Annotated in this window: 55 protein-coding genes and 1 tRNA gene (1 of these 56 running past the window's edge); 15 read left to right on the top strand and 41 right to left on the bottom strand. The window is 53.6% G+C overall.

The window, feature by feature from the left end:
* The 7 genes from BLP78_RS10780 to BLP78_RS10750 form a co-directional block, all read right to left on the bottom strand.
* Positions 1–987: the 5' portion of an asparagine synthetase B family protein gene (locus tag BLP78_RS10780; RefSeq protein ID WP_090459125.1), read on the bottom strand. It extends 852 nt beyond the left edge of the window; the window shows 987 of its 1,839 coding nt (coding positions 1–987); its start codon is at positions 985–987; the stop codon falls past the left edge of the window.
* A gap of 90 nt (positions 988–1,077) precedes the next feature.
* Complete coding sequence (locus BLP78_RS10775) at positions 1,078–2,313, bottom strand: pyridoxal-dependent decarboxylase, exosortase A system-associated (protein ID WP_218118966.1); 1,236 nt, start codon at positions 2,311–2,313, stop codon at positions 1,078–1,080.
* On the bottom strand, positions 2,310–3,896 hold the full coding sequence (locus BLP78_RS10770; protein ID WP_090459123.1) for an acyl-CoA ligase (AMP-forming), exosortase A system-associated: 1,587 nt from the start codon (positions 3,894–3,896) through the stop codon (positions 2,310–2,312). The genes BLP78_RS10775 and BLP78_RS10770 overlap by 4 nt, the downstream gene beginning before the upstream one ends.
* A 65-nt stretch (positions 3,897–3,961) precedes the next feature.
* Complete coding sequence (prsR, locus tag BLP78_RS10765; protein WP_090459121.1) at positions 3,962–5,314, bottom strand: PEP-CTERM-box response regulator transcription factor; 1,353 nt, start codon at positions 5,312–5,314, stop codon at positions 3,962–3,964.
* Between the two features lie 207 nt (positions 5,315–5,521).
* Positions 5,522–7,600, bottom strand: a complete 2,079-nt coding sequence (gene prsK / locus BLP78_RS10760; RefSeq protein ID WP_090459119.1) for an XrtA/PEP-CTERM system histidine kinase PrsK — start codon at positions 7,598–7,600, stop codon at positions 5,522–5,524.
* Positions 7,601–7,783: 183 nt separating this feature from the next.
* On the bottom strand, positions 7,784–8,038 hold the full coding sequence (locus BLP78_RS10755; protein ID WP_090459117.1) for a hypothetical protein: 255 nt from the start codon (positions 8,036–8,038) through the stop codon (positions 7,784–7,786).
* Between the two features lies 1 nt (position 8,039).
* Complete coding sequence (locus BLP78_RS10750) at positions 8,040–9,437, bottom strand: TIGR03013 family XrtA/PEP-CTERM system glycosyltransferase (protein WP_090459115.1); 1,398 nt, start codon at positions 9,435–9,437, stop codon at positions 8,040–8,042.
* A gap of 31 nt (positions 9,438–9,468) precedes the next feature.
* Here BLP78_RS10750 and BLP78_RS10745 point away from each other — a divergent pair, with 31 nt between their 5' ends.
* A complete protein-coding gene (locus BLP78_RS10745) occupies positions 9,469–9,726 on the top strand; it encodes a hypothetical protein (protein ID WP_090459112.1) in 258 nt (85 codons plus the stop codon).
* A 452-nt stretch (positions 9,727–10,178) separates the two neighbouring features.
* On the opposite strand, the gene BLP78_RS10740 is transcribed toward BLP78_RS10745, so the two are convergent.
* The 4 genes from BLP78_RS10740 to BLP78_RS10725 all read right to left on the bottom strand — a co-directional run bounded on the left by BLP78_RS10740 (position 10,179) and on the right by BLP78_RS10725 (position 12,696).
* Entirely contained in the window at positions 10,179–10,844 is a 666-nt protein-coding gene (locus BLP78_RS10740) for a response regulator transcription factor (RefSeq protein WP_090459111.1), read from the bottom strand.
* A gap of 24 nt (positions 10,845–10,868) precedes the next feature.
* Positions 10,869–11,243 (bottom strand): response regulator, encoded by a 375-nt coding sequence (locus BLP78_RS10735; RefSeq protein WP_256330217.1) that lies wholly within the window; start codon positions 11,241–11,243, stop codon positions 10,869–10,871.
* Positions 11,244–11,568: 325 nt separating this feature from the next.
* Positions 11,569–12,360, bottom strand: coding sequence for a S1 family peptidase (locus BLP78_RS10730; RefSeq protein WP_090459107.1), 792 nt, complete (start codon positions 12,358–12,360; stop codon positions 11,569–11,571).
* A 78-nt stretch (positions 12,361–12,438) separates the two neighbouring features.
* Entirely contained in the window at positions 12,439–12,696 is a 258-nt protein-coding gene (locus BLP78_RS10725; RefSeq protein WP_090459105.1) for a DUF2024 family protein, read from the bottom strand.
* Positions 12,697–12,990: 294 nt separating this feature from the next.
* On the opposite strand from BLP78_RS10725, the gene BLP78_RS10720 reads away from it, so the two are divergent.
* Positions 12,991–14,712 (top strand): OprO/OprP family phosphate-selective porin, encoded by a 1,722-nt coding sequence (locus tag BLP78_RS10720; protein ID WP_256330216.1) that lies wholly within the window; start codon positions 12,991–12,993, stop codon positions 14,710–14,712.
* Positions 14,713–14,797: 85 nt separating this feature from the next.
* On the opposite strand, the gene BLP78_RS10715 is transcribed toward BLP78_RS10720, so the two are convergent.
* Both BLP78_RS10715 and BLP78_RS10710 read right to left on the bottom strand, forming a co-directional pair.
* Positions 14,798–17,938, bottom strand: coding sequence for a DUF748 domain-containing protein (locus BLP78_RS10715; protein WP_090459102.1), 3,141 nt, complete (start codon positions 17,936–17,938; stop codon positions 14,798–14,800).
* Positions 17,939–18,069: 131 nt separating this feature from the next.
* The gene (locus BLP78_RS10710; protein ID WP_090459100.1) at positions 18,070–18,444 is read right to left on the bottom strand and encodes a DUF2784 domain-containing protein; all 375 of its coding nucleotides are present in this window, start codon (positions 18,442–18,444) and stop codon (positions 18,070–18,072) included.
* A 162-nt stretch (positions 18,445–18,606) separates the two neighbouring features.
* Between BLP78_RS10710 and BLP78_RS10705 the strand changes: the two genes are divergently transcribed.
* Positions 18,607–19,581 carry a sulfite exporter TauE/SafE family protein gene (locus BLP78_RS10705; RefSeq protein WP_090459098.1) on the top strand — a complete coding sequence of 325 codons (975 nt, stop codon included), beginning with the start codon at positions 18,607–18,609 and terminating at the stop codon, positions 19,579–19,581.
* Between the two features lie 96 nt (positions 19,582–19,677).
* Here BLP78_RS10705 and BLP78_RS10700 read toward each other — a convergent pair whose 3' ends face one another.
* The 4 genes from BLP78_RS10700 to BLP78_RS10685 form a co-directional block, all read right to left on the bottom strand.
* Complete coding sequence (locus BLP78_RS10700) at positions 19,678–20,232, bottom strand: TlpA family protein disulfide reductase (RefSeq protein ID WP_090459097.1); 555 nt, start codon at positions 20,230–20,232, stop codon at positions 19,678–19,680.
* 105 nt (positions 20,233–20,337) lie between these two features.
* The gene (dsbD, locus tag BLP78_RS10695; protein WP_090459095.1) at positions 20,338–22,278 is read right to left on the bottom strand and encodes a protein-disulfide reductase DsbD; all 1,941 of its coding nucleotides are present in this window, start codon (positions 22,276–22,278) and stop codon (positions 20,338–20,340) included.
* 11 nt (positions 22,279–22,289) lie between these two features.
* Positions 22,290–22,622, bottom strand: a complete 333-nt coding sequence (cutA, locus tag BLP78_RS10690; RefSeq protein ID WP_090459151.1) for a divalent-cation tolerance protein CutA — start codon at positions 22,620–22,622, stop codon at positions 22,290–22,292.
* Between the two features lie 53 nt (positions 22,623–22,675).
* Positions 22,676–23,590 (bottom strand): SDR family oxidoreductase, encoded by a 915-nt coding sequence (locus BLP78_RS10685; protein WP_090459093.1) that lies wholly within the window; start codon positions 23,588–23,590, stop codon positions 22,676–22,678.
* Positions 23,591–23,638: 48 nt separating this feature from the next.
* Between BLP78_RS10685 and BLP78_RS10680 the strand changes: the two genes are divergently transcribed.
* A complete protein-coding gene (locus BLP78_RS10680) occupies positions 23,639–24,679 on the top strand; it encodes a CDP-6-deoxy-delta-3,4-glucoseen reductase (protein WP_090459091.1) in 1,041 nt (346 codons plus the stop codon).
* Between the two features lie 115 nt (positions 24,680–24,794).
* On the opposite strand, the gene BLP78_RS10675 is transcribed toward BLP78_RS10680, so the two are convergent.
* From BLP78_RS10675 to hemC, 4 genes are read right to left on the bottom strand one after another with little or no spacing between them, the layout of a single operon-like run.
* A complete protein-coding gene (locus BLP78_RS10675) occupies positions 24,795–26,006 on the bottom strand; it encodes a heme biosynthesis HemY N-terminal domain-containing protein (protein ID WP_090459089.1) in 1,212 nt (403 codons plus the stop codon).
* Positions 26,003–27,052, bottom strand: a complete 1,050-nt coding sequence (locus BLP78_RS10670) for a uroporphyrinogen-III C-methyltransferase (RefSeq protein ID WP_090459087.1) — start codon at positions 27,050–27,052, stop codon at positions 26,003–26,005. The genes BLP78_RS10675 and BLP78_RS10670 overlap by 4 nt, the downstream gene beginning before the upstream one ends.
* Entirely contained in the window at positions 27,049–27,852 is an 804-nt protein-coding gene (locus BLP78_RS10665) for a uroporphyrinogen-III synthase (RefSeq protein ID WP_090459086.1), read from the bottom strand. The genes BLP78_RS10670 and BLP78_RS10665 overlap by 4 nt, the downstream gene beginning before the upstream one ends.
* The gene (hemC, locus tag BLP78_RS10660) at positions 27,849–28,817 is read right to left on the bottom strand and encodes a hydroxymethylbilane synthase (RefSeq protein ID WP_090459084.1); all 969 of its coding nucleotides are present in this window, start codon (positions 28,815–28,817) and stop codon (positions 27,849–27,851) included. The genes BLP78_RS10665 and hemC overlap by 4 nt, the downstream gene beginning before the upstream one ends.
* 206 nt (positions 28,818–29,023) lie before the next feature.
* Between hemC and ppc the strand changes: the two genes are divergently transcribed.
* From ppc to BLP78_RS10615, 9 genes are all read left to right on the top strand, one after another.
* Positions 29,024–31,750: a phosphoenolpyruvate carboxylase gene (gene ppc / locus BLP78_RS10655; protein ID WP_256330219.1), complete on the top strand. Its 2,727-nt coding sequence runs from the start codon at positions 29,024–29,026 to the stop codon at positions 31,748–31,750.
* 177 nt (positions 31,751–31,927) lie between these two features.
* Positions 31,928–33,295: a tRNA (N6-isopentenyl adenosine(37)-C2)-methylthiotransferase MiaB gene (gene miaB, locus BLP78_RS10650; protein ID WP_090459079.1), complete on the top strand. Its 1,368-nt coding sequence runs from the start codon at positions 31,928–31,930 to the stop codon at positions 33,293–33,295.
* Between the two features lie 121 nt (positions 33,296–33,416).
* A complete protein-coding gene (locus BLP78_RS10645) occupies positions 33,417–34,394 on the top strand; it encodes a PhoH family protein (RefSeq protein ID WP_090459077.1) in 978 nt (325 codons plus the stop codon).
* Positions 34,378–34,899 (top strand): rRNA maturation RNase YbeY, encoded by a 522-nt coding sequence (gene ybeY, locus BLP78_RS10640; RefSeq protein WP_090459075.1) that lies wholly within the window; start codon positions 34,378–34,380, stop codon positions 34,897–34,899. The genes BLP78_RS10645 and ybeY overlap by 17 nt, the downstream gene beginning before the upstream one ends.
* Positions 34,900–34,976: 77 nt before the next feature.
* Positions 34,977–35,807 (top strand): HlyC/CorC family transporter, encoded by an 831-nt coding sequence (locus BLP78_RS10635; RefSeq protein WP_090459073.1) that lies wholly within the window; start codon positions 34,977–34,979, stop codon positions 35,805–35,807.
* A 64-nt stretch (positions 35,808–35,871) separates the two neighbouring features.
* Positions 35,872–36,381, top strand: a complete 510-nt coding sequence (locus tag BLP78_RS10630) for an inorganic diphosphatase (protein WP_090459072.1) — start codon at positions 35,872–35,874, stop codon at positions 36,379–36,381.
* 126 nt (positions 36,382–36,507) lie between these two features.
* The gene (locus BLP78_RS10625; protein ID WP_090459070.1) at positions 36,508–38,439 is read left to right on the top strand and encodes an ATP-binding cassette domain-containing protein; all 1,932 of its coding nucleotides are present in this window, start codon (positions 36,508–36,510) and stop codon (positions 38,437–38,439) included.
* Between the two features lie 119 nt (positions 38,440–38,558).
* Positions 38,559–38,891, top strand: a complete 333-nt coding sequence (locus tag BLP78_RS10620) for a c-type cytochrome (protein ID WP_025041804.1) — start codon at positions 38,559–38,561, stop codon at positions 38,889–38,891.
* Between the two features lie 25 nt (positions 38,892–38,916).
* Entirely contained in the window at positions 38,917–39,243 is a 327-nt protein-coding gene (locus BLP78_RS10615) for a c-type cytochrome (protein ID WP_090459069.1), read from the top strand.
* Positions 39,244–39,635: 392 nt separating this feature from the next.
* On the opposite strand, the gene BLP78_RS10610 is transcribed toward BLP78_RS10615, so the two are convergent.
* The 4 genes from BLP78_RS10610 to BLP78_RS10595 form a co-directional block, all read right to left on the bottom strand.
* Positions 39,636–40,064: a DUF1841 family protein gene (locus BLP78_RS10610; RefSeq protein WP_090459067.1), complete on the bottom strand. Its 429-nt coding sequence runs from the start codon at positions 40,062–40,064 to the stop codon at positions 39,636–39,638.
* Between the two features lie 436 nt (positions 40,065–40,500).
* The gene (gene nth, locus BLP78_RS10605) at positions 40,501–41,133 is read right to left on the bottom strand and encodes an endonuclease III (RefSeq protein WP_025041807.1); all 633 of its coding nucleotides are present in this window, start codon (positions 41,131–41,133) and stop codon (positions 40,501–40,503) included.
* The gene (locus BLP78_RS10600; protein ID WP_090459065.1) at positions 41,130–41,864 is read right to left on the bottom strand and encodes an RnfABCDGE type electron transport complex subunit B; all 735 of its coding nucleotides are present in this window, start codon (positions 41,862–41,864) and stop codon (positions 41,130–41,132) included. Before BLP78_RS10600 ends, nth begins: the two co-directional genes overlap by 4 nt.
* The gene (locus BLP78_RS10595; RefSeq protein ID WP_090459063.1) at positions 41,861–42,907 is read right to left on the bottom strand and encodes a quinone-dependent dihydroorotate dehydrogenase; all 1,047 of its coding nucleotides are present in this window, start codon (positions 42,905–42,907) and stop codon (positions 41,861–41,863) included. The genes BLP78_RS10600 and BLP78_RS10595 overlap by 4 nt, the downstream gene beginning before the upstream one ends.
* A 368-nt stretch (positions 42,908–43,275) precedes the next feature.
* Here BLP78_RS10595 and BLP78_RS10590 point away from each other — a divergent pair, with 368 nt between their 5' ends.
* A complete protein-coding gene (locus tag BLP78_RS10590; protein WP_090459061.1) occupies positions 43,276–44,220 on the top strand; it encodes a tetratricopeptide repeat protein in 945 nt (314 codons plus the stop codon).
* Between the two features lie 54 nt (positions 44,221–44,274).
* On the opposite strand, the gene BLP78_RS10585 is transcribed toward BLP78_RS10590, so the two are convergent.
* The 16 genes from BLP78_RS10585 to thiO form a co-directional block, all read right to left on the bottom strand.
* The gene (locus BLP78_RS10585) at positions 44,275–45,018 is read right to left on the bottom strand and encodes an arginyltransferase (RefSeq protein ID WP_090459059.1); all 744 of its coding nucleotides are present in this window, start codon (positions 45,016–45,018) and stop codon (positions 44,275–44,277) included.
* Positions 45,002–45,700, bottom strand: coding sequence for a leucyl/phenylalanyl-tRNA--protein transferase (aat, locus tag BLP78_RS10580; protein ID WP_090459057.1), 699 nt, complete (start codon positions 45,698–45,700; stop codon positions 45,002–45,004). Before aat ends, BLP78_RS10585 begins: the two co-directional genes overlap by 17 nt.
* A gap of 30 nt (positions 45,701–45,730) precedes the next feature.
* Positions 45,731–46,444: a 7-cyano-7-deazaguanine synthase QueC gene (gene queC / locus BLP78_RS10575; protein WP_090459056.1), complete on the bottom strand. Its 714-nt coding sequence runs from the start codon at positions 46,442–46,444 to the stop codon at positions 45,731–45,733.
* A gap of 42 nt (positions 46,445–46,486) precedes the next feature.
* A complete protein-coding gene (queE, locus tag BLP78_RS10570) occupies positions 46,487–47,179 on the bottom strand; it encodes a 7-carboxy-7-deazaguanine synthase QueE (protein ID WP_090459054.1) in 693 nt (230 codons plus the stop codon).
* Positions 47,180–47,218: 39 nt separating this feature from the next.
* Positions 47,219–48,115: a tol-pal system protein YbgF gene (gene ybgF, locus BLP78_RS10565; RefSeq protein WP_090459052.1), complete on the bottom strand. Its 897-nt coding sequence runs from the start codon at positions 48,113–48,115 to the stop codon at positions 47,219–47,221.
* A gap of 2 nt (positions 48,116–48,117) precedes the next feature.
* Entirely contained in the window at positions 48,118–48,630 is a 513-nt protein-coding gene (gene pal, locus BLP78_RS10560; protein ID WP_090459050.1) for a peptidoglycan-associated lipoprotein Pal, read from the bottom strand.
* Between the two features lie 41 nt (positions 48,631–48,671).
* The gene (gene tolB, locus BLP78_RS10555) at positions 48,672–49,970 is read right to left on the bottom strand and encodes a Tol-Pal system beta propeller repeat protein TolB (RefSeq protein WP_090459049.1); all 1,299 of its coding nucleotides are present in this window, start codon (positions 49,968–49,970) and stop codon (positions 48,672–48,674) included.
* A gap of 38 nt (positions 49,971–50,008) precedes the next feature.
* A complete protein-coding gene (locus tag BLP78_RS10550; RefSeq protein ID WP_256330214.1) occupies positions 50,009–50,857 on the bottom strand; it encodes an energy transducer TonB in 849 nt (282 codons plus the stop codon).
* 20 nt (positions 50,858–50,877) lie between these two features.
* A complete protein-coding gene (gene tolR, locus BLP78_RS10545; RefSeq protein ID WP_025041819.1) occupies positions 50,878–51,294 on the bottom strand; it encodes a protein TolR in 417 nt (138 codons plus the stop codon).
* Positions 51,295–51,318: 24 nt separating this feature from the next.
* A complete protein-coding gene (gene tolQ / locus BLP78_RS10540; RefSeq protein ID WP_025041820.1) occupies positions 51,319–52,005 on the bottom strand; it encodes a protein TolQ in 687 nt (228 codons plus the stop codon).
* Positions 52,002–52,448, bottom strand: coding sequence for a tol-pal system-associated acyl-CoA thioesterase (gene ybgC, locus BLP78_RS10535; protein WP_090459047.1), 447 nt, complete (start codon positions 52,446–52,448; stop codon positions 52,002–52,004). Before ybgC ends, tolQ begins: the two co-directional genes overlap by 4 nt.
* Positions 52,449–52,634: 186 nt before the next feature.
* Positions 52,635–53,681, bottom strand: a complete 1,047-nt coding sequence (ruvB, locus tag BLP78_RS10530; protein WP_090459045.1) for a Holliday junction branch migration DNA helicase RuvB — start codon at positions 53,679–53,681, stop codon at positions 52,635–52,637.
* Positions 53,682–53,777: 96 nt separating this feature from the next.
* On the bottom strand, positions 53,778–54,371 hold the full coding sequence (gene ruvA, locus BLP78_RS10525) for a Holliday junction branch migration protein RuvA (RefSeq protein WP_090459043.1): 594 nt from the start codon (positions 54,369–54,371) through the stop codon (positions 53,778–53,780).
* Complete coding sequence (ruvC, locus tag BLP78_RS10520) at positions 54,368–54,886, bottom strand: crossover junction endodeoxyribonuclease RuvC (RefSeq protein ID WP_090459041.1); 519 nt, start codon at positions 54,884–54,886, stop codon at positions 54,368–54,370. Before ruvC ends, ruvA begins: the two co-directional genes overlap by 4 nt.
* A 145-nt stretch (positions 54,887–55,031) precedes the next feature.
* On the bottom strand, positions 55,032–55,757 hold the full coding sequence (locus BLP78_RS10515; RefSeq protein WP_090459040.1) for a YebC/PmpR family DNA-binding transcriptional regulator: 726 nt from the start codon (positions 55,755–55,757) through the stop codon (positions 55,032–55,034).
* 138 nt (positions 55,758–55,895) lie between these two features.
* Positions 55,896–57,026, bottom strand: coding sequence for a glycine oxidase ThiO (gene thiO / locus BLP78_RS10510; protein WP_090459038.1), 1,131 nt, complete (start codon positions 57,024–57,026; stop codon positions 55,896–55,898).
* A gap of 142 nt (positions 57,027–57,168) precedes the next feature.
* Between thiO and BLP78_RS10505 the strand changes: the two genes are divergently transcribed.
* Positions 57,169–57,244, top strand: a tRNA-Lys gene (locus tag BLP78_RS10505).
* Positions 57,245–57,671: the final 427 nt, after the last annotated feature.

Here is a 57,671-nt window from a genome sequence, read left to right as displayed (position 1 = left end):
GATGGCGGACGCGTTGCCAAAAGGCTGATCGAAAATCGCTGCGACCTGGGGAATGGCGCTTACTATGTCATCCGGAGTGACGTAGTACTCATGATGCCGCGTGGAAAAATGTTTCGCGGCAATGCGCGCATATTCCATTTCATCATAGCCGGAAGCATCGAAGCCAATGGAATAAGTATGGGCTGGTTGGCCAGAGACTTCGCCCAATAATCCCGCGATGGTCGAGCTGTCGGTTCCTCCGCTCAGGAAAGCGCCAACCTGTTGATCTCCGACCGCTTCGCGGACGCTTGACCGCAATACCTCCATGAAATCCTGCTTGAGCTCCTGGAAGGGGCGTTTCTCATTCTCCTGAAATCGCATTTCCCAGTACTTTCGCGTCTCGACGTTTCCCTTTCGATAAATCAGGTATTCGCCGGGCAGAAGACGTCTCTGTCGCTGGTAAATCGTATCCGGCCCGGGCACCATGTGGAAATAGAGATAGTTGTACAGACCCTGCGGCGCGATATCCGGCTTGGCCTGTGAATGCAGGTTTACGGCATCTGCCGATGAACCAAAAACCAGCCGTCCTCCATCATTGCGGTAGACGAGCGGGCATATGCCCATACGATCGATTGCCAGAATCGCCTCGCCGGTATTTTCGTCCAGGATGCAGAAAGAAAACGCTCCCGTCAGGTTTTCGAGTGCCTTTTCTCCTCTTTCCCGCCAGTCGTCTGCCAGCGTTTTTGCCACGCCCTCAGCGCGCGCAAGCTGGCTCAAGCGTGGCTCAAGAAAATTCGCCCGTCCCCATAATGCCAGGAGAAACCCATTCTTTTGATATATGTGCTTGTTATCACCGCTTGCAGCAATGGCAAGACCGCTGTTTCGTCCTGCAACCGCCTCGACGACACTGCCATCAAAACGGGCAAGCGGTCCAGCCATTCGCCTGGCAAGCTGGAGATTCTCGGTAACCGAGCCATCCTGTCCTATCCAGCCGCACAACCCGCTCATGGTAGATCTCCGGTTTTCTTGAACATCATCTTTCCATTGTTTCGTTTAGTAATTGCTTGCTGGTATAGGACATTGCTGTTGCGGTGGTTTTTAAACCAGCACTTCGGCAGGTGGCGGATGGCTGAGAAATGCCGTCGGGCTTGCGGTCAAGCCGTAAGCACCGGATTGCAAAACGACAATCAAATCCCCGGCCTCCGCCTTGCTCATTTCCATGCGGTCCGCCAGCAGATCCAGCGGCGTACAGAGCGGTCCCACTACCGAGACAACCTCCCTTTCGGCACTATTCATCTTGTTGCCGACGACCACGGGATAATTCTTGCGGATAACCTGGCCGAAATTTCCGGAAGCCGCGAGATGATGGTGCAATCCACCATCCGTTACCAGGAATATTTGTCCTCTCGATTCTTTTCGCTCCAGTACACGGCACACATAAATGCCTGCCTCCGCTATCAGATAGCGTCCAAGTTCGATCACCACCTGCGCGTCGGGAAGTTGCAGTCTCGCCTCAGGCATCAGGTGCCGTAAATTTTCGCCGACTGCCGCTACATCCAATGGCGCGTCGCCAGGAAAATAAGGCACACCGAAGCCACCGCCTATATTCAGTAAACGAACCGGGCCGGGTGCATGCCTGGCAAGGGCGACCCCCAGTTGCAAGGTCTTTTCGTGGGATTCCTGGATTGCCGCTACTTTCAGATTTTGTGAACCGCTAAAAATATGGAACCCTTCGAAATCGAGCTCAAGCTTAGCCATTCTGGCCAGCATCGCCGGAACGCGCTCTGCATCGACGCCAAACGGCTTTGGTCCTCCGCCCATTTTCATGCTGGAGGATTTGAGTTCAAAATCCGGATTGACACGAACCGCTACTTTCGGACGGATGCCAAGGTGATTGCCCAGATTGGCGATACGCTCCATTTCCTGCTCAGATTCCATATTCACGACAATACCTGCGGCGATCGCGCAGGAAAGTTCCTGGTCGGTCTTCCCTGGCCCGGCAAAACTGACCTGACATGGGGGCATGGGGGTATCCAGAGCGATTTTCATTTCACCCGCCGACGCCACATCCAACCCATCCACCAGACCAGCCATATGCTGCACGACCGCAGGCATGGGGTTAGCCTTCATCGCGTAGTGGAGGTGAACCTCGGCAGGCAGGTGTTGACGCAGAAGGGCAACCCTATCCGTGATGCGCTGCCGGTCATAAGCATAGAATGGGGTTCTGCCTACCCGCTGCACCAACCGCGTGAGGGACATGCCTCCAATCTGGAGGCAGTCGTCGCGACTCGAGAATTGAACCATGGACGCATGTTTTGGCCGAACATTATTCACGCACCGGTCTCCATGAAAGTATCCTGCAATTCCTGGGCGAGGAATTTCCGGTCAATTTTACCGTTGGGGTTGCGCGGCAAATTGCCTTCTCTGCACTCGATCGAACTGGGCAGCATGAAAGCGGGAAGATGAAGCTTGCAAGCCGCCAGCAACCCGTTCTGGTCAATTTTCGAGCCCGCCCGCGCCGTAACGATCAAGATAATGGCCTGCCCCAATATGGGGTGAGGAACGCCGATGGCAGCGGCTTCTCCCACAAGCTCAGTGCCATAGATCACCTCTTCGATCTCGGTAGGGCTGATGCGATAGCCGGATGTCTTGATCATTTCATCGCGGCGGCCGATGAAATACAGAAAACCTTCTTCATCCATGCGTACGGTATCGCCCGACCACACCGCCAACTCCGGAATAGTCAACCCGGACTGGCGCGAGGGAACGGGTTTGAAACGCTCGGCGGTTTTCTCCTGATCGTTCCAGTATCCCATGGAGACGAGCGCGCCCCGATGTACCAGCTCTCCCGGCTCCCCGGCCGCGCAGAGCGACCCATCCTCCCGTACCACCAGCACCTCCGCGTTCGGGATGGCTTTCCCGATGGAGTCGGGACGTGCGGCCATTTCCTCGGGTGGAAGAAAGGTCGAACGGAACGCCTCGGTGAGGCCATACATGAGAAATACCTCAGTATGAGGGAGAATGTTGCGCAGCAAATCAAGCGTCGCCCGCGGCATCGCCCCTCCGGAATTGGTGATATAACGCAATGAACTATCCGTTGGCCAATTCAATTGGGCCAGTTGAATCCACAATGGCGGCACTGCGGCAAGACCCGTGATTTTTTCGCCCTCAACCGTGTGGATGATATCCCGCGGCAGCAAATAATTCATCAGTACAGCGGCAGCTCCTACTTGAAATGCCGTGGTGAGTTGGTTCAGTCCGTAATCGAAACTCAACGGCAGCACCGACAGAATGCGGTCATCCGGCGTATTCTTCAGGTACTGAACTACGCTCCTTGCGCCCGCCACCAGGTTTCGGTGGGAAAGAACTACACCTTTAGGCTTGCCGGTGCTTCCGGAAGTGTAAAGAATCGCGGCCATATCGCCATCGATACTATGGTGTGCTTTGGCATGGCCCCGTGCCGTCAGCGCATCGTTCCATGAGATGACACCAATGCCGGAAACGACGGGTGGAGGCTCGGCCGAACCCACTACCATGATGGCATGCAGATCATGACATTGCGGCAAAACGGGGGTAAGCAGCTTCAACCGGTCGGCTGAGGTGACGAGGACTCTAACATTGCAGTCGCGAAGAATATAGGCCACCTGCTCCGGCTTCAAAAGCGGATTGACGGGTACGAATACGCCCCCCGCGGCTGCGGCGCCATATATGGCGGTAACAGTTTCCAGGCGTTTTTCGAGATAGACGGCGACACGTTCGCCTCGCTCAAGCCCCAAAGCGAGCATGGCCGCCCGGGCTGCGCCGATATCCTCGGCCAAAGTAGCATAGCTTGTTCGATTTCCCTGATGAACCAGCGCTTCTTTATCGGAAACATGCTCAGCGGTCTTGAAAATGAGCTCGTGGAGGAGATCTGCCATCTAAAATATCCTGTATGTATCCTGTATGTAAAAAGGAAGGGAGCGGCGAATGTTATAAGACGTGGCTATTTCAACCGGTGGCGGTTCATTAAATCATAAATGGTGGGACGGCTGACGCCTAGTAGCTCCGCCGCCTTGACAACGTTCCCATCCACTCTCGCCAGTGCTTTCATCAAGGCATCACGTTCCGCCCTGTCACGCACCTGGCGGAGGTTGACCGGTTCCGCCAGGCTGGTTGAAACCTGCAGCCCGAGATCGTCGACGCTGATTATGGGACCGTCGGCCATGATAACCACGCGTTTAATGCAGTTCTCCATTTCTCGCACGTTGCCGGGCCAAGGATAATTTTCAATCGCAGCGAGCGCCTCCTGGCTGAAATTCAGGGAAGATCGCTTCTCCTGTGCACAGAACTTATTCTTGAAGTGATGTGCAAGCAACGCCGGGTCTCCCATCCGCTCTCGCAGCGGAGGAATTGTGATGACAATCTCGCTCAGGCGATAATACAGGTCTTCCCGAAAACGGCCTTCCTCGATCAGTTTCTTTAGATTCTGATGCGTTGCGCAGACAACGCGGACGTCGACGGGGATCTCCTTACGCCCTCCGACTCTTTCGATCACCCTTTCCTGCAAGAAACGAAGAAGTTTTGCCTGTAGCGGCATGGGTAGATCACCGACCTCATCAAGAAAAAAAGTACCTTCATTAGCCAGCTCGATTTTACCGGGGGTCTGCTTGACCGCTCCAGTATATGCGCCTTTTTCGTAGCCGAATAATTCGCTTTCCAGAAGCGTTTCCGGAATCGCGGCGCAATTGATTGCCATGAATCGCTTTTCTCTTCTGGCACTTGCCTGATGCAGCGCTCTTGCCAGGATTTCCTTACCTGTACCGCTATCACCCAGCAGAATAACCGTGGCATCGGATGGGGCCACTTTCTCCACATTGCGGCATACCTTGATCAGCGCGGGATCGCGGGTAATAATGCCCGCTATGACGGGGGACGCCTGGGATTGCGATAACCTGCGGTTCTCCTGCTGCAATGCATGCAGGTAGTATGCCCTTTCTACCACCAACCCCAGCATCTCGGGATCAAAAGGTTTTTGATGAAAATCGTAAGCCCCTGCCGCGATAGCCTTTAGCGCATTTCCATGATCCTGGTTGCCGGTTAGAACGATCACCTTGATGTCCGGCGCGAGTTCAAGTATCTGTGCCAGCGTGGCGAGACCTTCCGAAGCCCCATCCGGATCGGGCGGAAGCCCCAGATCCATCGTGACGACAGCAGGCTCATGTCGCCGGACCAAGGCAAGCGCGCTTTCACGATCACCCGCCACCGATACTTCATAAGCGTCGAAACTCCAGCGCAACTGCTTTTGCAGGCCTGGATCATCCTCGATTACCAATAAACTTTTTTTATCCTGACTCACTGATGCCCTCTTACCTTGACTCGAACTGGATCAATCTAACTCTTGCACCGTTACTTTTGGTGAAACATTTTTCATTTGTATGAGGTGTCGGTCTTTCCAATCTGCCGCGTATTATCCACCGAAGCTTTCGACCATTTGCCTGCCTTGTACTGCAAGGAAAAACGCATTTTCGACCGTCTGACAAATCTCCGAAATGAATCCTGCACTTCACGCTACTACTTTAACGATGGAAGCACCTTGATGAAGCGGCAGGATGATGCGAAAAACCGTGCCATTCGATTCGCTGCTGGTAACCTCCAATTCCCCACCCAGTTCAGACACGTATTCCTTGCTTTCAAACACACCGATGCCCATACCTGCGGATTTGGTGGATTCGAAAGGTTTAAAAAGTTTTTCACGAATGAATTCTTCGCTCATACCATGGCCGGTATCCTTTATTTCAACTATCGCGCAATTCTGCTCTCTTCTCAGCCGAACCCGAACCTGCCCGTTCTTTGAGGTCGCCTCGATCGCGTTCTGGATGAGATGTCCCATGACTCTTTCGAGGCGGGACGAGTTTGCGCACACCGCAAGGCTCGTATCCTGTATTTCAAGAATCGGCGCCGGTTCAGCAACGGATTTGCTTTTTACCGCCTCCTGCAACAATGGTGCAATAAAAAGGGGAGCCGAATTCTCAGGCGCATCGACACTGCTGAGCTTTTCCAGCAGCCGCTTCATTTTTTGAACGGAGAGATATACCGTTTCGATCATATCTATCTGGAATTGCGGGTTATTTTTATGCTTCTCAGCATTGGAAAGCAAAAGTGATAGCTGTGAAACGAGATTTTTCAAGTCATGCACTACGAACGTCGACATACGATTAAAGGATTCAAACTGACGCGCCACCATAAGCGCGTTGGCCGCCTCTTGCTGTGCCAGGTAACTTGCAGCCTGATTGCCGGCAACCTTGAGCAGATCACTCACCTCCCAATTCAGCTTGACCCTGCTTCTTGGCTGCGCCAGCACTACAAAACCAAACAATTTCCGATGTTGAATCAGCGGTACCACAAGCCATGCCCTGGCTATGGTTTGCAACCATTGTGGCAGAGCGAGTGCTGAGTATTTTTCAGGATTTACGGCGTATTCCTGTAAATCGATCACCCACTCCTTGTTTCCCAAAAACTGACAGAAAGGGCTGGCCAGGGGCTCGAGCCCACCAGTTGGCGGCATATTCCAGTGCGTTACAGGCTCGCAATTACCGGATTCCCGGCATATCCATAGACTCCCGGCCGGGCTTTCCACCAATTGTGCCAAAGCCTGGATCACACGCTCTCCCAGCACGTGCCCACCGTCGGAGAGCGTGCGCGTAAAACGCAGCCATTCTTCCCGGTAGTCGTAGTTGTAGCTAAAAAAGTGCTTACTGATGAAGACTCTGAGCCAGGAACGCAAAGTGCCCGAAAACAACACGGCCAATAGCAGAACCACCGCGCCGAATAAAAAACTCACTTGCATGACGATGCCCCAGCTTCCCCCAAAAAAACGGAGGTAGTAGCCGGCAGCAGCCATTGCCAATAGATATGCAGCGGTACCGAACAATGCTGCTGAATAGAAAAGAATACGACGCGATACCGTGATGCCGACTGACCATTGGGGGTTGCGTGCAGCCGAAACGGCGACAAGCGGAACAACGAACGCATTGACTATCCCGCGTGCCGCCCATATTTCCGGGTTCACGTGCCTAAGCAGCAACGCATCGCTATATAAGTAAAAATCATAGGCAAAGATCCCGCCGATGCCGAGGCATGCGAATTTTATTCCCCAACGCTGCCTGACCGGCGTATTTCTGTAAAGCTGCTCCACCAGGATCATGCCGAGTATTGCCATTGCCAGGCTTCCAGCGATGTTATTGATGAAGTCGATCGTTTTATCCGATGAAAAATCAAAGTTGCCATTAGAGTACAGCGCAACGATGAAGCATCCGATATACATCATCATTATCGCCACCAGGGCCGGACTGATCTTCATGATGGATGAATCATCTTTCCGGTACAGTCCCAGCGACATGATGAGAAAGGCAGTCCAGCCTCCGTTTCTGGCAATTTCGAGTACATCCGTCAGGAGCGAGAGGGGGAGATTCTGGTTAGCGTGATAAGCGAGCAACGACGCCCAGAATGCAGAAAGGAGACAAGCTATCGGTAACACGATCCCGTGCAGACGACCTCGCCAGCTTGTTACCAATAGTAAAGCCAGGAAAAAATACGCAGCTGCCGCTATGGTGTAGCTGGCCGTCGCTATATTCGTCAACATGTCATATTGGCGTTCCCCTGGGAACCTTCAAACAGGTTCCCAGGGGAGCGCACTGCAGCAAAAATCGGGGTGATCACAAGATGCACGGCGAAAGCCATGGTTTGCCTGGTATGCCAAGATGGGCAACGGCATGCGTGCCCGGTTTTGCCATTCATTTTCCAGTGGAGCGAAGGGATGGCGGCTTTACAGGTAACCCGCTTTGTCGAGGTGAGGTACCCTGAAGCGTTGCCTGAGAGATCGCGCGAAGCGGCGATCCGGCAGCGCCAGGAATGCCGCGGTCGCGCTTGTGGCGCCGATATCCCGCTCTGGCGTCGCGCCTTCCCGAGGAAGGCGCCGCCCCGCCTTGAGCGGTTGCACCATTCGTGTCGCCGCCTTTCGCGCATTCCCTCCCGCAACGCCGCCGTCGCACTCGCGCTGGCCTTGCTCAGGGCGCTCCACATCATCTTCCACCCTTCCCCAGCACGACAACTTCAACGGTATCTATCAGGATAATTACATCAAGAAACAGGCTGTGGTTCTTCACATAATAAAGATCGTACTGCAGCTTTTCGATGGCGTCCTCTACCGACGCGCCATACCGGTAGCGCACCTGGGCCCATCCGGTTATACCCGGCTTGATGCTGTGCCTTACATTGTAATAGGGCACTTCCATGCAAAGCTGGTGTACAAAATAAGGTCTTTCCGGACGGGGGCCGACAAAACTCATGTCACCATTCAAGACATTCAATATCTGGGGAAGCTCATCGATTCTCAGTTTACGAATAATCCTGCCCACCCGGGTTATCCGCGGATCATCCGTTGCCGCCCATTGCGGCGTTCCTCCCTTCTCCGCATCAGCCCGCATGCTGCGGAATTTCAGAACCATAAATATTTTCCCGCCCTTTCCAACCCTTTCCTGCCGGTAAAAAACGGAGCCACCATCCTCGAACAGAATGCATAGAGCGGCCATCAACATTACAGGTAGCGTAACAGCCAGAAGGACGCCGCTCGCAGCCAAGTCGAAAATGCGTTTAATACCGGATCTGAGCAGGCTTTGGTCGAACCCGCCGCCAAAAACCAGCCAACTCGGGTAAAGGGTATTCACTCGAATTTGCCCTCGCTCACGCTCAAAAAACGCGGCTGAGTCGGTCACCTTTATCCCGTTCAGCTTGCATTCCAGCAGATCCTGAATAGGAAAACACCCACCCCGACGTTCCTGAATCGCGATAATGATCTCCCCTGCCCCGTAGCGATTAGCGAGAGATGTCAAGGAATCCACATTCGGCAGAACGGCGGAGGCTGGCACATGAAGTTCTTCATCCGGCAGCGGAACAAAACCGACAATCTTGAATCCCCTGGGTCCCGACTCGCTTTTTTTAGTCTCTTCGACGAACTCCTTTGCTTTGCCGCCTGTACCTAATACGATGGCCCGGGCCTCCAGAATTCCCAGGCTGGACCATTTAAGAAAAGCCGCTCGTGTCAGGAGAATCCCGGACAGAGCAAAAAGCATTACCAGCCCCAATATGCCGCGGCCAAGATAGAGATCGGGCAGCAAATAAAAAATCAGCGTCGTTATTCCGAATCCAAGCATCATGGAAGGCATGAGCCGGAATAAGGTGTCCTTGATATCCAGGCGGGCATCCAGTTGATATAACCCCATGGCGGACATGCAGAGGATCATGACAAAGGTGAAAGTTGCCGCCTCGGGAAACAAGGACGAGAAAGAGGGGAAGGGATCAGCGTGATCAAAGAAACGAATAGTTGCGCCAAGATATACCATGAACATCAGCACGAGAATTTCAGCACTGATAAGCAGGATCACGGTTCTGGAAATGAAGTGGTTATAAATCCGAAACAATTTTCATCCCTTATCGGTGTCTTGTGAGCTCTTGAGCACCCTCGCTCAGCTGAAGGTCAGCGCAGGCCGCTCTCAAGCGACACTGGTTGAAGTGTACTTCCAGTTAATGTTTGCAGGCCCCCGATCAAAAGGTCCACGCCGTACCTTTGATATTATTGCGCTGCCCGTAAATGTTGAAAAGATCACTAACGGTGTTTGGTTCACCGATCACCTGAGCAGTTTCTTGCCGCTGCGGGATAAAGCAGCAGACTTTTCTAAAGACGAGTTCTTTAAACTATCGCAAAAATGATCAAGCACACCTTCAGTTCCGGGCACTGCCCGTAACGGCAAAATCAATGCGGATAAGCCCTGAATTTACGAAAATATTATAGCCAGCTAGACTCGGGTCCTATATGCATCATATCAAGTTCACCGGCAAGAACAATTGGACTTTGGTACGCTAACGAGCAATTGGAGTTCTTTTGCGGTTTTAAAACAGATTAATGTTTCCCCGGAACTGAAGAGGCTTGGGCACCGTATGGATGTGTACGAGCTAGACGCAATTCACCTCGTCAATTACGCGTTTGCGTAGCGAAAAGTGAATGGGGAACTATAAAACGGAACAATGCTTTGAACCCAGGCTCGGCGATGCAAGTACAAGCGTAACACTTATTATTTATTGAATCCCTGTGAATTTGCTGCGCTGTAGCAGTGACCTGATCAGGATGAAACAGCAAACGCGAGAGCGAGAATATCTGGCTGCTAATGGCCGATCCGGGTCGAGTCATGCGACGACACGGAGCCCTTCACAATCAACGCCAGCTTGAGCCGATCGGCAATGTCCAGCTTGCGGAAGACCTCGGTCAAATGAGCCTTCACTGTACGCTCCGTGATAGCCAGCCGCCGCGCGATTTGTTTATTGGTTTCACCATTTCCGACAAGCGTGGCAATTTCATATTCGCGTCGGGTTAAATTCGCGAGTAACTCCCCAACGGCCTCTTTGATTTTATTCTTTTCCCGCGTGATCGTGACAAGTTCATTCAGCAGATGCCAGCTATGCGATCTCCGAATCCACAGCTCGCCTTGCTGAACAGCCACAACGGCACTTTTGAGCTGCTCAGGTTTCACGTCGCGCTGGCAACATCCCCTTACTCCCGTTCTGAATAATGCCCACTCGATCTCGTCGGCAATCGGGTAGCTCAAAATAATGACTTTAGTCTCAGGATTCAATTTCATGAGCGCCGCGATTCCGTTTGGCCCATCCAGTTTTGGTAAATCATGATCGAGCAAGAGGATCTGCGGTTTCAGGCGTACCAATTCGTCCCTGAGCGAGTCCAGGTTGGTTGAATAGAAAACCGGAGCAATACCCCGCACTCCCTGCTCCCATCGATACAGGTCGTCTTGAAACTGACTAGCAAGCAAAATCAAGAATGTCTCCCCTCAAAACCTGGATTAATGCAATACCTTGTCCATAATTTTACCGAGCATTTTACGTGTTACCCAGATCTCGCCACGATCAACGACATGCACAGCCTTTAAAAAATAAAATGGGTCTGCTTCATGGCTCAAATACCCGCGCGCACCATTCGCCAACGCTTGTATTATCTGCTCCTCCCGGACCGATTTATCGGTTAATAACAATACGAGCGTCTCGGGGCATTCGCGATGCAAAGCCTCCAGTAAAGCAAAATCCCCGCCGATAGACTGATCCAGGTTGACAAAAACGATGCGGGGCTTCAGCTGGCTGATCCTGGCAACGACGTCGTCAATGGGTATAACGGCAGTATCGGGCTCGAGCTGATGCTTTATATCATTTTTAGCTGGCATGATATTTGCAAGCACCTTAATGCCCGGCCCGCCTTGCAAGTATTGTTCTAATTTTATGCGCCGCCCGGGATCCGTATCGGCTATTGCCACGGTTACCATTTGCATCGTTCCTCCTTACAGCTCAGTCATCAGGTATTAAAGGTAATGTAGCCCAGCTTCATTTGCGGTCAGCTTCCAGCGGTATTGCATTATGCTCAAACTCTAAAGTTTTTCTCAACGTCTCCGTATATCCAGCTTATGCTCTGGCTTTTGGTGACAAACGGACCAAGCTGTGCCGAGGAACAGATTCGAACTCGTTTTCTGAACAGGATCTTACTTATCTTTGTTATTTGCGCTGCTGCAGCAACTCGCGAATATAATTGCCGGGGATAGCATACGTGATGCCGCTCGGATTGCTGAGCGCGGCCTCCTTTTTACCCTTTACAAATACCATATTGATCACGCCATATACCAGTCCGGTTTCGGGATCGTAGAGAGGGCTGCCGCTGCTACCGGGATAGGCGGTGCCGTCAAGCTGAAATACTGCATAAGCAGATTTCTGCAACTGGCCGATCATCTTCGCATTAAGCTGCCTCGAATTGTGTGCGGGCAAAATGATGGGCGTTATTGAAGAAACCATGGCACGATGAGTAACCGGATAAAATCCCAGGACCATACCGATCGGGAATCCCGTAAAAATCAGATCCTGCCCTTCTCGAACTTTTTCTGCGTCTCCAAGCTTCATGGTGGGTAAAGCGAGGCCGCTGATTTTCAGCAGTGCCAGATCATGATCTTTGTCGATGGCAACGATAGTGGCAACCCGAAGTTCCGGCTGCTTGCCCTTGCCTGTAATCACGACGTAGGACTCCTTGTTCGCAATATCCAGGACTTCTGGAACAACATGGGCATTGGTAACCACGTGAAGGCCATCGTCCAGCACAAAGCCGGTCCCCAGGAAATTGACGGGAGGGGACCGGGTCATCTGAACAGTTCCGATTCCAACTATCGAGGGCTTGACCTGTTCGATAGTTTTGACGAGCTCGCTACCCCATAGCGGGGAACCAAACATAAGCCCGAAAATACCCAGGCTTTTCATACAGCCAGTGATGAAGGCCAGTAAAGCGCGCCGGGTATTCATCGTCTTTGAAATTCATCGACAGCTTTCACCGGCATGCTTCCTTGATGCTCATTCCATTTCTTCCCGGGTGCGAAATGCTCACCCGCACCCTTCCATCTTGTAAATGAAATACCCATCCTTGTTGATTGCGTCGGTGACATTTGGCGGCGCGCTTTGGCTGTGGCAAAAGTTACACTCTTTACTGGTAACCGTCGCGTCGCCTTCGCCGATCGAGTTTAACCACTGTTTCGCATACTCGATTGCTTTCTTGTCGTCCTTTACGCCGGTGAATACGTCAAAGTGCATGGTGTGACCATCTTTCGCCTTGACGTAGGTGTCGTATACATGAATTTCCATTGTTTTCCTCTCTAATGTTTAACAGATCTTAAGGGAAGTTTGAGGTTAAAGCGGTTTACCTGATAGTTCAAGTAACTCAGCACATAGACTATCACGGCAACAAGAAAAGTGGAACGCAGGTGGTCCGTCAGAATAGGGCGTTGCGGTCCTCCATCCATTTAATAGATAGGCCATAGACTCGCTTATCTCAAGTCATTTCCCCGTCTCTCTCTCCAAACGCATCATCTTTGTCATGAAACTGTTACAAAACTGCAATTAAACGGACATTTTCCTGCAGTACTCTCGCAACCGGTTTTGATAAATAACCGTGAAGAGAAAAACCAAATGAAATTATCCAGACTTACGCTGGCAATCACAGCCATTTTAGGCTCCAGCCTATCCACCGCCGCACTTGCCATTGATCTCTATGTCGATACCAAGACCGAGCAGCTTTACGCAAAACCTGGACCTGGCCGCGTCCATATAGGTTCTTTCGTGAAGGAAGACACGCCTAAAACAGCAGATAAAACTCCGAATAACACGACTAACAGGACAGCAGATAATACCAGCGCCATAGCAGCGGAAAAAACGGAAACAGCTGACTTAACCGCAGTCCGTAGAGATATAGAATTAAAATCAAAGATGATGGGAGCGCGTCTTGCCAGTGAGATCGCGTCGCTCGAAGAGCGAGTCAAGGAAACAGAAAATGCTCACATCGAATTTATTGATAGTGCGCCGCATTTTGCAAGTAAAGACGGCAATTTTACATTTGCGATCAACGGGCGGATGCAGGTAGCTTCACAGTACAATTTCATCAACGATGTATTGCCCGCTACCGGCACCGCCCTGCCTAATGAATGGAATAGCGGCGCGACGCTTCGCCGCGCCCGCCTTGGCGTTGAAGGTACTTTTTTCAAGCTCTGGGATTACAAATTCGAGTACGACTTCAGTCGAGGTAACGGCTCTGTGGCGTCGGGCATTACCGACGCTTACACGCGGCTGAACGTGACCAAGCCGTTTTCAATCAAGGTTGGTTCATTTAAAGAACCTTTCAGCCTGGAAGAAGCGGCCAGCAACCGCTATCTCACGTTCATCGAACGTCATATGTCCGTCAACTCGTTTGTCGATAACCCAAATACCTACAAAACCGGTTTAGGGATCAATTATGCGGTGCCGCGTTTTCAGTTTGGGGTCGCTTTTCAGACCGAACCCATCGGCGCCTGGTCCGCAGCTTCCACCTCGGTTAATACCGCGGGCAACGTTAGCCGCAACAATGGTTCGGGCGATTCCGGCTGGGAAGGCATCGGCCGGATAACAGGCCGGCCGTGGATGGAAGACGAAACCAAATTCTTGCATGTGGGAATTTCGGCTGGGCATACCGCTGTCAACACCCAATACCAAGCGAATGGCACAATTAATGTTGGCCCGAATCAAACTGGGGGGGGAGGCGGGATGGCATTCTTTGCCTTTCCGGGAACCAACGTAGATCGCACCAATATGCTGAATACGGGCAACTTGAGCGTAGGAAACAAGGGTGCGCCCGGTTCGCGCCGAATAGACAGTTACGACCGCTTTGGCGCAGAGGGCTGGCTGGTTCATGGCCCATTCTCGGCTCAAGGGGAATATTTGCGAACAAACATAAATGGGTTCGGTTATGACGACGAGCATTTTACCGGCTACTACGGTTTTGCCAGTTACTTTTTAACCGGCGAATCCAAAGCCTACCATGTCAAAAATGGTGCAGCGAACCGAATAAAACCCAGGCAGAATTTTCAATGGAACGGTTCAGGCTGGGGAGCTTGGGAAGTCGCCGCCGGTTATGATTATATCAATTTGAACAGCGGAGTAATCAAGGGGGGGCAAGCCGACATGGTGCGATTTGCCCTGAACTGGTACCCTCACCCCAATATTAAAATACAGAACAACATTGTTCACATTCTAAACGTGAACACGGCGGGATCCGCCATTCCTCGTACCGCCGGTTTTGACAAGGCTGACTTGAGCTCTTTCTTGACGCAGGTTCAAGTCGAGTTTTAAAGCAGGGGTATAGATCGAAGGAAACATGGCCACGAAGACTTCCGAGTAATTTTCGGAAATCTTCGCGGCCATGGCTGGGTAGTATTTATTTGAGCGAGAATTCTGCCCGGCTTCCCGATTTCTGGCTACTGGCTTCCGGCTCGACTTTGGGCGCAAGCACAAATACTCGCTCGCTTGGAACACCGCCTCGCCCAACCAACCAGTCCCGCGCGGCTTCGGCCCGAAGCTCGGCAAGTTCGCGCATTTCGCTATCCCCGGCATCGATATTTGCCAGCATCAACTGCTCCATTTCCGGTACTGGCAGACTCTTCGAAAGACCAATCATATTTTTCGGCTTCGCGAATTTTGAATCCTTATAGATCACCGTCAGGTATTTTTCATACTCATCGGGCTTGAGCTCAACGTCATCGAGCGATGCGACCGTTTCTCCTTTTTTGACGCTTTCCGATAGCTTCTGCGCTTTTACGGTACGTTCAAGTATCATGCGCTTCAAGGCATCCGGATCATGTGCTGGATCGGCTCGGCCTGTAATCTCGAGTTTGAGTGCGGGCCGGTCTATCAACGCCTTGGATAATACTTCAAGACGTTTTTCGGCTTCAGGCGTAACCCGCGCATAACCCGGCGAAAAATCTATCTCCGATAACTCTTCGCCACCGAAGAGCGAACCCAGCATAGCAAAAGGCGCGGTCGCAGCTTTTGTAATCAAATTAATGAAGACCTTGACGATCAACCCGCCTATGCTGAATTCCGGATCATTGATGGAGCCGCTTATCGGCAGGTGAACATCGATTTCTCCTCGCTGATTTTTCAATAACGCCAGCGCCAGGCTCACCGGGATCGACAGCGCATCCGGGCTTTCGACTTTTTCGCCAAGGGTTAATTGATCGAGGAAAACGTTGTTTTCCGCTGTCAACTCCCCTTTTTCGACGTGATAATGTATATCGACTGAAAGCTTGCCTTTTTCGATTGCGTAACCGATGTACTTACCGGAATAGGGGCTGAAAGTCGGCATATCGATGCCCTTCGCGCTCGCCGTGATGTCGAGGAAAAGTTCGTTGCCAAGGGTATTGACCTTGCCCACGATTCTTAGCGGTGCGGTTTTGTCCACCGCTCCGCGGATATCGATTTCACCGGGCTTCCGCGGATCAAGGGGGCCAACACGGCCGGTAAGTCCCGTCAGCTTGGCGCGATAGTTGGGCTTGATGAACTGGTCATGGAAATTAACGTTACCTCCGGTCATCACGATACGACCGACACGAACAGGCAGGGGCTTCTTGGTCGATGGTTTGGAAGAATTCTCCGCAACGGTCTTTGCGGTGACATCGGAAGTTGCTTGCTGTTGCGCTACAGGCTGCGCAACCGGGGTTGTTTGCCCGGACGGTTCCCTATTATCATTTTGAACGGCGATATGTTTGAAATTGAGTTCTCCTTGCGGAGTAAGCAACACGTGAGCGAGGAAATCGGCAATCGCTATCGACTTGATATCGACGCGAAGCGGATCACTGACGAACTGTATGCCGCTGACATCGAGGCTTCGCCAACGCAAAAGGTCAGCCATGTTTGTCTTTTGCAGAACGTTAAAATTGGTGAAACGGCTTTCGCCGTTCAGCGCCACTTTCAACGGTGATCCATCGGCCTTGACGTTGCCATCGAAGGATATCGAACCACTCGTCAGCAAGGCATTCCACTGGTCGCCAGCCCAGCCTTGCAGCGCGACAAGATCAATATTCTTGGCATTTATAGCAAGATCAGCCATCAACGGCGCCCATGCCAGGGACCCATTTGTCTCGAGACTCCCGTTTTTATTTACCTCGGCCTTCAACGCAAGCTTGAGCGGTGTTGCACCGTTCAAGTCGATATCGGATAGGGTTAAATCCAGCGGATTGACCACCATCGGTACCACGTTTGGCAGCGTACGGTCTTCAAAGCGCAGTGCCGCGGCTATCAATTGCAAGCTGCCAAGCTGAGCCGTCCATGGCTTGTTTTTCTTCGTAGTGGCAGGGGTCGCCTCCGGTTTTGGCTCCGGTTTCGGCTCCGCTTTATCCGGCGGTGCGGAAAAAAACTTGACGAGATCGAGCCGGCCGTCCGCTTCACGACGTACAGAACCCTTGAAGTGATCGAGCGTCAACGCACCCAGTGCGACACTCTGGCGCCCGGTATCGATCGCGACCTTATCCAGGTTTAGCTTGGGCAGGCTCAGGACTGGTTCCGGGTCTCCCTTGCGAATTAACGCGACTTCAGCCAACGCCAGTGCAATATGTGAAGGCTTCAGCCCGTTCAGATTGATTTCGGTCAATCTAAGGTCGAGCTGCTCGAGTTTCGCGGTATAGGGCACTTCCACCGCCCGATTTTCTATCTCAAACTTCCGCAGCGCGGCTTGGCCCGTCAATACCATATTTGGCGCTTGCCCATCGACCTGGGTAAAAGTCAGCAATAAGTCGCTATCAAAATAGCCGGACAGGAGGCTGATGCCGAGCGGGATGGGCGAATATTCGTCTATTCGCGTCAAATCGACGTCTTTGAGCTTGAGTTCGAGTGTGGCTTCCCGATTTTGCGTGAAGGGGCGCAGCTTTCCTCCCAGAGTGAGCGGAGCGCCATTGATCTTGGCGCTGAAGTGCGGTTCCACCCAGCTTTCCTCGTCATTTTCGAAATTCGCAATGAAGGGTATCCCAACAGTAATCTCGGATATGTCCTGATGGCTTTTCTTGAGCCGATCGACGAATTCGAAGCGACCGCCCTCGATGACGATATTACTCACCGAAAACATGGTCTCGCCACCCTCGGACGGCTTATTCATGAAGTCTTCTATCAGGTCCGTGATATTGAAGCGGTTTTCGTCTTCGCGAACCAGACGCAGCGCTGGCGCTTTTATTGATACGGAACTGATCACCGGCGCACGCCGCGCAATCGAAGCAGCGCTAAGGTTGACGTACAGTTCGTCAACGGAAAAAAGTGCCTTCTCCGCATCGACGTCCGTCTCCTTTTCACCCACGCGAAAACCGCGCACGGTCAATTCCAGCGTATAGGGTTGAATGTCGATTGATTGCACTGTCACAGGACGATGCACGGCTTCTGTCAACAAGGTTTCAAGCTTGGTCTTGGCGTACCCCGGTAACCAGAAATAACCGAGCAGCCCGAATAGCACAATGATGGCAACTAAACTGCCCAGACCGATAACCAGGCGTCGGTGGCTTTTAAAACGGTGCAGCAGCGTTATCGGGGTCATGGTGGCGCGTTTATCCTGAGAGGCAATCTGGGCAGCAATTGCGCGGATTTTAAGAGTTGGATCAATCTTCCTCGCCAACTTTACCCTGCACGTAAAGTCCGGTCAATTATTGCAGTAAACCTGGACCAGGCTCATGGGTGACGTTTGCGAGGACGTGGCGGAAGCAACTTGAAAGTAATGATGACCAGAATCGCAAAAAGTATATAAATCATTGTCAATATCCATTCCGGCACATCATAGAAAAGTATGCGGTGCAGCCAGCGCTGGATAAAATTACCGCCGCTTTCCGCTCCACGCAGCCTGTCTTCCAATAACGTAAGCGGACATACCATGCCGACGATAGCCTCGACTACCACGAACAGGATGGCGGTCATGTGCGCAAGCCGAAACCGGAGATTTCGCACAAAATCCAGTCTCATCCATTCGCCTATCCATATCAACGGCAGGCTGCCGACAACAAACAACACGAACAGGAAATGAACGATAAGAACGATATCGGCTAACACGCACTATTCCATGTACTCGTGGCTCGGTATTTTCAAGGCTCGGCGCTTATTTGCGGTCATACCCGTAAAAGCAAAGGCATAACCATATTCCATTAGGTTATTTCTGCATATTTGCTCATGTCGGTATAGTGCGCAAATTGAAGAGGCAGAGGCACCGGACTTATGAAGATTCGCAACCTGGATCTGACGCGAAATCCAATAAACGCGGAACACCAGCAATTTGGGCTTCCTCCTGTCGAGGAACCCGTCTCTCATCCTGGCGCCCATCCTCTCCTCAAAGCCAGTGTATGGTTTATTATTGCCGTGTTGATTGCGTTGGTCCTGTTTTTGACAAGCCGCTTTTTTATTTCCAATAACTGGTTCGGCGGTTGGCAAATCATTGGCGAGACAGTCAGCGGCAGGCTTTTCTGGACTGCGGTGATGGTCGGGTTTCTCGCACAGGTGGTGGATGGCGCGTTGGGCATGGCTTATGGCGTGACCGCCACTACATTTCTGTTGGCAACAGGAGCGACGCCGGGAGCAGCCAGCGCCAGCGTTCATATTGCGGAGATTTTCACCACTGGGGTTTCGGGTATCTCCCACGTCAAATTCGGCAATGTAAATAAGGAATTATTTGTACGTTTGCTGGTGCCTGGTATTCTCGGCGGCATATTAGGCGCGGTACTGGTTACCCAGGTCGACGGCGCAATATTCAAGCCGTATATTTCCACTTATTTGCTGCTGCTGGGAATATACATACTCAGTAAAGCGTTTCGCCCGTTGCGTTTGCGCAAGGACTCCCCGAGGCATGTCGGAAAATTGGCGCTGTTTGGCGGATTCGTCGACGCGGCGGGTGGGGGCGGATGGGGACCGGTGGTGACATCCACTTTGGTCAGTTCAGGAAACGATCCCCGTACAACCATCGGTTCGGTCAATTTCGCTGAATTCTTTCTGACGCTGACGGGTGCCGCGGTTTTTACATTGCTAATGGAAACCAATACGTGGTCCATCATTATAGGGCTGGTATTCGGCGGCTTGTTTGCCGCCCCGTTTGCGGCAGTGCTGTGCAAGAAACTCCATGCACGAACTTTACTGATACTGGTGGGAACGTTGATTGTCATCATGAGCTCTTATAATCTCTACCGGGCGTTAGGATAAAGCTCAAAATCAGGACTGTCTCGCTTCCCGCAGTCAGTGGAAACGTATCATTTCGCTAAAACTCAATAGCTTCGGCGAATGGATGAGGTTGCCGTTCTACAGCAAGGGCTTGAACATGGATTCAAGTTTTTCCTGACTGAGACGACCCAATTTCGTACCGATAATTTTTCCGTTACGATCGATAACGACCGTAAAAGGCAGCGCTCCCTGGCGATTTCCCGCTGCCTCCGCCAGTGCCATCGCTTTCATATCTCCCACTAGCACGGGATAATTTATGCCGATCTCTTTGCTGAATGCAGCCGCTCTTTCTTTCTGATCCACTGCAATGCCGATAAAAACCAGGCCGTTTTCCCTGAATTTTTCCTGGAGTTCAATGAACTCGGGAATTTCCTGACGACAGGGTTCGCACCAGCTTGCCCAGAAATTAACTACCATCACTTTGCCGCGCCACTGCGATATTGCCTGACTTTCGTCCTGCAAATCGGGCAAGCTTGCGGCAAATATCGCCTCGGCTCCTCTACTCGCCACCGCAGCGTCAGTTGCTCCAGACTGGGCATCGCTGCTCATCAACTGACCACGCAGCAGAAATCCGGCAGTCACGGCAAGTACTGCGACGCCTGTATACAATAATACCTGTTGCAATTTCGTCATTTAATCGTTAGTCCAAAATATACCGCTTGCCGGCAATTGGCGAACGCCTCCTCCCTCGAACTCGAAGCGATGGCATTCAAATGAGTTGAACCGTTTCTGGAACGGCTAGACCAGGATTGCGTTGAGTATCTTCAGGAAGCTTTCCTTGTCCTGATATCCTATGAGCCTGATACCCGGAACCTCGCGCCCTTCCCGATCAAGGAACAGAATGCCGGGAGGGCCGAAAAGCTTGAAGCGTTTGAGCAACGCCATGTCATCTGGCGTCCCGTCGGTAACATCGACCTGCAACAGTACCACATCTTTCAGGCGGGACTGTACCTGTGAATCGGAAAACGTGAAGCGCTCCATTTCCTTGCAGGAAATGCACCAGTCCGCGGAAAAATCCACCATCACGTATTTGTTCCTGGACTGAAGGACATGCTGCTCAAATTCGGCGACCGACTTCACTCTCTGAAAGGGCAAATGATCCGTTTGCGCGACATCCTGTTTTTTCCCGGATGCATCAACCGCAGCAATACTTATCTTTGAGAGGGGCTGCAAAATATCGCGGCTGCCGGACAAAACACCGACCAGTAATGCAATCCCGGTCAGCAATGCAATCATGCCCAGGCCCTTCAGAAGCTTCTGGAAACCGGAAGCACCTGGACGCAATGGATCAACCGCATGCAGATAGATGGCTGAGATGATCAATAAGGCCGCCCACAGCAGCATATGCACAACTGCGGAAATGACCGGCGATATCAGCCATATTGCAACGCCCAGCAGCAATACGCCAAAAAATTGCTTGATCGATTCCATCCATGGGCCCGCTTTTGGCAAAATTGCCCCTGCGGAGGCACCCAATATCAACAGCGGAACCCCCATGCCCAAGGCCATGACGAACAGCGCCGACCCACCCAGCACGATGTCGCGGGTCTGGCTGATATAAAGCAGTGCCCCAGCCAGCGGAGCAGCCACACACGGCCCGACGATCAATGCCGATAATGCTCCCATGCCAAATACACTGGTCAGATGCCCGCCTTTTAAATGCCCCGCTTCCTCGGAAAGCTTACTCTGGAGAAAGGAAGGTAATTGCAGCTCATAGAAACCGAACATGGACAGAGCAAGCGTTATAAAGACCAGTGCGAACGTGCCCAGCACCCAGGCATTTTGTAAAGCCGCGGAGAGCATCGCGCCCGAAAGCCCCGCCGCCACGCCGGCGATGGCGTATGTAATCGCCATCCCCATGACATAGGCGAGCGACAAGAGAAATCCGTGAGTCTTGGTGACATTTGTACCGCCCCTGGCGATGATGCCGGACAGAATCGGGAACATCGGAAATACGCAGGGAGTAAATGAGAGCAGCAGGCCGATACCAAAGAAACCGGTCAGGATCAGCCAAAAATTGCCGCTTTCGAACATCCGCTCTATTCGGTTCGATTCCGTTTCGATGGCAGGTGATCCTGCAGACGGGAACAGCTCTGCGGCTGCATCCGGCTTCAAAGCGGCCGATGGTGCCGCCACTGCGGGGCTACTCATGGCATCGGCCACTGCGCCGGCGGCGGCTTTCGCCACCGGCAGCGTCAGTTCGATTACCTTATTGATAGGCGCATAACAAACGCCTACCGGCTCATTGCAGCCCTGGTAGGTAGCGACGAGAGTCAGTTTGCCAGTTGACGATGCGTCGCGTTTCAGGGAAATCAATGCTTCGAATGGCTGGTGAAAAACTTCCACCTGCCCGAAAGTAACATCGCTTTTTATTGTTCCCTGCGGCAGCGAGATTTTTTCGATCGACGTCCCGGCATCCTGCGGCTTGAACGCAACCTTGTCTTTATAAAGATAATAGTTTTTTGCCGGTTCGAATTGGGCTACCAGCGTATTTGCATCCCGGACCTTGACCGTCAATTTGAAAGCCTGATCCGGCGGAAGCAATTCCTGTTCATCCTGCTCAAAACCCGAGCCAAGCTGCTGCAAGCCCGAAAGAAAACCAAAAGGCTTCCTCTCCTCTGCGAAGCTATTGATACTGCATAAACACAGCAACAACAAAAAATATTGACTCAGGCGCATGGCAATCCGTTCTAATCAATTGTGTCCGAGGCTGAGGTTTCGTCCGCGATCCACTTCAAATAAGCAGGCAATCCGTTGCTTATTGGGACAGCAATGATTTCGGGTAGTTCGTAAGGGTGCATGGCGTTTATCACCTGCTCCAGCCGCGCATAATGCTGCGCAAGGGTTTTAATGAAGATCGGCACTTCGCGGGTACTTTCGTTTTTCCCCTGCCAGCGGTAGACGGAAGTGCATCCATCAAGCACGTTAACGCAGGCCGCCAACCGTTCATCGACCAAGCGGCGGGCAAGGGCCATGGCGCTCGCCTGATCGGGCAAATTGGTAACGACGAGTATGGGCTCCATTGCGATTGTGCTGATTGTACTGGTGGCACTAAAAATCATCCGTGGACCGGATTTTACCCATTTTCCGAAGTACTTGCTGCGCTCGGCGCAAAACACTCGACCACGGTGGGATAGCGAAGGTTTACGCGCAACTCGTGCTTTATACGGACATTTGCCAGCCGCCGCGATTCTTGCATGAACGATAGCATACCTGGCGATATAAAACTTTCCGCTTCGGCCCGGGAGATACGCGGCGGCCGCGGCAGATCGAACCGGTCCGCCACGAGATCGAAGTATTCGCCCATCTTCAGCCTCGAATCGTCACAGGCATGGTAAATCCTGCCTGGTTTTGCATAGTGCAACGCTGCGGAGATAATACGGGCGAGGTCGTCGGCGTGTATGTGGTTCGTATAGCTATCCTCTTCCGGCAATAATGCTGGCGCGCCCTCATGCAACCGGGCTAGCGGCAAGCGATTGCCGGCATAAATCCCAGGCACGCGAAGGATTGAAACACTCACGCCATTGCGCAGTCCCCAATAGCGCACCTGCGTCTCTGCATCGGCACGACGCACCGCGCGTTCGGTTTGAGGATTTATCAAACGGGTTTCATCCACCAGCGCACCGTTGCAATCACCGTACACACCGCTGGTACTGATGTAGACAAGACGTTGTGGTAACATTGCCCCCTTCATCTTTGGCCGCTTTGTCAGCGCTGCCAGAAGGTTTGCGGTGCGGGTATCTCGTTGGCCACGGCTCGGTGGCGGGGCCAGGTGAACAACTGCATGAGCCATTCCCGCCAGTTTGGCAAGGCTGCCCGGTATATCGAGATTCCCGGACACTGGCGTAATCCCATGCAAACGTAATGCAGCGCGGCTCTCAGGTCTCCGATGCAAGCCCAGCAGCCGGTAGTGCGCCTGTAACAGGGGCGCTGTGCGCAAGGCAATGTCGCCACAACCAATAAATAAAAGCGTCCGTTTCGTCGTGTTCATCTTCTTTGCCGTCAGTTAATCTGTCTTTATTGATTCATTCGTAACCAGATGCCGCATCAAATCACTATCAAGCCGAGCGGACACGTTTTTTTCGCTCAACCAGGCGAAACCGTACTGCAAGCTGCGCTTCGTGAAGGTTTTCCGCTTCCTTATGGCTGCCGAAACGGTGCCTGCGGGACTTGCAAGGGCAAAATCATACAGGGAAAGGTGGATTTCGGCAGTTATAACGAAAGTGCGTTAACCGAAATGGAGAAACAGTCCGGAATGGCGTTGTTTTGTTGTGCCGTGCCGCTATCGGAACTTATAATTGAATGTCGGGAAATTGGGGCGATAAAGGATATCAAAGTCAAAATACTGCCGTGCCGTGTCCAGCAACTGGCGCGAGTCGCACCTGATGTAATGGTTATTTCTCTGAAACTGCCAACTAACGAGCGGCTGCAATTTCTTGCTGGGCAATATATTGATATTCTCATGAAAGATGGCAAGCGCCGGAGTTTTTCGCTGGCCAACGCGCCTCATGACGACGAATTGCTCCAGTTGCACGTGCGCAACTATCGAGGGGGTACGTTCGCCGAGCACGTGTTCACCAAGATGAAAGAAAAGGATATTTTGCGCTTCGAGGGGCCGCTCGGCACATTCTTTCTGCGCGAAGATTCAGATAAGCCGATCCTGTTCGTTGCCAGCGGTACGGGTTTCGCCCCGGTTAAAAGCATACTCGAGCATATCTTCCACGTACAAAATCTGCGCGCCAATGAACGGCAGATCGTGCTTTATTGGGGTAACCGTACGAAGGCCGATCTATATATGGCGGACATGGCGGGAAACTGGCAGCGGGAGCATGACAACTTTACGTTTATTCCGGTGCTATCCGAGGCACTGCCGGCCGATAACTGGAGCGGAAGGACCGGCCTGGTGCATCAGGCCGTGCTGCAGGATTTCGACAACCTCGCCGGATATCAGGTATACGCTTGCGGAACACCGGCAATGGTTGAAGCCGCCCACAAGGATTTCACGACGCTGCGCAGTCTTCCGGAAGAGGAATTCTTTTCCGACGCCTTCACTGTTTCGCCACGCGAACCCCGATCCTGAACTTTTTACCCGCTCTCATCCGGCAATCCACCGTTGTACGGCATAAGACAATTATCTTTGGGCATACAGCGGGCTGGATAAAGCCGATCGGACCCTGCGCCGATCCATTTCCGTGTTACTCCTGCTCTAGCGCGTCCAGTCGCCACAATGCAAGTTCCAATCCCTTGCTGTAATGGTCCCTTGCCAGTTCGAGCCGTCCGAGTTTCTCGTTCAACTGCGCCAATGCAAGATGAGCGGGATAATCCGGGTCCACCGACAGGCTTGCCTCCAGATAGCTTTGCGCTTTGCCCCAAAGCTCGCAATAAACGCAAAGCTTGCCCAGCGCCAGCAGCAGGCGGGCGTCATTTGGATGAGATTCGAGCCACGCTTCGGCGTGCTCGATTTGGCTGATGGCGTCGCTTCCCAGACATTTCGCATATAATCCGGCTAATTCGGAATCCCACTGGGCATTTAAACTCTCCTCGATAATCTGATGAGCTGTGACACAATCGCCCATCGCTGCGTAGGCCCGCGCTGCGGCAGCAGCCAATTTGCTGTCTTTCTTGTCCGCCGAAGATATATTCTGCCAATATTCCTTCAGCGCCTGCGGATTCAACATCCTGCTTTTGAGACTTTCCATGCGCGCCTGCAGCCGTAGTTGCCTCATCACGGTCTTGTCAACGGCATTACGCTGGTCCAGTTGCCCGAGCAGATCCAGTACGGCGTCCCAATTTTTTGATCGCTGCTGCGCTCTCAGTTCCAGCCGCAACGCCGCAGTATGCTTGCCCGCCCCGATATGAGGAAGAGAATGCAATATTTTTAGCGCTTCTTCGGGCCGATGTTCATCCAGCAGCAACTCGGCTTGCGTCATTAGCAGCAAGGTTATTTCTTTCGGTGAGCTCGTTTTTGCCATTGCAATGAGCTCATCACGACGAGAATACTTTCTCAGCTCGTGCGCGGAACGGGCCGCAACCATTGCGTTAAGTGCACTGACGGAGGGAGGTTCTTTCAGTTCCAGAACGGCCGCTGAAGCTTTCTCAGCCTTGGCATAACGGCCTTCGAAGAAGGCCCGGAGCCCATCCAGCATCATCATTCGTGCTTTTTCGCGACGCCGGCGGAGACGAAATCCGCTCACTTCCGCTGGCAACCTGAAAGTAACGACAGCCAACCGCACTACGAAATAGGCGATAAAAAATATTACCAGCAGCAACGCAGCCAGTAAATTCAGCGATAGCTCGATGCGATAAGGCTGAGCCACTACCAGTACATAACCGCTGTTGTATCTGGCCGCAAGTGTTACCGCTACCGCAATCAGGAACAACGCCAGAAGCCAGAGCGCTCCCTTCATCTATTTCCCCGATCACGGGCGAGACGATAGTTGCGCACTGCGTCGAGACTCGCGGAAATACGAGGCAGCTCGATACCAATTTCACTTTCTCGCAACTGGTGCAGGGTTTCAAGCATATTGACGACAGACCTCGAGCTGTTGTCGTAATACCGGCCTATCCAGTCCATGGATGCATCAATATCAGCCTTGAAGCTCGTTCCATCGCGAGCCAGAAGCGCATGCCGCGCCGACAAAAGACGCAGCTTCAGGTTTTCCCTCAAAAAATAAGCTTGTGATGGCGATAGCAGGGCAATATCCGGCTTATCCATGTGCTGAATCCGTACCAAGCGCTTTATGTCCTCCCAGGCTTCGTGCAGGAACCGGAGCCACATGTTCTCGGTTACTGGAATCCGGGACTGGGCAGAATCGGGTTCGGGCGGGCGAAGTTCCATTGCCAATGGCAATGCATCGACCGAAGCGGCGAGATTGTCCAGGCGTATACTGACGCCCACCGTATCCACATATGGCGCCGCCTTGAGAAGATCCATATCCGTTGACAGAACCTTACGCAGGGAAGACAACTGCGGACGGTCAAGGCGCTGCAGCCGGGCGTCGGCCTCTTGCATCGCGATCAGGGCTGCTTTTACGTTACTTGCAAGCTGAAGCTGCTGATTGGCGATGAGCAGCAGTTGTTCCACTTCCTCCAGCGTTGCTTCATCGCGATTACGCGTAAGTTCCTGGTACAGCGCCTCAAGCGCCAACTGCTGGTTTTGCGATTCCGCGAGCCTTGATTCGAGCAAACCGAGCTTTGTTTCGGTCCGGCGTCCAGCCTCGGCCGCCTCCACTACAATATTGCGCGACTCTTTTCCCGAAGCATCGGCTTCGGCCAGCCGCTTCGCCAGCTCATGCTGCAATCCTCCGATCTGACTACGAGTGTCATACCACTGCAGCGCGATAATAGGCACTAGGATTATGACAAAAATCAAGAGCGGAGGGATGCGCAAGGCCAACCTCTTGCTCACTTCCCGAGGTTTTTCGGTCTTGTCGGATTGTTTTTCCGCGCTCATGGTTTTTCCGGACCGGGGATCTCTCTGGTAATTTCTGGCCGAAAATAATTCAGCAAACCCTCCAGCAATCCATCATCTCCAGCATTGGTTAGAACGACATGGGCGAACCCGAGATTTGCCGCGACTTGGGCTATACGCACATGAGAAACGAACAACGGCGTTTTCTTAAGCCATGCTTCGCCCGTTTCGCCCACCATTTCGCATAAATTGCGCAGCCCTTCGCTGCTGGTTATGGTAATCGCCTTCATCCTGGCATTTGCCCACGCGCTCAGCGACGGGGCAGTGTCCGGTTTCGGCATGACACGGCGGTAGCATTCCGCGTATTCGAGGACGGCGCCTCGCTTCAACAAACTTTCCGCAAGCAATTCACGCCCCTTGTCGCCGCGAAAAATTACGATACGCTTGCCTTGGGCCTGCCTCAAGAGCGGCAGATCAAGCATAGCCTCGCTATCGAAGCGCAAAGCCGGCGCGATTACCCCGGTGACGCCGAAGTGTCCCAGCTCCTTCGTAGTGCCCTGGCCAACAGCGACTATTTTTAACTTGACGGGCAGCGTCCGTTTCGCGCTGATGAGGCTCATCGCCTTGGCAACGGCGTTGGGGCTGATAAAAACTGCAATATCGAATTCATCGAGCCGATCGATCAAGTCCAGTAACGGATTCAGATTCGGGATATCGAGGATTTCGAGTACCGGAAACAAAACAGGATTACCGCCCGCCATGCGTATCCTGTCAGCAAGCTCGCCAGCCTGATGCGCCGGACGCGTAACCAGGATGTCGATCCCGGCCAGCGGTTTGGTCACGGATGACTCACGGGTTCAGTCGTTTGCGATGCGAGTGCCGTCAGGATTTCTTGCGCGCCGCGTGCCTTCAGATTCTGTGCCAGTTGTGCGCCCATTATGGTACCCGTCCCTGGATTACCGCTCAGTTCATCGCTTATCACGCGCGATCCATCCTGGCTGGCGACGAAACCGCGCAACCGCAGGACACCTCCATTGATTTCGGCAAAACCACCCAGCGGAACCTCGCAGCTTCCTCCCAAAGCACGGCTCATGGCGCGTTCCGCTTCAACGCACTGAGCGGTCGGAAGATGATGCAGAGGTTCCATCAATTTGATCAAGTCGGTTCGATCCGACCGGCATTCAATCCCCAAGGCGCCCTGCCCCACCGCCGGCAAACTCACTTCCGGACTTAGCAATGCAGTAATGCGATCAGCCAGCCCCAGCCGTTTTAAACCTGCAGCTGCGAGAATAATCGCCGCAAACTGTCCCTCATCGAGCTTGCGCAAGCGGGTCTGAACGTTACCGCGCAACGGCTGCACCTGCAAATGCGGAAAGCGCGCGCGCAACTGGCTTTCGCGCCGCAGGCTCGAAGTTCCCACCACGCTGCCCGGCGGGAGTGCGTCGAGACCGGCGTATTGATTGGAAACGAAAGCGTCGCGCGGATCTTCGCGTTCGGCAATAGCTGCCAGCGCATATCCGGCCGGCATGTCCATCGGCACATCTTTCATCGAATGCACGGCGATGTCCGCCCGGCGGTCCTCCAGCGCCTGTTCCAGTTCTTTTATGAACAACCCCTTGCCGCCGATCTTCGAGAGAGATATGTCAAGTATCTGATCCCCTCTGGTGGTCATCCCAAGTATCTCGCATTCTATTTGCGGGTATAATTTCGCCAGCCGTGCTTGAATAAAATGCGCCTGCCACAAGGCGAGAGCACTTTCACGGGTCGCGATAATGATTTGTGAGGGTATGGATGATGAATTAAGCATTATTATAACGGTGAGAAAATTAGGGAATTACTGCCAGCGTTTATTTTAGCATGCCGTGCTCCAAGCCGGATTGAAGTGCACCCGCCATCAGCTCGTATCTGCGTTCAAGAAGAGGTAGCGTTATGACATCCCTTGCTTCCCCGAGCGGAAGCCTTGAAAAAAATGACATCATCGATAATGACAGGCCCAAGGATGATCCCCTTCGCATGGATATCCGCCTGCTCGGCCGTATGTTGGGTGATACCCTGCGTGAGCAGGAAGGCGAACCCACCTTTGATCTGGTCGAGAATATTCGCCAGACCGCGATTCGATTCCGGCGGGAGCAGGACCTGGAGGCGCGGCACGAACTGGACGTGATGCTCAATCAGTTGAGCAACAAGGCGACGGAAGCGGTGGTTCGCGCATTCAGCCAGTTCTCGCAGCTTTCGAACATTGCCGAGGATATGCATCACAACCGCCGCCGCCGCAGCTATCTTCTCGACGGGTCGCCGCCGCAGGCAGGCAGCGTGGCACTTGCGCTGAAGAGGGTCATCTCCAGCGAAACGAATGGCATGGCCCTGGCCCGATTCTTTGATAAGGCACTGATTTCCCCGGTTTTGACTGCGCATCCGACTGAAGTGCAACGCCGAAGCATACTGGACTGTCACCTGGCCATTGCGCATCTTTTAAACGAGCGTGATCGAATGCAGCTTACGCCGGATGAACTACGCCATAACGAAGAGGAGTTGCGCTGTGCCATCCAGATATTATGGCAGACCCGTATCCTGCGTTCGGCGCGTCTCTCCGTTTATGACGAAATCAATAATGGTCTCGCCTATTATCACTATACTTTTCTCACCGAGGTACCGCGCCTGTATGCGGAAATGGAGGATTTGCTGGAAAGTGGAATGGGTGCGGACGCGCCCCGTATTCCCCCGTTTCTTCGCATCGGTAGCTGGATAGGCGGCGATCGCGACGGCAATCCTTTCGTCACCCATGAAGTCATGCTCCATGCGTCTGAGAGACAGTCGGCGCTGGCACTGGATTTTTATATGGGTGAAGTCCATCGGATAGGCCGTAGGTTAAGCCTGACCGAGCGCCTCGTGGATGTGGATGACGCCTTGGCGGCGTTGGCCGAGGCGTCTCCTGACCGAGCCCCCAGCCGTGCGGATGAGCCTTACCGCCGCGTATTGATCGGTATTTATGCGCGGCTCGCTGCTACCAGCCAGGGCCTTGGTCACGTAATCAGGCAGCGGCGACCGGTTGGACCCGCTGCACCCTACGCAAAAAGCGCGGAATTCATCAAGGATCTCGATATCGTCATTCAGTCGCTCAAGCAGCACAAATCCGAATTATTGGCGCGCGGCGATCTGCGTCACCTGCGGCGCGCAGCGGAGGTGTTCGGCTTTCATCTCGCGTCGCTGGACATGCGCCAGCATAGTGGCATACATGAGCAGGTCGTTGCGGAATTGCTCGGACATTGTGCACGTGACCGGAATTATTCCGAATTGACCGAGACGGAACGCGTGCAGTGGCTGCTGACCGAGATCAGCAGTCCTCGTCTCTTGCGCTCACCTTATCTGGAATACTCCGAACTTGCCCAGAGCGAACTGTGCATGGCTCAAACGGCAACGGAAATTCACCGGCGCTTTGGTCGTGCCGCGTTGCCAAATTATGTCATTTCCAAGACCGACGGCGTTTCCGACATACTGGAGGTCGCGCTGCTACTCAAGGAAGCAGGTCTTTTGCAACCCGGCGAAAAGCCGCGCCTGCATCTCAATATCGTTCCATTGTTCGAAACTATCGCGGACTTGCGCGGCTGTGGCGCCGTTATGGACGAGTTATTTTCGCTGCCGTATTACCGCAAGCTCCTGGATTCGCGCGGCAATGTACAAGAGGTGATGCTGGGTTATTCCGACAGCAACAAGGATGGTGGTTTTCTCGCGGCCAACTGGGAGCTTTACAAGGCTGAAACCGAGTTGACGAAAATTTTTGCCAGGCACAAGGTTGGACTGCGCCTTTTTCATGGGCGTGGCGGCACCGTTGGACGTGGCGGCGGCCCGAGCTATCAGGCAATACTAGCCCAGCCACCGGCGAGCGTGAATGGTCAGATACGCATCACCGAGCAAGGCGAAGTCATCGGCAGCAAATATGCCGACCCGGAAATCGGGCGGCGAAATCTTGAAACGTTGGTTGCCGCGACGCTTGAGGCTACATTGCTGAGCCGCGATCCTCTTGGTAAACGCGCCGCCGAGTATCACAATACCATGGAAATACTCGCGCACGATGCACTCACCGCTTATCGCAATCTTGTATACGAAACGCCGGGGTTCAAGCGCTATTTCCAGGAATCGACACCGATCAGGGAAATCGCCGGACTTAATATCGGCAGCCGTCCGCCATCACGCACCCAATCCGATCGGATAGAAGATTTGCGCGCGATACCCTGGACGTTCAGCTGGGGTGTCAATCGCGCCATGATTACAGGTTGGTACGGTTTTGGCACGGCGGTGGAAATGTTTGTCCAGCGCCAGGGCCGAGGCAAAAAAGGGCTGGGTTTTCTGCAGGAAATGCATAGTACCTGGCCATTCCTGCAGACCATGTTATCCAATATGGATATGGTGCTCGCCAAGACCGATATGGGCATTGCATCGCGTTATGCCGAGCTGGTTACCGATATCAACTTGCGTGAAGAAGTTTTTGGGCGCATACAGAAAGAATGGGATCTCAGCGTGAAGTGGCTTTTCGCAGTCACCGGCCGCACCGAGTTGCTGCAGGATAACCCTACACTTGCTCGCAGTATTCGTAATCGCACGCCGTATATCGATCCGCTCAACCATCTGCAGGTAGAACTGTTGCGGCGTTATCGTTCGGGCGACGCGACCGATGCCGTGAAGCGTGCGATACAACTCACTATCAATGGCGTGGCCGCAGGGCTGAGAAACAGCGGATAAGCTCATTTACGGCATTACCGGACTCCCGCAAATCATGTCCCGTGAAAACAGGGGTTGCCGCGCCGTATAAGCCTCACCCCGGCTTTGACGTGCTGAAACCCGTGTATTCGTTACGACTTCCGAACGGTCGCCGTACTGGATAGTTCGAACAATATTTCGGTAAGGTTGGAGATAGGTGTGGCTAAAAAACTTTATATCAAAACATTTGGCTGCCAGATGAACGAGTATGACTCGGACAAAATGGCGGACGTGCTGCATGACGCGCAAGGCATGGAAAAAACAGATGACCCCGCCGAGGCCGATGTGATCTTGTTCAATACCTGCTCGGTGCGGGAGAAAGCCCAGGAGAAGGTATTTCATGATCTGGGGCGCGTCAGGCATCTTAAAACCGCCAACCCGAATCTTCTCATCGGCGTGGGAGGATGTGTCGCCAGCCAGGAAGGCGCGGAAATAGTGAAGCGTGCGCCCTATGTGGACCTGGTATTTGGTCCGCAAACCCTGCACCGGTTGCCCCAGTTGATTTCTGCGCGTCAAGCCACGGGCCGCCCGCAGGTGGATATTTCTTTCCCCGAAATCGAAAAATTCGACCATCTGCCGCCAGCACGTACTGAAGGTGCAACCGCTTTCGTTTCTATTATGGAAGGCTGCAGCAAATATTGCAGTTTTTGCGTGGTGCCCTATACACGTGGCGAGGAAATCTCCCGCCCCCTGAGCAGCGTACTGGCGGAAATTGCAGGGCTGGCAAGTCGAGGCGTCAAGGAAGTGACGCTGCTCGGGCAGAACGTAAATGCTTACCGGGGCATCATCGAAAATGGGGAAGATGAAGAAGATGGCGAAGACCGGCAGATGGCCGATTTCGCGCTATTGCTTGAATATATCCATGACATTCCCGGCATCGAGCGCATCCGGTACACCACCTCTCATCCTAAAGAATTCACTGAACGGTTGATCCAGGCTTACGAAACTTTACCGAAATTGGTCAGTCACGTGCACCTGCCGGTTCAGTCCGGGTCAGACCGGATACTGGCGGCAATGAAGCGCGGCTATACTACGTTGGAATACAAATCCATCATCCGCCGCTTGCGTAGCGCCCGCCCCGATATTTCGCTTACCTCCGACTTCATCATAGGTTTTCCGGATGAAACCGAGGCGGATTTCGAAGCAACCATGAAGCTGATAGAAGAGACCCGCTTCGATGGTTCATTCAGCTTCATTTATAGTCCGCGCCCCGGCACTCCTGCGGCGTCCTTGCCGGACACTACGCCTTATGAGATCAAGCTTGAGCGATTGCAACGCTTGCAGGAAAAAGTCGAACAACAGGCGCGAACCATCAGTCAAAGCATGGTTGGCACGACTCAACGTATTCTGGTAGAAGGGCAATCCAAAAAAAATGCCGGCGAGCTTTGCGGGCGCACCGATAATAACCGCATGGTAAATTTTGCCGGTGACGCGACAAAGATCGGGCATTTTTTAAACGTCAAAATCTCTGCGGCCTTAGCGCACTCGTTGCGCGGCGAAATCGTGCAGCAAACCTACGGAACGTGAGTAAGATTTTCACGCGATGTCGACTTTGTGAGGCCCCGCAAGCTCCTGCCACCTTCACTCCTTGCAAAGTACGGCTGTCGCTGCCAGAATTAAGGCCTCGCTATCGCGTTTTAGAGTCTTTTTGAAACCCCAACCTGTCGAAATTTCTTTTTCCCCCGCTGATAACCAGCGTCTCGCCAACTTGTGCGGTGCGCTGGATGAGAATCTCAGGCAGATCGAAACGGTACTCGATGTCACCATTGCGCGCCGGGGGGAACACTTCAGCTTACGCGGCAAATCCGCCCAGACTTTGCTTGCCGCAGAAGCATTGCGAAATTTTTACAGCCATGCGCAACATCATCTGAGCATCGAGCAAATCCAGCTGGGCCTGATCGAAGCGATGAATCCTCATCATTCGAAAAAACTCGCCGCGACTACTGCTGTGAAAGAACCGACGGAATCCGCGCTGGTTACCCGCCGCAGCGATTTGCGCGGCCGGACGCCTCACCAGGTTGAATATCTGCAGCAAATCCAGACGCATGACATTACATTTTCGATCGGCCCGGCCGGAACGGGCAAGACCTATCTGGCCGTGGCAAGCGCGGTGGACGCGCTGGAGCGCGATATCGTAGCGCGTATCGTGCTGGTGCGGCCCGCGGTGGAAGCCGGCGAGCGCCTGGGTTTTCTGCCAGGCGACATGGCGCAGAAAGTGGATCCTTACCTACGGCCTCTCTATGATGCACTCTACGATCTGATGGGGTTTGATAAAACCAGCAAGCAGTTCGAGCGAAGTGCAATTGAAGTTGCGCCGCTGGCTTTCATGCGCGGGCGCACGTTGAACCAATCTTTTATCATACTTGATGAAGCGCAAAACACGACGCCAGAACAGATGAAGATGTTCCTGACTCGTATCGGCTTCGGCTCCAAGGCTGTGGTGACAGGCGATATTACTCAGATCGATCTGGCAAAACATCAGAAAAGTGGCCTGGTAGAGGCCCAGCAGGTCCTGAAAAAAGTGCGTGGTATTGCTTTTACGCATTTTGGCGCAGAGGATGTAGTGCGGCATCCGTTGGTGCAAAGAATTGTCAATGCCTATGAAAAATATGAAAAGGACAAGTAACCTTTCCCCGGCTCCCGCAACAGTCTCGCCCCGCGCAGTAAAGCTGAAATTAGCGACGCAATACGCCGCCCGTGCTGCGGACGTACCCTCTCGATCGGCGTTTCGCAAATGGATCAAAGCCGCATTGAAACACGATGCGGAGATCGGGCTGCGCGTCGTTGATGAAGCGGAGGGCCTTAGCCTCAACCGGAATTTTCGGGACAGGGATTATCCGACCAATGTCCTGACTTTTATTTACGATAATACCGGGCCGGGCGCGCAATTCCTGGCCGGAGATATCGTGCTGTGCGCGCCGGTAATCGAAAGAGAAGCGCGTGAGCAACATAAAAATCTGACAGCGCATTACGCACACCTCACTGTGCACGGCGTCTTGCATCTTCAGGGCTACGATCATGAAAGTGATGATGAAGCAGCGGCAATGGAGCAGATGGAGGCCGAAATTGTCGAAAGACTGGGATATGAAAATCCTTACAGGGAATCTTCGGGCACCGCTGAAGAATGTTGATTATGAGTGGGACCGTATGTTCTTGTCGGCATCTTCCACAGTTTATTTATTTCTTGTAAACGAGCTGGCAAACACATATGGATGACCCCCCCAAAACGGCTTTACTCGAGCGCGTCAGCGCCTGGCTTTTGCGCAAGCCGGGGGATCGCGAACAACTGATTGCGTTATTGCATTCTGCTTATGAACGCAACTTATTCGATTCGGATGCCCTGAGCATGATCGAGGGGGTGATACAGGTATCCGAAATGCAGGCCCGCGATATCATGGTTCCGCGTTCGCAAATGAGTGTGATCGATATCAGTGAAACGCCGGACAAGTTCATCCCGCTGGTTATCGAGACTGCGCACTCGCGCTTTCCTGTCACCGAAAACGATAAAAATAATGTCATCGGTATATTACTGGCGAAAGATCTATTGCGTTACTTTGCCGGAGAAGAAGAATTTGATGTACGCGATATGCTGCGGCCGGTCGTTTTTATCCCTGAATCCAAGCGGCTCAATGTGTTGCTCAAGGATTTTCGGAGTAATCGCAATCATATAGCCATCGTAGTGGATGAGTATGGCGGCGTCGCGGGGTTGGTGACTATCGAAGACGTGCTGGAGCAAATCGTTGGTGACATTGAGGATGAACATGATTTCGACGAGGCCGAAGACAACATCGTGCAGGATCCGGGCGGCCATTACCGTGTCAAGGCCATTACCGAAATCGACGATTTTAATGAAAGGCTCGGAGCCGAGTTGAGTGACGTGGACTACGACACCATCGGGGGTCTGGTACTGCATAAATTTGGCCGGTTGCCGAAACGAGGTGAAGAGGTGTCTGTCGGCACTTTCAGGTTTATCGTATTGCGCGCCGATAGCCGCCGGTTGTATACGCTGCTGGTCGAAAAGGATGAGACCGGGCAGTGAGACCCTGCAAAAAAAATCGAGGAGGGGCTGGATCAAAAGCGGACTTCAAGATGATGGATAAATAATGTCCACCCTGGACAGAGCAGGACTTCGAAGCGTTCCGGCGCTGACTGAACCGCCCGTGGTGGAAGTGGTGATTGAAGTTCCGCGAGGCAGCTTCCTTAAACGCGGATCCAATGGTAGAGTCGACTTTATCTCGCCCGTGCCATGTCCGTTCAACTATGGCTCCGTACCAGGTTACATCGGCCTCGACGGCGACCTTCTGGATGCGCTGGTACTCGGCCCGCGCCTGTCGTTGGGTACGAGGATACGCGTCAAAGCCTGGGGAGCCGTGATCATGACTGATGGCGGGTTCATCGACGACAAGCTTGTCTGTAGCGATGTCTGTCCGGATGCGGTGCAACGTCAGGAAATACTGAAATTTTTCTACTTCTATGCAAAATGCAAGGGCGTGCTGAATATCTGGCGGGGCCGGGCAGGGCGCAACGCATGTGAGGGTTGGTGCGAGGCGATTCAGGCGCTCGGACGCGCGCGGCAGCGAGATGATTTATTAAACCAGCCGCCGTTCGATTGATCACCCGCATCGTTCTCGCGCCCGGCAAATCCGCATTGATCAGAATGGCGGATTCTTTGCCAAATTTCACCAAGCGTGCCAGAATTGCGCCCCTTATCAATCAAGCTGAAGTAACTTTCCCTGCCCATGCCTCTCCTCACTCTTGAAAGAGCCTGCCTCGCCTTTGGCCATCACACGTTGCTTGATCAAGTAGACTTGCAGCTTGATACCGGCGAGCGTATCGGGCTGATCGGCAGAAATGGCGGGGGGAAATCGAGTTTACTGCGCATCATCGCAGGCGAAATCAAGCCGGACGACGGCAGGATCTGGCGCACCCCCGGATTGAAACTGGCCTATGTGCCGCAGGAACCGGAACTGGATCCCGCCCTTACGGTATTCGAGGAAGTATCGAAGGGATTGGGAAAGGTCAGCCAGGTACTGCTTCATTATCATGAAGCGTCTCATCTCCTGAGCGACGGCACGGGAGACACCGAGGCACTTCTTTCTCGCCTGCAGGACTTGCAAGCCGAAGTGGAAGCCCAGGATGGATGGCGCATCCAGGCCAGAGTGGAAACCGCTATCGACAAGCTTGATCTTCCCCCCGACGCTTTGGTGGGACAACTCTCTGGCGGACAAAAAAAGCGGGTCGCGCTGGCTCGCGCGCTGGTGGTATCTCCGGACGTGCTGCTATTGGATGAGCCGACCAACCACCTGGACTTTTCCTCTATCGAGTGGCTGGAAGGGTTGCTGAAGGACTTTGCCGGAAGCGTGCTGTTCATTACACACGACCGCCGCTTTCTGAATAATGTGGCGACGAGGATTGTCGAGCTCGACCGTGGGAAGTTGGCAAGCTTCCCCGGCGATTTTGCCGAGTACCAGCGAAAAAAATTGGAGATGCTGGAAGTTGAAGCCGTCCACAATCAAAAATTCGATAAAGTGCTGGCGCAGGAAGAGGTCTGGATACGAAAGGGGATTCAGGCGCGCCGTACGCGTAACGAAGGCAGGGTGAGACGGTTGGAAGCGCTAAGAATAGAGCGTGCCGATCGGCGTGAAAAGATGGGGACGGTCAATCTCAACGTCGATGAAGGCGCCAAGTCCGGACGTATGGTGGCTGAGTTGGAACATGTCAGCAAAAGATATGGCGACAAAACCATCATAGACGACTTTTCCTGCCGGATCATGCGCGGCGATCGCGTGGGGTTGCTGGGACCCAATGGCGCGGGCAAGTCCACCTTGCTAAAGCTGATACTGGGCGAGTTACCGCCGGATAGCGGCGATATCCGGCTGGGTACCAAGCTTGAGGTAGCCTACTTTGACCAGTTGCGCGAACAACTGGATGAGGAGGCAACCCTGATAGACACGATCAGCCAGGGTTCGGATTTTATCGATATTGGCGAGACGCGCAAGCACGTCATCAGCTATCTGGAAGATTTCCTGTTTGCGCCGCAGCGGGCGCGTTCTCCGGTAAAGTCTCTTTCGGGCGGTGAGCGCAACCGGCTATTGCTGGCGCGTTTGTTCACCCGCCCCGCCAACGTCCTGGTCCTTGACGAACCAACCAACGATCTGGATATCGAAACGCTGGAACTACTGGAGTCGCTGCTGCAAAACTATTCGGGCACGCTGTTTCTCGTCAGCCATGACCGGGAATTTCTCGACAACGTCGTTACCCAGGTTATCGCCTTCGAAGGTAATGGCATCCTGCGGGAATATGTCGGGGGCTATGAAGATTGGGTACGGGCAAAGGAGTATCGGAAAGCGGCGGAAAAGGAACAGACGGCAAAATCACAACAGACGGCTCCGCTCAAGGCGCGCGAGGTACGCGAATCGCCTACCCGGATTAAGCTGGATTACAAGGAAATCCGCGAACTCGATGAGCTGCCTCAAAAGATCGAGCTGCTGGAGCGGGAACAGGCTGCCATCACCCGCCAACTGGGTACTGCGGATTTTTATCTCAATCAACCGGAAAAAGCGCGGGCCTTGCATGAACGTTTTGTTGGGATTGAAGAAGAGCTTATGAGTTGTCTCGCCCGATGGGAGGAACTTGATGCAAAACGCCGGGTAAACGGTCAGAAATCATAACGATAATTTCATAACATATATCCCTATTCGATATATGTTATTGTTTTATAGATTTATTGATTGACCAGGAATGACACATCGTTTAGAGTCGCTCTTTTTGTAAAGAGGGGGCACTGATAATGAAAAGACCAGCAATAATAAGTTTATTTGCGTGGGGCTTGCTTCTGGCAGTCACCGGTACGGCCCAGGCAGCGGGTGATCCGGCTGCAGGCAAGCAGAAGAATACCATGTGTATCGGCTGTCATGGAATAGAAGGATACCGGACATCTTACCCGACGGTATATAACGTCCCGAGAATTGGCGGCCAGCATGCCGAGTACCTGGTCAAAGCGCTGCAGGCGTATAAAACGGATGCCCGTAGCCACCCCAGCATGAAGGCGATTGCCGCCCAGCTATCCGAACAGGATATGGAAGATCTGGCAGCCTATTACGCTGGCGCCAGCGGAAAATAATTACTCATCACGCAAGGAAAGCCTCATGAAAAATTTCGTTATTGCCGCGGCGAGCGGCGCGCTGCTGCTGATTTCCAGCCAGGGAATGGCGGCCAATATTGAAGCTGGCAAGAAAAAAGCGGCAGAAGTTTGCGCTGCGTGCCACGGTCCGGACGGCAATAGTCCCGCACCTGCTTTTCCGAAGCTGAACGGACAGCATGCAAGTTATCTGGAGAAAACGCTGACCGAATATAAGTCGGGTGCGCGCCAGGACCCCATCATGGCTGGCATGGCTGCCGCCCTGAGCAAGGAAGACATTGAAAATGTGTCAGCTTATTTTGCAAGTCAATCCGGTCTGAAAACCAAATATTGATTCAGGAACTTCTGAATAAGCCCTATGCGGGCATGATTGTGGTCCAATGGATGTAGGGATGGGTTGAGGGAAACGAGACGGATAGCGCGCGAACGCAGCGCAGAATAGTATTTTCCCGAAGAAGGTGCACGGCCTCGGCGTAGGGAGCAGGCGCGAGGGATGGTCGTGGACCTCGGTACTGTCCCGACGCTCCCTTCGGAGCACCCTGTGCGCAACGCTTGGGCACCGTCCCCATCGGTTTTCAATCCAGTAGCGCCGGTCCTTCCTCGGAGGACATACGCAGCACTCACCCCAAAAGGGGCTTGTTCAGAAGGCGCAGGCGGACTGGAAGCCAGTGGCCTGCTACTCGGAGTCCAGATAAACAGGACGGGTAGCGTCACTTCGAATAAAGATCAATTCCGCCACCGGTCCAGGCATTCAAAGTAAACCGAGGCGTCAAACGCCGATTGGTTGCGCTGTGCCTGCCAAATCATTTCCGCAAGACATTCCATGACTTGGTGCGCGGCATCGTGCTCGTTGCCGGTTAGCTTCAGTAGACGTTCAAATCGCTTGCGAATACCGACGGGCTGGTCTATTGAGAGCTGCTCCCCGATGGCAATATGCATGCCCATATGCAAAAATGGATTGGTATCGCCCATTTCGGGCAGATAATCCTTGTCCTGGTAGCGTCCTGGATCATCAAGCATGGCGTGGTACTCCGGATGCAGCAGGATCACTTCAATCGCCATGTTTTCCATGTCGGAAAGTATCTCTCTCTGCCGATACTTGCGCCAGGTGTCAAAGAAAAACTGGCGCGCCTCTTCCCTCGAAGGATTAAACATCCAGGTTGTAACCGAGCGGACTCATTTTTCTCAAAGCTGTTTTCCTTTAACCTAAATCCGGTAGTTGACCGCTCATTTGATAGATCAGTGTAGTGATTAATAACAATATTTCATATTATATGAGGCTCACCTTCCGGGTGAGGGCGCTACGGGGTGAATTGCACAGTTTTTGCGGCACATGGCTGCGTTGCAACTCCTTGGAATGGAACGGCGCCCCGAAGCGTCGCCCGAGGGGCCCCGCGAAGCGGGGATCGGGCAGTGCAGGGGATGCCGCGATCGCGCTCCACACGCAAGGGGGCGCTCGCATCCCGCTTCGGGGTCGCACCTTCCTGCGGAAGGCACTGCTCCGCCCTGCGCGGTCGCATTCCGCGTCGTTGCGCCTTGCCCTGTACCCCAAAAACCGTACACTTCACCCCGTCCAACTACCGGATTTAGGTTAAAGATTTTTTTCCTTGAACTCGCACAAATCATTAATGATACAAATGGCACATTTCGGCTTTCTTGCGATGCATACATACCGCCCATGTAAAATGAGCCAGTGATGCGCATCGTGGCTGAATTCCTTCGGTATGCACTTCAGTAGTTTCAACTCCACCTCCAGCACGGTTTTGCCGCGTGCAAGCCCGGTACGGTTTGCTACCCGGAAAATATGCGTATCCACCGCCATGGTGGGTTGGCCGAAAGCGGTATTCAATATCACATTGGCGGTCTTGCGCCCCACGCCCGGCAGTTTTTCCAGCGCTTCCCGTGTCTGCGGGACCTCGCTGTCGTGATGCTGGATAAGCAGGTTGCAAGTAGCGATAATATTCTTGGCCTTGGTTTTATATAACCCGATGCTCTTGATGTAATCCCGCAGCCCGGCTTCCCCCAGGGCGAGAATTTTCTCAGGCGTATTTGCCGTGGGAAACAGTTTCCGGGTCGCCAGGTTCACGCCCTTGTCGGTAGCCTGGGCCGAAAGGATCACTGCGATAAGCAATTCAAAGGTCGAACCATACTCCAGTTCGGTGGTGGGGTGCGGGTTAACCGACTTGAAGCGCCTGAATATTTCGCGACGTATATTTGAATTCATGAATTAATACTATGGCGGGATGTTACCGACGGATCCGCAGCGCTATTTTTCTTCGATGCCTGCGCTTGAGCGGCCATGGCACGCTCCAGAGCAGCCTGGATAGTTGCTTTCTTGAGATCGGGGGTGGGTGATGAAATACCACTCATTCCTTCGGCTTTTTGTTTAAGCCTTTCTTCGTTCTCCTGTTTTTCACGCTCAAGCCTTTGCAGCCTGAATTGATAGCGTGCGCGCGCGCGGTCGGCAATTTGCTTGTCCTCTTCAAGTATCAAGGGGTCATCAATTTTGGCGTCGTCCTTACCTGCGGAACCGGCAGTTCGTACCTTGGATGGAATCATGCTGATACAATCGACCGGGCACGGCGCAACACACAATTCACAGCCGGTGCATTCGGCCGCAATGACAGTATGCGCGTGACCGGCCGCGCCTGCGATGGCATCCACCGGACACGCCTGGATACAAAGCGTGCAGCCTATGCAGGGCTGCTCGTCAATCAGCGCCACTGTCCTGGGTTTGGGGGTACCGTGCAGGGTGTTCAGCGCCATGGGCCTCATCCCCAGCAATTCCGCCAACTTGCGAATACCCTCGTCGCCACCGGGAGGACACTGGTTGATGTTGGCATGCCCTTCTGCAATGGCCCTGGCGTAGGGCTCGCAGCCGGAGAATCCGCACCGGCGGCATTGGGTTTGCGGCAGGATTGCGTCGATTTCCGCTACCAGCAAATTTTCTTTCATCCCAAACCCGCCCGTGAAGAACGCTGCGTGTCCGGGGCGCACAACGCATGCGCAATCTCACGTATTAGGCGAGGGCCGCGATAGATCAGGCCGCTGTATATCTGGACCAGGCTTGCCCCAGCCTCGACTTTTTCCTCTGCGTCCGCTGCGCATATGATGCCGCCTACGCCAATGATGGGTAGCGCCCCTTGCAGCTTGCCATGCAAGCGCCTGATGACAGCGGTGGCGCGTTTAGCCAGCGGTACACCGCTCAATCCGCCAGACTCGGATGCATAAGGCAGTGTCTCTATTCCAGTGCGGGAAATAGTGGTATTCGTCGCGATAACCCCGTCTATACGATGTTTCATCAAAAGCGCCGAAATGGAGTCGATTTGCTGCAGATCGAGATCGGGAGCGATTTTTACGGCAAGCGGCGTATATTTTCCGTACTCGTCGGCGAGTTTTTGCTGGTTCAGCTTCAGCGCACCCAGCAGATGATCCAGTTCGTCGGCGTTTTGTAGTTGCCGAAGGGAGGGTGTATTAGGCGAAGAAATGTTGATGGCGATATAATCGGCGTAGCGATAGGCTTTGCGCAGGCAAGTCAAGTAATCGTCAACCGCCTTTTCCATCGAGGTATCGAAATTCTTTCCGATATTGATGCCGAGTATGCCGCGGTAATTTGCACGCCTGACATTCGCCATCAGTTTATCGATACCGTCATTGTTGAAGCCCATGCGATTGACTATGGCTTGTGCCTGGGGAATACGAAACAACCGAGGCTTGGGGTTCCCCGGTTGTGGACGGGGCGTAACCGTACCAATTTCGATAAAACCAAACCCGAGCGCCGCCAGTGCGTCGATGTGTTCACCATTCTTGTCCAGCCCGGCAGCCATCCCAACAGGATTGGAAAAGTTGAGACCCATGACATGGCGGGGCCGGCATGCTATCGGGGCGCGATTGATCAGTCCGGAACGATAAGCTTTCTCGATTGCATCAAACGTAACGCGGTGAGCTGTTTCGGGTTCGAGACTGAATAATAACGGACGAAGTAAGGAATAGAACATGGATTCATTTTAACACCCGGAAAGTGCCGAGTCTGTAAAGGAACTTGCATCGTTAATCATCGTCATAGAGAGGCTGATCCTTGGAACAGGCGCCGTTGATCGAGGTATCGCCCACAGCGCGAGAACTTTTTCATCTTGTTTGATGCCTGGTAAACCGTATCCATTCAATCTAAATCTCGCGATTAGACGAGTGGAACGAACTCACCGGAAAGTAATGCTCACGGGAAAAGAAATATCCTTCCCGGTTATAGCACTTACCGGTTAGCAATGAACTGGAAAATGAACGGTCAACCGGGGATTCAGGTTCAAGGGTTTCTTCAGCATTCGACAATAAATTACCCATGGTTTGTTACTTCTCACAAGCGTAAATGATTACATTCGCCAAGCTGACTCGCCAGTGCCTGATCCTGGTTTTCATGGCCTCTTCGGGATTGGCTCATGCCATCACTGATTGGGATACGCTCAACCAGGAGTGGGAATTGCTTTATGAGCAAGGGGACTATAACCGCGCGACCGTGGTCGCGGCCAAGGCGCTGCAGATAGCCGAACAAACGAAGGAACCGGACCATTCCGACATTGCCTCGAGTCTGAACAGCCTGGCATTTCTATATAGCGCCCGAGATCAGTATAAGCAGGCGGAACCTCTCCTCATACGCGCCCTGGCTATTTTTGAAAAGTCTGTCGGGGAAGGCCCTGAGTTGGCAGCGACATTGAACAATCTCGCTATGCTTTACAGGAAACAAGAGCAATATGCGCAAGCGGAACCCCTGTACAAGCGCGCGTTGGCAATCGATGAGAAGGCGCTCGGCCCGGATCATCCCAATGTAGCCATGAGCCTGAATAACCTGGCGCAGCTATATCAGGCCCAGGAACAGTATGCGCAGGCTGAGCCTCTTCTCAAGCGTGCGCTGGAAATATTGGAGAACACACTTGGCCCGAACCATGCAAACGTAGCGATGAGTCTGAACAACCTTGCGCTGCTGTATACAGCCAAACAACAATATGCGCAGGCTGAACCGCTTTTTAAAAGAGTACTGGCGATGTCGCAAAAGGCACTGGGTCCGGATCACCCAAACGTTGCCTTGAGCTTGAATAATTTGGCGGGCTTGTATAACGAACAGGGCAAGTATCCTTATGCCGAGCCGCTGTTCAGGCGCGCATTGACTATCTCGGAAAAATCACTGGGTCGAAATCATCCTAATGTAGCAACTAGCCTTGAAAATCTGGCGCAGCTCTATCGGGAAATCGGCCATGCAGATAAGGCAAAACCGCTGGCTACACGCGCGGCCGCGATAAGGGCGGCACAACGCTAACTTCATAGCGATAACTTCATGACTTGATGTTCCAACCATTCCTGAGAACTGGTCTCAATCTTCAGGAATCCGGGAATTGCTCAGCGGCTCCCATTGTCCCCCAACCAAACCTTGCAACGGCCTGAAGCCAGCCTTATATGCCATTTTTCGGCTTTCCTTTATCCAGTAACCAAGATAAAGATAAGGCAACTTCAATAGCCGGCATAGTTGTGCCTGCCATAAAATATTATAGGTACCGAAACTGGCCCCCGGCACATCGGGATCGAAAAAGGTATATACAGATGATATGCCGTCGTGCAGCTCATCGATAATACTGATCATGCGTAGCTTGCCATTTTCGTGAAACTCGACCAGGCTGGAATTGACATTGCTTGGCAGCAGGAAGTGGCGGTATTGCTCCCGGCTGTCTCGATCCATGCCGCCCCCGCTATGGCGGCGCGCCTGATAGCGCAGGTACAGCGCATAGTGATCCGGATGATAATAAAGGCCGTGCTGCGTCGCGACCAGGTTCTGATGACGTTTCCAGGAACGACGTTGGGCGCGCCTTGAAATCAATTCGTCAACCACGATCCGTACCGGCATGCAAGCACTGCAGTTGTCGCAGTATGGACGGTAGGTAAAAGCGCCACTACGGCGAAAGCCGGCCTGTACCAATGCGCCATAGACACCGGTATCGATCAGGTGGCTGGGTGTTGCCACCTGAGACCGCGCCAATTGCTCCGGCAGGTAACTGCATGGATAAGACGCGGTAGTGTAAAACTGTAGCGTTGAAGACGGAAGATCATTCAAGTGACTCATAATCCACACACCATTTGTCGACTCGTTCCGGGTAGTTTACCAATTCTTTTAATTTTAGACTAAATTCCTTGCGTGAAATTTCCCGGGCGCCGAAAGAAGCGAGATGAGCGGTTTTCATCTGGCAGTCGATCATTTTGAAGCCTCGGCGCTCCAGGTATCTCACCAGATGCACGAATGCAACTTTGGATGCATCGGTAGTGCGGGAAAACATGGATTCGCCAAAAAACATTTTTCCCTGCGCAACACCGTACAATCCACCCGCCAACTCACCCTCTATCCATGTTTCGATGGAATGGGCCCAGCCCATCTCGTGCAGTGCAGCGTAAGCCGCAAGCATCTCATCGTGAATCCACGTGCCAGGATGCCCCTTGCGGGGCGCGGCGCACGCCTGCATGACCTGCTTGAAAGCACTGTCGACCCTGATCGTATAATTGGCCTTCTTCAGCGTTTTTCTGAGCGACCGGGATATTTTAAGCTCGGCAGGGAAAAGCACCATGCGTGGGTCCGGGCTCCACCATAAAATAGGATCGCCCTGGTTGAACCACGGAAAAATCCCGCAGCGATAGGCCTCGATCAGCCGTTCCGGCGAGAGATCGCCGCCGGCCGCGAGCAAACCGTTAGGCTGGGTGAGCGCAGTGTCTAACGGGGGAAAAGAGGTTTCGGGCGTGAGCCAGGGGATCATGAAGAGAGGATGGCTGAATACGCTTTCCCGCTATGGAATCAGGGAATCAGGCGTAACCGCCAGTTTTGATATACGTTGATACCGCGTCACATCGGCCACGCCGGCTGATTCAAACCCCGCCCGCCGTAACCGGCAGGAATCGCACATGCCGCAAGCGCGCCCATCTTCATCCGCCTGATAACACGACACCGTCGAACTGTAATCGAGCCCCAGCAGGATCCCCTGCTGAATGATCTGCGCTTTCGACAATGCCATCAGGGGCGCGTGAATGCTTAGCCTGGCGCCTTCAATTGCGGCTTTGGTAGCCAGATTTGCCATCTCCTCAAATGCCTGGATGTAAGCGGGGCGGCAATCCGGATACCCGGAGTAGTCTACTACGTTGACCCCAATGAAAATATCCCGGCTCTTGAGCACTTCGGCCCAGGCGAGCGCGAGAGACAACATGATGGTGTTACGGGCAGGCACATACGTGGCTGGAATACCGGCGGTGGAGCCTTCCGTCGGTATAGCGCTCGATTTATCCGTTAATGCCGAACCGCCGAATACGGATAGGTCGAGCTTGATTACCTTGTGTTCACGCGCGCCGATCGAATGCACCAGTTCTTCCGCAGCTGCAAGTTCCGATGCATGGCGCTGACCGTAATCCATGCTCAAAGCGTAGCATTCATACCCGCTACTACGGGCAATCGCTAGCGTGGTGGCGGAGTCCAGCCCACCTGACAAAAGAACTACAGCCCTGGCCATGAAGTCAAGATGGGAAATTGCCGAGGTATTTTTGCTCGTTCTTCATCGTCCCGCGCCCTCTCCCCACAGTAATTTGTGAAGCTGGATCTGCACCCGGACCATTATGCGGTCGCGTAGTACCCATGCAGCCAGCATCGCGGGGTCAAGCTGGTCATAGACCGGCGAAAATAAAATTGGGCAGATGAGATTCAATTGACGCTCATGCATCACCTCCAGCGCCCATTGATAGTCGGCTTCATCGCACAACACAAACTTCACTTCATCATGGGACGTGAGATACTGGAGGTTTGGCCAATAATTTTTTTCCGCTTCACCCGAACCCGGCGTTTTGATATCCAGGATCCTCGAAACGCGATCATCCACCCCGGAAATATCCAGTGCGCCGCTGGTTTCGAGCGATACCGAATAGCCTGCATCGCACAATAATGCAAGCAATGGCAGGCATTCTTTCTGTGCCAGGGGCTCTCCTCCGGTCACAGTCACATAGCGGGCACCGTAGCTGGCAACCTCCGCCAGAATATCAGCGATTGACCGGCGCTTTCCTCCATAGAAAGCGTAGTCGGTATCGCAATAAGCGCAGCGCAGGGGGCAACCGGTCAAACGTACGAATACGGTCGGTAATCCTGAGCGGCTGGTTTCTCCCTGTAGAGAGAAAAATATCTCGCTGATACGCAAACTCTCCGCTTCGCGGGATTGTGTGACCTTGGATATAGGAGGGGAGATGGTTTGAACCATATCGTAGATGTACGGGACAATACCCCATGATGGGTTAAATTACTTTTTACTGATCAGCCGACGCTTGGCCTTGTCGGCGGCCTCGCTACCCGGATACTTGGCCACAAGCGTTTCCAGGGTTTTCCTTGCAGCGGGTTTTTTATTCATTTCCTGCTGGCTGCTGGCGATGTTGAGCATCGCATCGGGGGCCTTTGCGCTGTCCGGATAAGTCTTGATCAACTTCTCCTGAGCACTGATGGCGCTCTTGAAATCACGTAGCGCGTAATAAGAATTACCAATCCAGTAATGGGCACTCGGTGCAAAACTGGAGCCTGGATAGCTCCGGAGAAACTTGTTAAACCGGGAAATGGCGTCTTGATAACTGCCGGCCTTGAATAAGCTATAGGCGGCCTCATAGGCGTCACTCTCGACATCCTTCGCCGATGCGGAGCTCACACCCTTGGCAGGTGTGCTCGCAGCGGACGAAACAACGGCAGCAGCCGTGGCCGGAACCGCGGCTGCCGGTTCGGGTTCCATATCGGGCGCGCCAGGCTCTGCGGCTGCCTCTGCAGATCCGGATACCGCAGATCCAGATGCGGCAGTCTCGTCAGGTTGCTCGATCCGCCTCAACCGGCTATCCAGATCAATATAAAAATCCCTCTGGCGCTTCTGTGAAGACTCGTTCTCGTTGACCAGTACTTCGATCTGGCCCTGCAACTTGTTCAGGTCAAGCCTCAGGGCTTCGATCTGGCTATGGAGTTCGAGCAACGGTTGATTGTTAAGCAGGTCCTCAAGCTTTACGACGCGGGATTCCAGCGCCTGTCCCTGATTGCGCACTTCCCCGATAGCTGTCTTTTGCACGGCAATCTGCCGGCGCGCCTCCTCGTCGTCGAACACGCCGGCGTAGCTTGCATTACAGCCGATCACGAACACCAACCAAAAAGCGCGCAACGGCACGATTACTCCCCTTGATAACGGATATCGGCGCGGCGGTTCTCAGCCCAGGAGGCTTCGTCATGACCTGTAGCGCGAGGTTTCTCTTCGCCCAGGCTGACAGATTCAACCTGCGATTCCCTGGCCCCTGATAAAGTCAGCACATACTTTACCGCATCAGACCGGCGCTGTCCCAGCGCAAGATTGTATTCCCTGCTTCCGCGCTCATCGGTGTTGCCCTGTACCAGCACCCTGGCATTGGAGTTGTCGCGTAGATACTGGGCATGAGCCACTACCAGGGATTTGTATTCATCCTTCACCACGTAGCTGTCGAAATCGAAATAAACGCTGCGCCGGGAAAGAATATTATTGGGGTCCGTAAGCGGGTTGAGGCTCGGTCCGGCTTCACCGTAGCCCGGCGTTTCCGTTGGCGTCCTGGTAGTCGCAGACCGGTCTTCCACATTGGCGGAAGGCTGGGGAGTTTTGCTCGCGCACGCAGATAACACACTGATCAATAACACACATAAAATCTTTTTCATTTTATTTCCTTTAAAGTTAGCAAAAAAATACGCAACCCGAACTACTGGAGCCTTCGCAAAGGCCCCCAGGCCGGCTCTCTTATGTCACCAGCCTGCGTTGAAAGCTGTTGTCTTGTTTTGCCGTCGTTCGACACGGCGGATAATATACCACGCCCCCTTACCTCGGTTGCATAGAGGATGATCTTGCCGTTGGGAGCGAAGCTGGGGGACTCGTCAAATTGAGAATTAGTGAGCAATTGCACTTGGCGGGTCATCAGATCTTGCGTGGCAACATTGAATCTGTCTCCGTTGCGGTGAATGAACACGAAGCTTTTTCCGTCCGGGCTGTAATGTGGGCTCACATTGTAACTGCCCTCGAATGTGAGACGCTCCGCCGTTCCGGATGCACGCCCTGTGACGGCCATGCGATAAATTTGCGGACTGCCGCCACGGTCGGAAGTAAATATGATGGACTGCCCGTCGGGCGAAAAACTGGGTTCGGTATCGATTCCGGCGCTTTGGCTGAGCCGCTGCAATCCGCTGCCGTCCGCGTTCACCAGGAAGATCTGCGAGCCCCCCATCAGAGATAGCACTACCGCAAGCTTCTTTCCGTCCGGCGACCATGCCGGCGCGCTGTTGCTGCCCCTGAAATTGGCCGCTGCCACGCGCGCGCGGGTGGCGAGCGTCTGCACGTAAACGACCGGCTTCTTGTTCTCGAAGGATACATATGCCAACCGGGCGCCATCCGGCGACCATGCCGGCGATATGATAGGTTCCGTGTACTCGACCACCGGTTGCGCATTAAAGCCGTCCGCATCCGACACCCGTAACGAATATTTTTTTCCCTGTTTCTCCACGTAGGCAATACGGGTACTGAACACCCCCACATCGCCGGTCAGCTTTTCGTAAATCAGATCGGCTATCCGATGTGCGGCGGCACGCAATTGTTCCGCAGGTACTGTCTCGGTATAAACCGCCAACTCCGTTTGTTTCGCGACATCCATCAACCGGAAGCGGACTGCAACCTGTCCGCCGGCCAAGGCTGTGGTGCTGCCGATAACCAGCGCACTGGCGCCGCGATTCATCCAGTCAGGATAACTCACTTCGATGGGCTCATGCGGTCTCAGACCGCCCGGGTCAACCAGTCTGAACAGTCCGCTGCGTTGCAAGTCGGCGGATACTACCGGGGTGATGCTCTGACTGAGCCTTTCCTCCGCGGCAAAGGGCACGATGGCAATCGGAATCTGTGCCGCGCCGCCGCCGAAAATTTCGATGTCGAGGGCGGCATGCAGCGGCGCACTGATCACCGACAGTAACAAGACAAAAATATAACCGGGAAATCCGCGCAAGCAAATTTGCATGAAAATAACCCTTTAAAGAATAATGGAAATTATACCAGTCATTCGTGATAATGCACCTTGACGCTCAGATTCCGGAATTTCGGAAAAAGCGTGGGATCAGGTGGCAGCGGAAGCGGCTTGGATAGAAAAATACCGCGTTCCACCGCGCTGTCGAAAGCGGCGAATCCGCTGCTTGCGCGTAGCCTGACATCGAGAATATCGCCACCCGGAAGCAGCGTAACGTCGAATTCCACCACGGGATTGCCAGGCAGATCGGGTGGCATGACAATATTTCTCCTGATTTTTGCAAGTATTTTTGCCTTATATTCGGCCATTTCGTTGGCCAGACGGGACTGCGCCGCCGCTTGGGCCGCCTTAGCCTGTGCCTTGACATTCGCTTCCTGCTGTTCCCGTTGAAGCTGTGCTATTTCAGCCGCCACTCGTGCTTTCTGCTCTTTCAGCGCCTGCTCTTTCTGCTCCTTTTCTTTTCGCTCTTTCTCTTTTCGCTCTTTCTGTTCCTGTTCTTTTTTGACCAGCTCTTTTTTTTCCACCGGCTTTTTTTCTACTGGTTTAGGCTTCTCGGTTTTTTCCTTCAGGGCAATATCCGGTTTTGGGGGCGGCGGTGGCGTTTCAATCCTGGGCGGCACCGGCGCTGCTTCGGGCGGCGGCAGGACCGGCTTGGGCTCGGGCGGAGGCGGCGCGGCCTTGGTAGCCGGCTGAACCGCCGGAGGCAGGCTGCTCCATAAATCCACCATCACGGGTTCTGTCGGATATGTTTTCCAATTGAGTCCGAAAATCATGAAAGCGAAAAAAATGACGTGGACCAGTACCGCCAAGAGGCCGGCCCGCATCGCGCCCGGTTCAACTTCCGAGAGCTTCCTCAACGCCATTCCGCTCACCGTATTCATATGAGATGGTCGCCCACTGCTCACTTCGGTCTGGCCAGCAGCCCCACCTTTTTCACCTGCTGCTGTTGAAGAATGTCCATCACATTCATTACTTCTTCGTAACGTACATTTTTATCGCCGGCAATTACCACTGGCTGCTCAATATTTGCGGCCTGCTTCTGTTTGATCGCATTGACCAATTCTGCTCGATTGATCTTTTGTTCGCCTCCCGGCATGGAACGGTCATGCAATCCCAGACTGCCGTCGGCCTTGACAATCACCTCCAGCGGTGCAACCGGCGGCGCCAGCGATTTGCCGATCTGGGGCAACTCTATCTGACCGGGCGTGATGAGCGGCGCGGTAATCATGAAAATCACCAGCAGCACCAACATTACGTCAATGTATGGCACTACGTTTATTTCATTCATCAGCCGGCGTTTGGTGCGGCGCTCATTCATGGCGCTTACCCCATGAAAACGATCTCATCCGCTCGCTTGACGCTGCAGGACATTGGATAATTCTTCCATGAAGCTCTCAAAACGGGTTGCCAGCCGATCGATGCGACTCGAATAACGGTTATAGGCGATAACCGCGGGGATAGCTGCAAACAATCCCATTGCCGTCGCTATCAGCGCCTCCGCAATGCCTGGCGCAACATGCGCGATGGTGGCCTGGGTGACGTTGGATAAGCCCCGGAAGGAATTCATGATTCCCCAAACGGTACCGAACAGGCCGACGTAGGGACTTACCGAACCTACTGTCGCAAGAAACGAAAGGTGCGATTCAAGATTATCCATTTCGCGCTGGTAGGTCGCCCGCATCGCCCGGCGCGTACTGTCCATCACCGTGGTGATGTCCGTTCCCGACTGGCGCTTGTGTTTCATGAATTCGCGAAAACCAGCTTCGAAAATTCGTTCCATGCTGCCCGCTGTATGGCGTGAACCGGCCGCGCTTTGAAAAAGTGCATTGAGATCGGTTCCCTTCCAGAAAACATTCTCGAACTCATCGCTTTGCCTTACCGCCTCGCGGATGACGAACAGCTTGCGAAAGATGTACCACCACGACAGGAATGAAGCCAGCAGCAACAGCAACATTACCAGCTGCACCGGCAAGCTGGCGCTGCCGATGAGATGGAAAAGAGACATATCCTGGGTAACTGTCGGGCTCATGAGCGTTTTCCAAACTTGTGGCGCAAAGGCGCGGGTACGCGTACGGGCTTGAGGCTGTCGGCTCCCACGCATACCGCCTGGACGGTTGCATTGACCAGCGTGGCAGAACCACGTCGCACCTGTTGCGAGATCGCGATGCGGCAACTGCCTATTTCAACCGCTTCCGCCGTGACATGCAGCAAATCATCCAGTAACGCCGGCTTGAGGTATTCAATATTAAGTGAACGCACCATGAAAATTACCTTGTGAAGCTGGATCAATGAGTGAATATCAAATCCGAGCTGCCGCAACCATTCGTAGCGGGCACGCTCCATGAAATCGAGATAAGTCGAATGATAAACTACTCCGCCCGCATCGGTGTCCTGATAGTAGACGCGAATGGGCAACGAAAACGTGATCTCGCCCGGATTAACGGCAAATTTATCGACTTCTGTTGCTTTCATGTTTTTGAACTAAAAAATATCCGGTATTCGATAGCGCTGGATTTCCCGATACAGGCACAAGCCAAATCTCCTCCGCACCTGGCTTTCATCAGTCAACCATTGGGGCATCGCAGTTTCTGTGCATTCAGGTTACCCGACACTTCAAGCGAATTGCCGAGGCCGATTGCGATTCATGTTACCGCGTGTTCATGGCTGGTCATCTATCCACAACTCGCCGCTCAATCCGTTCTTCGGCAAGGCCATGCCGAAATGCTGGTAGGCGATAGCCGTGGCCATGCGGCCGCGCGGCGTGCGCTTCATGTAACCCTGCTGTATCAGATACGGTTCCAGCACATCTTCGATGGTGCCACGCTCTTCGCTGATGGCGGCGGCGAGATTATCCACGCCCACGGGACCACCGCCGAATTTTTCCATGACGGCAAGCAGCAGCTTTCTGTCCATCACGTCAAGGCCGATGAGGTCCACATCGAGCATGAGCAATGCGGCGTCCGCCACCGGGCGGGTAATGTAACCATCGGCTTTGACTTCAGCGAAATCGCGTACCCGCCGCAGCAGACGGTTTACGATGCGTGGCGTGCCGCGCGATCGGCGTGCGATTTCCACCGCGCCATCGGAAGAAATTTCCACGTTCAGCAATCCCGCGGATCGCGTCACGATTTTAGTCAGCTCTTCCACCGAATAAAATTCGAGGCGCGAAATAATGCCAAAACGATCGCGCAACGGGTTCGTCAGCATACCGGCGCGAGTAGTGGCGCCCACCAGGGTGAACGGCGGCAGATCGAGCTTGACGGACCGTGCCGCGGGACCTTCGCCTATCATGATATCAAGCTGATAGTCTTCCAGCGCGGGATAAAGAATCTCCTCCACGATGGGTGAAAGCCGATGAATTTCATCGATGAACAATACATCGTTGGGTTCGAGATTGGTCAACAGGGCCGCCAGGTCGCCGGGGCGTTCCAGCACCGGGCCGGAAGTCTGGCGCAGGCTCACGCCCATCTCTCTGGCAATGATGTGCGCAAGCGTTGTCTTGCCCAGCCCGGGCGGCCCATACAGCAGCACGTGGTCGAGGGCCTCCCTGCGGCGTCGTGCCGCCTCGATGAATATCTGCAACTGCCCACGAATTTTTTCCTGGCCGACGTACTCGGTCAGGTGCTTGGGACGCAGTGCCCGCTCCAGTTCCTCTTCCTTGAGAGAGGCGGGCGCGGCAGTAATCAATCGATCGGTTTCAATCATAATCAAACACTAAAGCTGCACCTCTTATCCGTGTTGGGCTGGAAGTGAGTAGTGACAGTAAACGCACGCGATGCGAGCGCGGCGGTCGTGTTTCTTTTATTTGTCTTTCGATAGGAGCTTCAACGCCTGACGTATGCCATCGGATACGTTAACGTTGGCGGGTAACTGCTTGACTGCCCAATTGGCTTCCCGGTCATTATACCCCAGGGACAGCAGGGCATTGAGTACGTCGTTTGCGCTTGTTGACGTGACCCCGATGCCTGTGGCATCTGTTGCGCCAGCCATGCCAAGATCGAGCTTGTCGCGTAATTCCAGCAGCAAACGCTCGGCGGTTTTTTTGCCGATGCCGGGGATCTTGATCAACCGGCCGCTATCCTGAGCCGCTACCGCCTGATGCAAATCAGCCACACTCAGGCCGGATAGCAACGCAAGGGCTGTTCTTGCCCCGACGCCGGAAATCTTCACGAGCTGACGAAAAGCCTGTCGCTCTGCTTCGGTGGCGAAACCGAAAAGCAGGTGCGCATCTTCGCGCACGACGAGGTGGGTATGAAGCGTGATTCGCGCGCCGGTTGCCGGCAGGTTATAGAACGTGCTCATGGGCACATCGATCTCGTACCCGAGGCCTTGTACGTCAACCAGCACCAGGGGAGGGGATTTTTCCAGCAGCACGCCGGTTATCCGGCCGATCATACCAGACGCCCCCGTTTCATGCGGTAGCCCGCAGTCGAAATTCCACCCAACCCCAATCCTCCGTGGGCATGGCAGATCGCGCAAGCAAGCGCATCCGCCGCATCTGCGCTGGGGCTGCCGCCAAGTTGCAACAAGCGCTTCACCATTTCCTGCACTTGCTCTTTTTTGGCATGCCCTTTGCCGACCACCGCCTGCTTGATCTGTAGCGCGGTGTACTCGGCGACGGCCAGATTATTCAGCACGGCCGTGCAAATCGCCGCCCCCCGAGCCTGTCCGAGCATCAGCGTGGATTTCGGATTGACGTTGACGAATACCTGTTCCACCGCGACTTGATCAGGCTGGTGCTGCGCGATCACCTCGTTAAGATGATCCATGATCGTCTTGAGGCGCAACGGTAGCTCGCCCTCCACCGTTTTGATGCAACCGCTACTGACATAGGCCAGCTTGCTGCCGAATTTATCGATAACGCCAAAGCCCGTAATGCGCAAGCCGGGGTCTATGCCAAGAATACGGATTTTTTTACCTTTCGAATAAGCGCGACCATCAATTCAAATACCGCAAAAAACCTGCTTTCGGTTATGTTGACAAATTATGGCGCAAACGTGGCAAGCAAACTCGCTTCTGGCTGCATCGCTTTCCAATATATCCAAGGTGAAAATGCTATTCATCGAGCACTGCGGTAGTGTAAGCCTCTTGCACATCGTCTATATTTTCCAGCGCATCCAGCAATTTTTGCATTCTGACCGAATCATCGCCGGTCAGCACGGTTTCACTGACGGGCTTCATCGTCACTTCGGCGAGTTCCGCCTTGAACCCGGCTTTCTCCAGCCCCGCCCTGACCATCATGAATTCATACGGCGCAGTAATGACTTCCATGCTTCCGTCATCATTGCTGACCACATCCTCCGCACCGGCCTCGAGAGCGGCTTCCATCAGCTTTTCTTCATCGGTGCCGGGTGCAAAAAGCATTTGCCCGCAATGCTTGAACAGGAATGCGACCGAGCCGTCCGTACCGAGATTGCCGCCATACTTGGTAAAGGCATGGCGCACATCCGCGACGGTACGCACCCGGTTGTCCGTCATGCAATCCACCAATACCGCCGCGCCAGCGATGCCGTAGCCTTCATAACGCACTTCTTCATAGTTCACGCCCTCCAGGTCGCCACTGCCGCGCTTGATTGCACGCTCGACGTTGTCCTTGGGCATGTTCTGCTCGTAAGCCTTGTCGACAGCCAGACGCAACCGCGGATTGCTGTTGGGGTCACCGCCGCCAAGCCGCGCCGCAACGGTAATTTCTTTGATGAGCCGGGTAAAAATCTTGCCGCGCCTTGCGTCCTGCGCGGCTTTCTTGTGCTTGATATTAGCCCACTTGCTGTGACCGGCCATGCGTATGCCCTATCCCTATTATTGAAGTGGTGCAATGTTATCACTCCGCCTCGTGCCGATAAAGCGCAGCACGGGCAAGGCTTTATTGGAAACTGCGCGGAAACAACGCCACCGGCGAAAATATGTTCTCCGCACGGGCTAAGATGGCCACTTATAAGGCGCGATATCCAGCGGTTGTGGTTTGTTCAGGATCATATTGGATATAAGCTGAGCGCTGCCCGGCGCCATGGTGATACCGTAGCGGTAATGGCCGCTATTGAGATAAAGGTTAGTGATGTGGGGGTGACTACCGATGACCGGGATATTATCAGGCGACCCCGGACGCAATCCCGCCCAGTGGCCGGAAAGCGTTGCTTCAGTCAATGCAGGTACGAGCGCATGCGTTTTTTCGAGCAATAGTTTTCCCGCCTGAGCAGTCGTGCGCCTGTCGAAGCCGGTTTCCTCCAAGGTGCTGCCGGCAAGAATGTATCCGTCCCGGCGCGGTATCAAATAAAAATTGTCCTGTTCCTGCAGCACAATTGCGGGAAGCAGGCCCGATTGTGCCTGGAACAGCAGAATCTGGCCTCGTACCGGCCAGATATCGAGCTTTAATGCATGCTCACGTAAAAGCCCGCCGCTCCATGCCCCGGCGGTGACGATGTAATTCGATGCAGTGAATTTCTCGCCCGTGCTCGTGCTGACCGACTGGACCCGCCCATGCTCGATCTGCCAATCAGTAATCTCGACATGCTCTTTAATGACGCCGCCACGCTGCCCTACCGCCTTCATCAACGCCTGCAATAAACGCGGGTTACGCACCTGACAGACATCTGGCAGCCAAAGCGCTGCTTCGTCGCTGGCGAGCAGCGGTGCAATTTCATGAGAGCGAACCTTGCTCAGCCGAAAATCGTGGCGAGCGCACCAAGCCTCCGCGTCATGTTCGCGGGCCTCCCGCGCCGCTCTGCCGTGGCCTTCGCTGTCCGGTTCGCCGGTGGCGCCGGCCAGAACCAGCATGCCGCTGGCCTGGTACTCCGGATCGATACCTGTATCGCGCCGCAGCGCTTCGATAAACTTCGGAAATAGGGCATTGCTCAATTGAGTCAACCGCGTTACCGGGCAGGAATAATTCCACGGCAACAGTGGCGAAAGTATGCCGCCCCCCGCCCACGACGCCTCCCGGGCGCAGTGCTGACGCTCCAGTATGGTCACCGTCGCGCCAAGCCGCAGCAATTCATGCGCTACAGTCAGCCCGGCTATTCCGCCGCCGATAACAATAATGTCACTACTCAAGGATCAACTCTTCACAGGATGGGCGCGTTAAACCCGATTCTGCGCTGAAATGGGATGGGCAGGCAATCGCATTCGAACGAACTTAATCCAAAAAACTTTATATCGGAGGGGTGAGCCGTTATAATGCACGACCTTGGTAATTGGGTCGTTAGCTCAGCCGGTAGAGCAGCGGACTTTTAATCCGTTGGTCGCCAGTTCGAATCTGGCACGGCCTACCAATAAATCAAAAAGTTAGATCAAAACGACACTCCCACCGCTTGGTTTCCGTCGATGGTCACCATGGCAATGGATTCGCCCAAAGAGAATCACACGTGAAGTGTGACGCCCTAATTGCTGCCCACGAAAAACAAAGGTCGCTGATTTGACCCGTGGGTTTCAGCGGCTGAAACCTCAATTATCTGGAAGCCGATAGGCGATGAACTCAGCTCAAGGCTTTACCTTGGGTAACTGGATCAGGAGGTCGATTGATGATCTTCTCTGACTGGAATGAAACCGCCGCGTACATCGAATTGATCGACACTCAGCTCATGGCGAATAGCAAGATCTGACCCAATACTGTTCGGTTAGTTTGGATTCGCAGATCGCTGTCGCAATGATAGCGGTTTAGGTTCGAGCATACTAACGACGCAGTCAATGTGCTGTCGT

It is taken from the genome of Nitrosospira sp. Nsp1 (genome assembly GCF_900100985.1).
In the GTDB taxonomy this organism is placed as follows: Bacteria; Pseudomonadota; Gammaproteobacteria; order Burkholderiales; family Nitrosomonadaceae; genus Nitrosospira.
This window is presented reverse-complemented; position numbering and strand designations above follow the sequence as displayed.

What these genes read in the sequence shown, in the direction of transcription:
- BLP78_RS10705 (WP_090459098.1), top strand. Translation starts at nt 18,607, where the DNA reads ATGAAGATTCGCAACCTGGATCTGACGCGAAATCCAATAAACGCGGAA.
- ruvA (WP_090459043.1), bottom strand. Translation starts at nt 54,371, where the DNA reads ATGATCGGCCGGATAACCGGCGTGCTGCTGGAAAAATCCCCTCCCCTG.
- aat (WP_090459057.1), bottom strand. Translation starts at nt 45,700, where the DNA reads ATGATCCCCTGGCTCACGCCCGAAACCTCTTTTCCCCCGTTAGACACT.
- BLP78_RS10735 (WP_256330217.1), bottom strand. Translation starts at nt 11,243, where the DNA reads ATGCCAGCTAAAAATGATATAAAGCATCAGCTCGAGCCCGATACTGCC.
- BLP78_RS10620 (WP_025041804.1), top strand. Translation starts at nt 38,559, where the DNA reads ATGAAAAGACCAGCAATAATAAGTTTATTTGCGTGGGGCTTGCTTCTG.
- BLP78_RS10675 (WP_090459089.1), bottom strand. Translation starts at nt 26,006, where the DNA reads ATGAAGGGAGCGCTCTGGCTTCTGGCGTTGTTCCTGATTGCGGTAGCG.
- BLP78_RS10615 (WP_090459069.1), top strand. Translation starts at nt 38,917, where the DNA reads ATGAAAAATTTCGTTATTGCCGCGGCGAGCGGCGCGCTGCTGCTGATT.
- BLP78_RS10680 (WP_090459091.1), top strand. Translation starts at nt 23,639, where the DNA reads ATGCCGCATCAAATCACTATCAAGCCGAGCGGACACGTTTTTTTCGCT.
- BLP78_RS10625 (WP_090459070.1), top strand. Translation starts at nt 36,508, where the DNA reads ATGCCTCTCCTCACTCTTGAAAGAGCCTGCCTCGCCTTTGGCCATCAC.
- BLP78_RS10610 (WP_090459067.1), bottom strand. Translation starts at nt 40,064, where the DNA reads ATGTTTAATCCTTCGAGGGAAGAGGCGCGCCAGTTTTTCTTTGACACC.
- nth (WP_025041807.1), bottom strand. Translation starts at nt 41,133, where the DNA reads ATGAATTCAAATATACGTCGCGAAATATTCAGGCGCTTCAAGTCGGTT.
- BLP78_RS10590 (WP_090459061.1), top strand. Translation starts at nt 43,276, where the DNA reads ATGATTACATTCGCCAAGCTGACTCGCCAGTGCCTGATCCTGGTTTTC.
- BLP78_RS10630 (WP_090459072.1), top strand. Translation starts at nt 35,872, where the DNA reads ATGTCCACCCTGGACAGAGCAGGACTTCGAAGCGTTCCGGCGCTGACT.
- tolR (WP_025041819.1), bottom strand. Translation starts at nt 51,294, where the DNA reads ATGAATGAGCGCCGCACCAAACGCCGGCTGATGAATGAAATAAACGTA.
- cutA (WP_090459151.1), bottom strand. Translation starts at nt 22,622, where the DNA reads ATGGAGCCCATACTCGTCGTTACCAATTTGCCCGATCAGGCGAGCGCC.
- BLP78_RS10670 (WP_090459087.1), bottom strand. Translation starts at nt 27,052, where the DNA reads ATGAGCGCGGAAAAACAATCCGACAAGACCGAAAAACCTCGGGAAGTG.
- ybgC (WP_090459047.1), bottom strand. Translation starts at nt 52,448, where the DNA reads ATGAAAGCAACAGAAGTCGATAAATTTGCCGTTAATCCGGGCGAGATC.
- BLP78_RS10600 (WP_090459065.1), bottom strand. Translation starts at nt 41,864, where the DNA reads ATGAAAGAAAATTTGCTGGTAGCGGAAATCGACGCAATCCTGCCGCAA.
- BLP78_RS10770 (WP_090459123.1), bottom strand. Translation starts at nt 3,896, where the DNA reads ATGGCAGATCTCCTCCACGAGCTCATTTTCAAGACCGCTGAGCATGTT.
- BLP78_RS10635 (WP_090459073.1), top strand. Translation starts at nt 34,977, where the DNA reads ATGGATGACCCCCCCAAAACGGCTTTACTCGAGCGCGTCAGCGCCTGG.
- pal (WP_090459050.1), bottom strand. Translation starts at nt 48,630, where the DNA reads ATGAAAAAGATTTTATGTGTGTTATTGATCAGTGTGTTATCTGCGTGC.
- BLP78_RS10515 (WP_090459040.1), bottom strand. Translation starts at nt 55,757, where the DNA reads ATGGCCGGTCACAGCAAGTGGGCTAATATCAAGCACAAGAAAGCCGCG.
- ppc (WP_256330219.1), top strand. Translation starts at nt 29,024, where the DNA reads ATGGATATCCGCCTGCTCGGCCGTATGTTGGGTGATACCCTGCGTGAG.
- BLP78_RS10700 (WP_090459097.1), bottom strand. Translation starts at nt 20,232, where the DNA reads ATGACGAAATTGCAACAGGTATTATTGTATACAGGCGTCGCAGTACTT.
- dsbD (WP_090459095.1), bottom strand. Translation starts at nt 22,278, where the DNA reads ATGCGCCTGAGTCAATATTTTTTGTTGTTGCTGTGTTTATGCAGTATC.
- ruvB (WP_090459045.1), bottom strand. Translation starts at nt 53,681, where the DNA reads ATGATTGAAACCGATCGATTGATTACTGCCGCGCCCGCCTCTCTCAAG.
- BLP78_RS10585 (WP_090459059.1), bottom strand. Translation starts at nt 45,018, where the DNA reads ATGAGTCACTTGAATGATCTTCCGTCTTCAACGCTACAGTTTTACACT.
- queE (WP_090459054.1), bottom strand. Translation starts at nt 47,179, where the DNA reads ATGGTTCAAACCATCTCCCCTCCTATATCCAAGGTCACACAATCCCGC.
- queC (WP_090459056.1), bottom strand. Translation starts at nt 46,444, where the DNA reads ATGGCCAGGGCTGTAGTTCTTTTGTCAGGTGGGCTGGACTCCGCCACC.
- tolB (WP_090459049.1), bottom strand. Translation starts at nt 49,970, where the DNA reads ATGCAAATTTGCTTGCGCGGATTTCCCGGTTATATTTTTGTCTTGTTA.
- tolQ (WP_025041820.1), bottom strand. Translation starts at nt 52,005, where the DNA reads ATGAGCCCGACAGTTACCCAGGATATGTCTCTTTTCCATCTCATCGGC.
- BLP78_RS10725 (WP_090459105.1), bottom strand. Translation starts at nt 12,696, where the DNA reads ATGGAAATTCATGTATACGACACCTACGTCAAGGCGAAAGATGGTCAC.
- prsK (WP_090459119.1), bottom strand. Translation starts at nt 7,600, where the DNA reads ATGTTGACGAATATAGCGACGGCCAGCTACACCATAGCGGCAGCTGCG.
- BLP78_RS10715 (WP_090459102.1), bottom strand. Translation starts at nt 17,938, where the DNA reads ATGACCCCGATAACGCTGCTGCACCGTTTTAAAAGCCACCGACGCCTG.
- BLP78_RS10685 (WP_090459093.1), bottom strand. Translation starts at nt 23,590, where the DNA reads ATGAACACGACGAAACGGACGCTTTTATTTATTGGTTGTGGCGACATT.
- ybeY (WP_090459075.1), top strand. Translation starts at nt 34,378, where the DNA reads ATGAAAAGGACAAGTAACCTTTCCCCGGCTCCCGCAACAGTCTCGCCC.
- hemC (WP_090459084.1), bottom strand. Translation starts at nt 28,817, where the DNA reads ATGCTTAATTCATCATCCATACCCTCACAAATCATTATCGCGACCCGT.
- BLP78_RS10730 (WP_090459107.1), bottom strand. Translation starts at nt 12,360, where the DNA reads ATGAATACCCGGCGCGCTTTACTGGCCTTCATCACTGGCTGTATGAAA.
- BLP78_RS10550 (WP_256330214.1), bottom strand. Translation starts at nt 50,857, where the DNA reads ATGAATACGGTGAGCGGAATGGCGTTGAGGAAGCTCTCGGAAGTTGAA.
- BLP78_RS10595 (WP_090459063.1), bottom strand. Translation starts at nt 42,907, where the DNA reads ATGTTCTATTCCTTACTTCGTCCGTTATTATTCAGTCTCGAACCCGAA.